The organism is Ectothiorhodospira sp. BSL-9 (genome assembly GCF_001632845.1).
Classification (GTDB): Bacteria; Pseudomonadota; Gammaproteobacteria; order Ectothiorhodospirales; family Ectothiorhodospiraceae; genus Ectothiorhodospira.
In genome coordinates, this window is the sequence record NZ_CP011994.1 from 3,070,534 (window position 1) to 3,128,204 (window position 57,671).

General features: G+C 63.0%; 48 protein-coding genes and 1 tRNA gene (1 of these 49 running past the window's edge). 25 read left to right on the plus strand and 24 right to left on the minus strand.

The annotated features are described in order from the left end of the window. The 3 genes from ECTOBSL9_RS14125 to ECTOBSL9_RS14135 all read left to right on the plus strand — a co-directional run. Window positions 1-398, plus strand: partial view of an NAD(P)/FAD-dependent oxidoreductase gene (locus ECTOBSL9_RS14125; protein ID WP_063465583.1) — the 3' end only. It extends 847 nt beyond the left edge of the window; 398 of the gene's 1,245 nt are visible here — the last part of the coding sequence; its start codon lies off the left edge, out of view; the stop codon is at window positions 396-398. Between the two features lie 80 nt (window positions 399-478). After that, the gene (locus tag ECTOBSL9_RS14130; protein WP_063465584.1) at window positions 479-949 is read left to right on the plus strand and encodes an SRPBCC family protein; all 471 of its coding nucleotides are present in this window, start codon (window positions 479-481) and stop codon (window positions 947-949) included. A gap of 31 nt (window positions 950-980) precedes the next feature. Then, window positions 981-1,439 carry a PAS domain-containing protein gene (locus ECTOBSL9_RS14135; RefSeq protein WP_063465585.1) on the plus strand — a complete coding sequence of 153 codons (459 nt, stop codon included), beginning with the start codon at window positions 981-983 and terminating at the stop codon, window positions 1,437-1,439. Between the two features lie 3 nt (window positions 1,440-1,442). Here ECTOBSL9_RS14135 and ECTOBSL9_RS14140 read toward each other — a convergent pair whose 3' ends face one another. Together ECTOBSL9_RS14140 and ECTOBSL9_RS14145 are read right to left on the minus strand one after the other, a co-directional pair. Then, window positions 1,443-4,535 (minus strand): efflux RND transporter permease subunit, encoded by a 3,093-nt coding sequence (locus ECTOBSL9_RS14140; protein ID WP_240480997.1) that lies wholly within the window; start codon window positions 4,533-4,535, stop codon window positions 1,443-1,445. Continuing rightward, window positions 4,532-5,644 (minus strand): efflux RND transporter periplasmic adaptor subunit, encoded by a 1,113-nt coding sequence (locus ECTOBSL9_RS14145; RefSeq protein ID WP_063465586.1) that lies wholly within the window; start codon window positions 5,642-5,644, stop codon window positions 4,532-4,534. Before ECTOBSL9_RS14145 ends, ECTOBSL9_RS14140 begins: the two co-directional genes overlap by 4 nt. Window positions 5,645-5,872: 228 nt before the next feature. Here ECTOBSL9_RS14145 and ECTOBSL9_RS14150 point away from each other — a divergent pair, with 228 nt between their 5' ends. Beyond that, window positions 5,873-6,838, plus strand: coding sequence for an MBL fold metallo-hydrolase (locus ECTOBSL9_RS14150; RefSeq protein ID WP_063465587.1), 966 nt, complete (start codon window positions 5,873-5,875; stop codon window positions 6,836-6,838). An 11-nt stretch (window positions 6,839-6,849) separates the two neighbouring features. Here the strand turns inward: ECTOBSL9_RS14150 and ECTOBSL9_RS14155 are convergent, their stop codons facing one another. The 3 genes from ECTOBSL9_RS14155 to ECTOBSL9_RS14165 are packed head-to-tail and all read right to left on the minus strand — an operon-like array spanning window position 6,850 to window position 10,507. Beyond that, window positions 6,850-8,172 (minus strand): sigma-54 dependent transcriptional regulator, encoded by a 1,323-nt coding sequence (locus ECTOBSL9_RS14155; RefSeq protein ID WP_063465588.1) that lies wholly within the window; start codon window positions 8,170-8,172, stop codon window positions 6,850-6,852. Beyond that, the gene (locus ECTOBSL9_RS14160) at window positions 8,169-9,626 is read right to left on the minus strand and encodes a sensor histidine kinase (RefSeq protein ID WP_063465589.1); all 1,458 of its coding nucleotides are present in this window, start codon (window positions 9,624-9,626) and stop codon (window positions 8,169-8,171) included. Before ECTOBSL9_RS14160 ends, ECTOBSL9_RS14155 begins: the two co-directional genes overlap by 4 nt. Before the next feature lie 2 nt (window positions 9,627-9,628). After that, window positions 9,629-10,507: a PhnD/SsuA/transferrin family substrate-binding protein gene (locus tag ECTOBSL9_RS14165; RefSeq protein WP_082829966.1), complete on the minus strand. Its 879-nt coding sequence runs from the start codon at window positions 10,505-10,507 to the stop codon at window positions 9,629-9,631. Window positions 10,508-10,759: 252 nt separating this feature from the next. Between ECTOBSL9_RS14165 and ECTOBSL9_RS14170 the strand changes: the two genes are divergently transcribed. From ECTOBSL9_RS14170 to mobB, 6 genes are all read left to right on the plus strand, one after another. Further along, entirely contained in the window at window positions 10,760-11,962 is a 1,203-nt protein-coding gene (locus ECTOBSL9_RS14170) for a 4Fe-4S dicluster domain-containing protein (protein ID WP_082829967.1), read from the plus strand. Window positions 11,963-12,000: 38 nt separating this feature from the next. Further along, on the plus strand, window positions 12,001-14,517 hold the full coding sequence (locus tag ECTOBSL9_RS14175; RefSeq protein WP_063465591.1) for a molybdopterin-dependent oxidoreductase: 2,517 nt from the start codon (window positions 12,001-12,003) through the stop codon (window positions 14,515-14,517). Window positions 14,518-14,565: 48 nt separating this feature from the next. Further along, the gene (locus ECTOBSL9_RS14180; protein WP_063465592.1) at window positions 14,566-15,303 is read left to right on the plus strand and encodes a 4Fe-4S dicluster domain-containing protein; all 738 of its coding nucleotides are present in this window, start codon (window positions 14,566-14,568) and stop codon (window positions 15,301-15,303) included. A gap of 21 nt (window positions 15,304-15,324) precedes the next feature. Then, on the plus strand, window positions 15,325-16,518 hold the full coding sequence (gene nrfD, locus ECTOBSL9_RS14185; RefSeq protein ID WP_063465593.1) for an NrfD/PsrC family molybdoenzyme membrane anchor subunit: 1,194 nt from the start codon (window positions 15,325-15,327) through the stop codon (window positions 16,516-16,518). A gap of 110 nt (window positions 16,519-16,628) precedes the next feature. Continuing rightward, window positions 16,629-17,549 carry a molecular chaperone gene (locus tag ECTOBSL9_RS14190; protein WP_168161575.1) on the plus strand — a complete coding sequence of 307 codons (921 nt, stop codon included), beginning with the start codon at window positions 16,629-16,631 and terminating at the stop codon, window positions 17,547-17,549. Next, window positions 17,546-18,106, plus strand: coding sequence for a molybdopterin-guanine dinucleotide biosynthesis protein MobB (gene mobB, locus ECTOBSL9_RS14195; protein WP_063465595.1), 561 nt, complete (start codon window positions 17,546-17,548; stop codon window positions 18,104-18,106). The genes ECTOBSL9_RS14190 and mobB overlap by 4 nt, the downstream gene beginning before the upstream one ends. A gap of 9 nt (window positions 18,107-18,115) precedes the next feature. Here mobB and ECTOBSL9_RS14200 read toward each other — a convergent pair whose 3' ends face one another. The 4 genes from ECTOBSL9_RS14200 to ECTOBSL9_RS14215 all read right to left on the minus strand — a co-directional run bounded on the left by ECTOBSL9_RS14200 (window position 18,116) and on the right by ECTOBSL9_RS14215 (window position 25,132). Next, entirely contained in the window at window positions 18,116-20,677 is a 2,562-nt protein-coding gene (locus ECTOBSL9_RS14200; RefSeq protein ID WP_063465596.1) for a PAS domain-containing hybrid sensor histidine kinase/response regulator, read from the minus strand. 90 nt (window positions 20,678-20,767) lie between these two features. Then, window positions 20,768-22,366 (minus strand): GGDEF domain-containing protein, encoded by a 1,599-nt coding sequence (locus ECTOBSL9_RS14205; protein ID WP_063465597.1) that lies wholly within the window; start codon window positions 22,364-22,366, stop codon window positions 20,768-20,770. A 14-nt stretch (window positions 22,367-22,380) separates the two neighbouring features. Then, window positions 22,381-23,535 (minus strand): substrate-binding domain-containing protein, encoded by a 1,155-nt coding sequence (locus tag ECTOBSL9_RS14210; protein WP_082829970.1) that lies wholly within the window; start codon window positions 23,533-23,535, stop codon window positions 22,381-22,383. 145 nt (window positions 23,536-23,680) lie between these two features. Further along, the gene (locus ECTOBSL9_RS14215) at window positions 23,681-25,132 is read right to left on the minus strand and encodes a TrkH family potassium uptake protein (RefSeq protein WP_063465598.1); all 1,452 of its coding nucleotides are present in this window, start codon (window positions 25,130-25,132) and stop codon (window positions 23,681-23,683) included. A 248-nt stretch (window positions 25,133-25,380) separates the two neighbouring features. Between ECTOBSL9_RS14215 and ECTOBSL9_RS14220 the strand changes: the two genes are divergently transcribed. The 7 genes from ECTOBSL9_RS14220 to ECTOBSL9_RS14250 all read left to right on the plus strand — a co-directional run bounded on the left by ECTOBSL9_RS14220 (window position 25,381) and on the right by ECTOBSL9_RS14250 (window position 34,485). Next, window positions 25,381-25,878 carry a hypothetical protein gene (locus ECTOBSL9_RS14220; protein WP_063466225.1) on the plus strand — a complete coding sequence of 166 codons (498 nt, stop codon included), beginning with the start codon at window positions 25,381-25,383 and terminating at the stop codon, window positions 25,876-25,878. A 58-nt stretch (window positions 25,879-25,936) separates the two neighbouring features. Next, window positions 25,937-27,373, plus strand: coding sequence for a sodium:solute symporter family protein (locus ECTOBSL9_RS14225; RefSeq protein ID WP_063465599.1), 1,437 nt, complete (start codon window positions 25,937-25,939; stop codon window positions 27,371-27,373). A 359-nt stretch (window positions 27,374-27,732) separates the two neighbouring features. Beyond that, window positions 27,733-30,309, plus strand: a complete 2,577-nt coding sequence (locus ECTOBSL9_RS14230) for an EAL domain-containing protein (protein ID WP_063465600.1) — start codon at window positions 27,733-27,735, stop codon at window positions 30,307-30,309. A gap of 91 nt (window positions 30,310-30,400) precedes the next feature. Then, window positions 30,401-30,491: transfer RNA gene (locus tag ECTOBSL9_RS14235), tRNA-Ser, on the plus strand. A 236-nt stretch (window positions 30,492-30,727) separates the two neighbouring features. Next, on the plus strand, window positions 30,728-31,036 hold the full coding sequence (locus ECTOBSL9_RS14240) for a DUF485 domain-containing protein (protein ID WP_025281798.1): 309 nt from the start codon (window positions 30,728-30,730) through the stop codon (window positions 31,034-31,036). After that, on the plus strand, window positions 31,033-32,688 hold the full coding sequence (locus ECTOBSL9_RS14245; protein WP_063465601.1) for a cation acetate symporter: 1,656 nt from the start codon (window positions 31,033-31,035) through the stop codon (window positions 32,686-32,688). The genes ECTOBSL9_RS14240 and ECTOBSL9_RS14245 overlap by 4 nt, the downstream gene beginning before the upstream one ends. Window positions 32,689-33,024: 336 nt before the next feature. Then, the gene (locus tag ECTOBSL9_RS14250; protein WP_063465602.1) at window positions 33,025-34,485 is read left to right on the plus strand and encodes a DUF945 family protein; all 1,461 of its coding nucleotides are present in this window, start codon (window positions 33,025-33,027) and stop codon (window positions 34,483-34,485) included. A gap of 8 nt (window positions 34,486-34,493) precedes the next feature. Here ECTOBSL9_RS14250 and purU read toward each other — a convergent pair whose 3' ends face one another. The 4 genes from purU to aceA all read right to left on the minus strand — a co-directional run bounded on the left by purU (window position 34,494) and on the right by aceA (window position 38,245). Further along, window positions 34,494-35,348 (minus strand): formyltetrahydrofolate deformylase, encoded by an 855-nt coding sequence (gene purU, locus ECTOBSL9_RS14255; RefSeq protein ID WP_063466226.1) that lies wholly within the window; start codon window positions 35,346-35,348, stop codon window positions 34,494-34,496. 20 nt (window positions 35,349-35,368) lie between these two features. Beyond that, on the minus strand, window positions 35,369-36,136 hold the full coding sequence (locus ECTOBSL9_RS14260; RefSeq protein ID WP_063465603.1) for an FKBP-type peptidyl-prolyl cis-trans isomerase: 768 nt from the start codon (window positions 36,134-36,136) through the stop codon (window positions 35,369-35,371). A 26-nt stretch (window positions 36,137-36,162) separates the two neighbouring features. Next, window positions 36,163-36,654 carry a ribonuclease E activity regulator RraA gene (gene rraA / locus ECTOBSL9_RS14265; protein ID WP_082829972.1) on the minus strand — a complete coding sequence of 164 codons (492 nt, stop codon included), beginning with the start codon at window positions 36,652-36,654 and terminating at the stop codon, window positions 36,163-36,165. A 280-nt stretch (window positions 36,655-36,934) separates the two neighbouring features. Continuing rightward, window positions 36,935-38,245: an isocitrate lyase gene (aceA, locus tag ECTOBSL9_RS14270; RefSeq protein ID WP_063466228.1), complete on the minus strand. Its 1,311-nt coding sequence runs from the start codon at window positions 38,243-38,245 to the stop codon at window positions 36,935-36,937. Between the two features lie 338 nt (window positions 38,246-38,583). On the opposite strand from aceA, the gene aceK reads away from it, so the two are divergent. Further along, window positions 38,584-40,341: a bifunctional isocitrate dehydrogenase kinase/phosphatase gene (gene aceK / locus ECTOBSL9_RS14275; RefSeq protein WP_063466229.1), complete on the plus strand. Its 1,758-nt coding sequence runs from the start codon at window positions 38,584-38,586 to the stop codon at window positions 40,339-40,341. A 14-nt stretch (window positions 40,342-40,355) separates the two neighbouring features. Here the strand turns inward: aceK and pgsA are convergent, their stop codons facing one another. The 9 genes from pgsA to ECTOBSL9_RS14320 all read right to left on the minus strand — a co-directional run bounded on the left by pgsA (window position 40,356) and on the right by ECTOBSL9_RS14320 (window position 47,676). After that, window positions 40,356-40,907, minus strand: coding sequence for a CDP-diacylglycerol--glycerol-3-phosphate 3-phosphatidyltransferase (gene pgsA / locus ECTOBSL9_RS14280; protein ID WP_063465604.1), 552 nt, complete (start codon window positions 40,905-40,907; stop codon window positions 40,356-40,358). A gap of 3 nt (window positions 40,908-40,910) precedes the next feature. Beyond that, the gene (gene uvrC, locus ECTOBSL9_RS14285; RefSeq protein ID WP_063465605.1) at window positions 40,911-42,746 is read right to left on the minus strand and encodes an excinuclease ABC subunit UvrC; all 1,836 of its coding nucleotides are present in this window, start codon (window positions 42,744-42,746) and stop codon (window positions 40,911-40,913) included. A gap of 4 nt (window positions 42,747-42,750) precedes the next feature. After that, window positions 42,751-43,404, minus strand: coding sequence for a uracil-DNA glycosylase (locus ECTOBSL9_RS14290; protein ID WP_082829974.1), 654 nt, complete (start codon window positions 43,402-43,404; stop codon window positions 42,751-42,753). A 3-nt stretch (window positions 43,405-43,407) separates the two neighbouring features. Continuing rightward, on the minus strand, window positions 43,408-44,112 hold the full coding sequence (locus ECTOBSL9_RS14295; protein WP_240480998.1) for a response regulator: 705 nt from the start codon (window positions 44,110-44,112) through the stop codon (window positions 43,408-43,410). A gap of 5 nt (window positions 44,113-44,117) precedes the next feature. Continuing rightward, a complete protein-coding gene (locus ECTOBSL9_RS14300) occupies window positions 44,118-44,585 on the minus strand; it encodes a CYTH domain-containing protein (protein WP_063465607.1) in 468 nt (155 codons plus the stop codon). 98 nt (window positions 44,586-44,683) lie between these two features. Further along, complete coding sequence (locus tag ECTOBSL9_RS14305; protein WP_063465608.1) at window positions 44,684-45,655, minus strand: beta-ketoacyl-ACP synthase III; 972 nt, start codon at window positions 45,653-45,655, stop codon at window positions 44,684-44,686. After that, on the minus strand, window positions 45,652-46,680 hold the full coding sequence (plsX, locus tag ECTOBSL9_RS14310; RefSeq protein ID WP_063465609.1) for a phosphate acyltransferase PlsX: 1,029 nt from the start codon (window positions 46,678-46,680) through the stop codon (window positions 45,652-45,654). Before plsX ends, ECTOBSL9_RS14305 begins: the two co-directional genes overlap by 4 nt. Window positions 46,681-46,879: 199 nt before the next feature. After that, the gene (gene rpmF, locus ECTOBSL9_RS14315) at window positions 46,880-47,074 is read right to left on the minus strand and encodes a 50S ribosomal protein L32 (protein WP_063465610.1); all 195 of its coding nucleotides are present in this window, start codon (window positions 47,072-47,074) and stop codon (window positions 46,880-46,882) included. Between the two features lie 62 nt (window positions 47,075-47,136). Beyond that, window positions 47,137-47,676, minus strand: a complete 540-nt coding sequence (locus tag ECTOBSL9_RS14320; protein WP_063465611.1) for a DUF177 domain-containing protein — start codon at window positions 47,674-47,676, stop codon at window positions 47,137-47,139. A 265-nt stretch (window positions 47,677-47,941) separates the two neighbouring features. Here ECTOBSL9_RS14320 and ECTOBSL9_RS14325 point away from each other — a divergent pair, with 265 nt between their 5' ends. From ECTOBSL9_RS14325 to ECTOBSL9_RS14335, 3 genes are read left to right on the plus strand one after another with little or no spacing between them, the layout of a single operon-like run. Continuing rightward, window positions 47,942-49,360 (plus strand): acetyl-CoA carboxylase biotin carboxylase subunit, encoded by a 1,419-nt coding sequence (locus ECTOBSL9_RS14325; protein WP_063465612.1) that lies wholly within the window; start codon window positions 47,942-47,944, stop codon window positions 49,358-49,360. An 18-nt stretch (window positions 49,361-49,378) separates the two neighbouring features. After that, on the plus strand, window positions 49,379-51,202 hold the full coding sequence (gene oadA / locus ECTOBSL9_RS14330) for a sodium-extruding oxaloacetate decarboxylase subunit alpha (RefSeq protein WP_063465613.1): 1,824 nt from the start codon (window positions 49,379-49,381) through the stop codon (window positions 51,200-51,202). Beyond that, window positions 51,202-51,783 (plus strand): nucleoside triphosphate pyrophosphatase, encoded by a 582-nt coding sequence (locus tag ECTOBSL9_RS14335; RefSeq protein ID WP_063465614.1) that lies wholly within the window; start codon window positions 51,202-51,204, stop codon window positions 51,781-51,783. The genes oadA and ECTOBSL9_RS14335 overlap by 1 nt, the downstream gene beginning before the upstream one ends. Before the next feature lie 30 nt (window positions 51,784-51,813). Here the strand turns inward: ECTOBSL9_RS14335 and ECTOBSL9_RS14340 are convergent, their stop codons facing one another. Next, on the minus strand, window positions 51,814-52,230 hold the full coding sequence (locus ECTOBSL9_RS14340) for an FHA domain-containing protein (RefSeq protein WP_082829975.1): 417 nt from the start codon (window positions 52,228-52,230) through the stop codon (window positions 51,814-51,816). A 182-nt stretch (window positions 52,231-52,412) separates the two neighbouring features. Here ECTOBSL9_RS14340 and ECTOBSL9_RS14345 point away from each other — a divergent pair, with 182 nt between their 5' ends. The 3 genes from ECTOBSL9_RS14345 to ECTOBSL9_RS14355 all read left to right on the plus strand — a co-directional run bounded on the left by ECTOBSL9_RS14345 (window position 52,413) and on the right by ECTOBSL9_RS14355 (window position 54,519). Then, on the plus strand, window positions 52,413-53,354 hold the full coding sequence (locus tag ECTOBSL9_RS14345) for an L-lactate dehydrogenase (protein ID WP_063465616.1): 942 nt from the start codon (window positions 52,413-52,415) through the stop codon (window positions 53,352-53,354). Between the two features lie 93 nt (window positions 53,355-53,447). Beyond that, a complete protein-coding gene (locus tag ECTOBSL9_RS14350) occupies window positions 53,448-54,284 on the plus strand; it encodes an ion transporter (RefSeq protein ID WP_063465617.1) in 837 nt (278 codons plus the stop codon). Window positions 54,285-54,324: 40 nt separating this feature from the next. Then, window positions 54,325-54,519, plus strand: coding sequence for a hypothetical protein (locus tag ECTOBSL9_RS14355; protein ID WP_063465618.1), 195 nt, complete (start codon window positions 54,325-54,327; stop codon window positions 54,517-54,519). Window positions 54,520-54,597: 78 nt separating this feature from the next. On the opposite strand, the gene ECTOBSL9_RS14360 is transcribed toward ECTOBSL9_RS14355, so the two are convergent. Then, the gene (locus ECTOBSL9_RS14360; RefSeq protein ID WP_240480999.1) at window positions 54,598-56,793 is read right to left on the minus strand and encodes a PepSY domain-containing protein; all 2,196 of its coding nucleotides are present in this window, start codon (window positions 56,791-56,793) and stop codon (window positions 54,598-54,600) included. 312 nt (window positions 56,794-57,105) lie between these two features. Between ECTOBSL9_RS14360 and ECTOBSL9_RS14365 the strand changes: the two genes are divergently transcribed. Beyond that, entirely contained in the window at window positions 57,106-57,624 is a 519-nt protein-coding gene (locus ECTOBSL9_RS14365; protein WP_063465620.1) for a ferritin, read from the plus strand. Window positions 57,625-57,671 lie beyond the last annotated feature (47 nt).

Below are 57,671 nucleotides of genomic sequence, written 5' to 3' on the forward strand. Positions count from 1 at the left end.
GGCCGTACCTCATGCTCAACGGCGAGGGCAAGGGCTGCATCAATAATGTGCTGTGCCCATCGGGTCTCTCCGAACACTATGCACCGCCCGGCAAGACGCTGGTGAGCGTCAACGTACACGGCGCTGACCATGAACTGGATCAACTCGAGGGCCGGGTGCGAGGCGAATTGACTGCCTGGTTTGGTGATGAAGTCCCGGGCTGGCAACGGCTGGCCGTGTATGCCCTGCCCCATGCCCTGCCGGTGCAGGCACCGCCGGTTCAAAACCCGGCCGAAGTGCCGCTTCGGCAACGCGCAGACGTCTGGACCTGCGGGGAATACGGTTTCGCCCCCTCAATCCATTGGGCATTGCACCGGGGCCGGCGCACCGCGCAGGAGATCGCCGCCACCGGGCACTGACCTTACAAGCCTCGGGGTTTTGTCTATACTCAGGGGATTGAACCCCACGGGAAACCCGCACAGCAGGAAAGGCGCCGCTTATGGTCAAAGCCCAATCCAGGACACTCATCAAACGTCCGCTGGAGCAGGTATTCAGTTTCATCGTGGATGACTTCATCAAGAACTACCCGCGCTGGTCACCCGAGGTCAAATCCCTGCGTGCACTCACCAGCGGTCCGCTGCGACCGGGTTGGACGGGGCATCAGGTACGCGTGGACCAGGGTCGGCGGACCGAGGCCGAGTTTCGCGTAGTGGCACTCGAGCCCGGATCACGCGTCTCCTTTCGCGGCATCAAGGATCCTTTCCGCATCGACTATGAGTTCACCCCCCGGGATGGACACACCGAACTGACCTTTACCTTTGAACTGGCCAAGCTGGGTTTCGCCATGCGGCCTTTCGAAAAGCTCATCCGCATTGCCGTGCAGGAAGGTACCGACAGGACGGCGCGGAACATCAAGGGTCTGGCCGAGACCGAGCTGGAACCACTCAGCCCGACCCCACCCCCAGGCTGAAAATCGATTCTCTTACCGGAGTCATCGCACCATGCAGTTCACCGCTGAAAAAGACCCGGGTCTGATCCCTTCCGTGCTGGCCCAGATCCTGGACACCTGCGTCAACGGCGTCACCCTGTCGGACCCGGATCAACCGGACAACCCCATCGTCTATGCCAACTCGGTCTTTGAGCAGCTCACCGGTTACAGCCAGGAGGAGATCCTGGGCCGCAACTGCCGTTTCCTGCAGGGCGATGAACATGATCAGCCGGGCCTCGACGAGATCCGCAAGGCCCTGGCGGAGCATCGGCAGGTGGAAGTCACCCTGCGCAACTACCGCAAGGATGGCGCCCTGTTCCACAATCGCCTGAACATCCGACCGTTGTTCGACTCCGAGGGGAACCTCATCTATTACCTGGGGGTGCAATACGACGTCACCGACCTGGTGGAGGCCCAGGCGGAAGTCGCCCGCCTGGAGGGCCTGTTGAAGAAGGACGCCGGCAAGGCCTGACCCTTACACCGGTTCCTCCTCGATCTCACGGGTGCGCCGGCCAAAACCACGGCGCTCCAGGAAGTTCTCCACCAACGAGTAGGCGATGGGGATCAGCAGCAAGGTCAGCACCAGCGCGGCAATCATGCCGGCGATGATGGCTGCCGCCATGGGCGCATTGGTCTCCGCCCCTGCCCCAAAGCCCAGGGCCGCCGGCAACAGGGCCAGGATCAGGGTCAGTGAGGTCATCAACACGGGGCGCAGCCTGATGGGGCAGGCCTCCTGAAGGGCTTCATCCACGCTCAGACCCCGATTGCGACGGTACTGATTGGTGAGATCCACCAGCAGGATGCCGTTCTTGGTGACCAGTCCCATGAGCAGCACCATGCCGATCATGGAGAAGATATTGAGGGTGAATCCACCCACCCACAGACCGACGATACCGCCCACCAGGGCGATGGGCTGGGCCGCCATGATGATCAACGGCTGGGTGAAGGAATTGAACTGACTGGCCAGCACGATATACACCAGTGAAACCGCCAGGAACAGCACGAACAGCATGGCGCCAATGGCCCGCTGCATCTCCTCGGCCTGCCCCATCAGTTCCACGTTATAACCCAGGGGCAGCACGTCGTCGCCAATGGCCTGCAGCTTTTCCACCGCCTCGCCCAGGGGCATGGTCGGGCTGCCATAGAATTCGGCCGAGTAGTTCAGGTTGTAGCGGTTGATCACCGCCGGCCCGATCCCCGCTTCCATGCGGGCCACGGTATCCAGGCGCACCAGTTCCCCATTGCCCGACCGCAGATACAGTTTCTGCAGATCGTCGGGGCGGGTGAAGGCATCCTCGCGGCCCTTGAGCCGAATGTCGTAACGCTGGCCGCCATCGTCCGGGTCGTTGAAACGCGCCACGTCGATACCACCCACCATCACCTCCACGGCCTGAGCCACCTGACGGGCGGTCATCCCCAGATCGCGGGCCCGTTCACGGTCCACGTTCAGGGCCAGTTCCGGGCGCTCCAGGTCCAGTTGCATGTCCAGACGCCCCATGCCATCCACCTCTTCCAGGCGCGAGCGCATTTCGCGAGCCAGGCTGGCCACTTCGGTCAGATCGGGCCCGGTGACGGCAAACTGCAGCGGATCACCCCGCTGCCCGGGCACAAACGGCACCTCGGTGGCAAAGGCCCGCACACCCGCCAGTTGCCCGAGCTTGGGCGAGATACGGTCAATCACCTCCTGCTGACTGGCGCTGCGCTCATTGCGGGGCACCATGCGAATGAATGAGATCCCCTCGTACACCTGCCCCGCATCCCCCAGACCAATGGCCGCGAACATGCGATCCACCTCGGGTTGATCCAGCACGATCTGTTCAATCTCGGCCATGCGCCGATCGGTGTAATCGATGCTCGACCCCTGCGGGGTCTGGAAGATGACCACGAACTGCCCGGTATCCTCGGAAGGCGCAAACTCCCCACCCACCCGGGGGAAGATCAGGCTGCCCACCACCACAAGCCCCACCAGCGATGCCGCCAGGACCGACCAGCGCCAGTTCAACCCCGCAGCAAGGCTTCGCCGATAAACGGATTCCAGACCCCGGAAGCCCTTTTCCAGGGCGTTGTACACCGGGCCATGCTCGGTACGCACCGTCAGGAACCGGGAGCACAGCATGGGAATCAGGGTGAGGGCCACGAGACTGGAGGCCAGCACGCCGAAGGTGACCACCACGGCAAAGGATTCAAAGAACCGCCCCACCGTCGCCTCCAGGAAGATCACCGAGGCGAAGATGGACACCAGGGCAAGGGTGGAGGCAATCACCGCGAAGAACACCTCCTTCGAACCGGAGATGGCTCCCTTCACCGGCCCTTCCTTGTATTGCTCCCGATGCCGATAGATGTTCTCCAGCACCACGATGGCGTCGTCCACCACGATGCCGATGAGCAGCAGCATGGCCAGCATGGTGATGGAATTGAGGGTGTAGCCAAAGAAGTACACCACCGCCACGGCCGCCATCAGCGAGACGGGGATGGACAGGGCAATGATCAGCGTGGAGCGCAGATTCTTCAGGAACAGCCACATGACCAGCGCCGAGAAAATAATCCCCAGCGCAATGGTGAGGTAAAGCGAGTCGATCTGCTCCAGGATGAACACCGACTCGTCGGAGGAGATGGTGATCTGCATCCCCGGCGGCAACTGGGGGCGGATCTGGTCATCCAGGATCTCCTTCACCTCCTCGATGATGGCCACGGTGTTGGCACCGGAGACCTTGACGATCCCCAGACCCACGGTCGGTTCGCCATTGAAGCGGGCCAGGCCCCGCCGATCCGCCAGTCCGTCGATCACATCGGCCACGTCCCTCAGGTACACCAGAGAGCCGCCATGAGCGCCGATGACCATCTCCTCCAGTTCCTCGGGGCTGTGGTATTCCAGGTCCAGCTTGAGCTGATCCTCCCGGTCACCGCCCACCAGAAAGCCCCCGGGCATCTGAACATGCTCTTCCTCGAAGGCGGCCATGAGATCCGGGATGGTCACGCCGAAAGCGTTGAGTCGGTCGGGGTCGATCTCCACACGGATGTTCCGCTCAAGCCCCCCGCCAATGCGCACCTCGCCCACGCCGTTGATGTTCTCGATCTGCTGGCGAATCTCGTTGCGGGCGTAGGTATCCAGTTGCTGGCGGGTGCGGTCCCCCTGCAGGGCCAGCCACATGATGGGCTGGGCATCGAACTCCACCTTGTCCACCACGGGTTGATCCGCATCGGAGGGCAGTTCCGCCACCACCTGACTCACCTGGGCCTGCACTTCGTTGAAGGCCACGTCCACATCCTTCTCCAGATCGAAGATGATGTTGACGATGGAGGCCCCCGGCACCGACTGGGAGGTGATGTTGTCGATCCCGGGCACGGTGTTCACCGCTCGCTCCACCTCGCTGGTGATGGCGGAGTCGATGATCTCCGGGTCCGCCCCGGTCTGGGTGACGGTGACACTGATCACCGGGAAATCGATATTGGGAATGCGGTCGGTGCCCACGTCCTGCAGCGAGATCAGACCAAACAGCACGATCACGGCACTGATCATCACCGCCAGCACGTGCCGGCGAATGGAAAGTTCGGAAAGCGTCATCATTGTTCGTCGTCACCCTCTTGGGGTGAGGCGTTCACGGAGGCGCCATCGGTGAGGAACCCGGCCCCATCCACGGCGACCTTGTCGCCGGCTTCGAGCCCATCCAGGATCTCCACCCAGTCGGCGGTGCGTTGCCCCACCTCCACACGTCGGGCCTCCACTGTCTCGTCGTCCGCATCCAGCACGTAAACCGTATCCCCATCGGGTCGCTGCACCAGCGCCTGACGCGGCACCGTCAGACCCTCCCGCTCCGACAGGATCAACTCCACGTTCACACTGGAGCCGCTGCGCCAGCCGCCGGGGTTCTCCACCAGGGCAATGGCCCGGATGGCGCGCCCATCCAGGCTGATGGCCGGGCGGATCTCGGTGATCTCGGTTTCCAGTTCGCTCACCCGGGCGGCGCGGTTGCGCACCTTGAGGGGCATGCCGATCTCCAACTCGGTGGCCAGGGTCTCGGGAAAGGACACCCGCACCTGCAGCATGTCCGAAGTGGTCAAGCGATACAGGGCGGTGCCGGTCTGAACGTAATCGCCCTCGCTGACCAGGCGCTCATCGATCTCGCCATCGAAGGGGGCCTTCACACGTGTGCGTTCCAGATCCCGCTCTGCGGCACGCAGGGCCAGACGCGAGGCCGCCAGTTCCTCCCGGGTCACATCCAGTTCCGCCTCCACTTCGTCCAGTTCCTGGGACGACACGTGGTTGTTCTCATGCAGCTCCCGATAGCGCACCACCGTGAGTTCCTGCAGGGCCGACCGGGCATTGAATCGCTTCACGTCAGCTTCGGCCTGGTCGCGGCGGAGCACGTAGTCCTCTTCATCCAGCTCGGCGATGAGATCCCCGGCCTGGACCCGATCCCCCTCGTTCACCAACAGTCGTTTCACCGCGCCAGATACCTCGGCGGCCACACGGGGATCATTCCGTGACCGTAACTCACCCAGGGCCCGCTGCGTCAGCGTCACCGTTTCTGGTTGCAGTTCCACATAGCTGATGGTCACGGCCTGACCCGAGGGACCCGGCCCTGCTCCGTCGTCGTCGTCCTCGTCGGCACCGCCCGAACAGGCGGGGAGCACCAGGGCGGCCAGCAGCGCCAGCGGGATTGCCCAGCGAGTCATCAAGGGAGCACCACGAGCACCAGCGCAAAGGGGTGAGTTGAGGCGGTATTGGGGGTGATCGTCGACTGTCATGTGTCCTGTGACCGTGGTCGGTCCTTGCGGTTCATCGAAATGGATGGGTGAGCGGGAGGCTTGGCGCTCACTCTGTTATATGGTTATGCTCCTTAAGGCATAATGAAAACATGGGCTGAAACCCCTCCTCTTTTTCACCATAACGGAGAAAAAACCATGAGTGCCAGTGCCCGCATACCCCATCTTGTCCTGACCGGGCTATTGCTTTCCCCCCTGGCCATGGCCCAGGCGGACGAGGACCGCCCCATTGAGCACATCCTTGAGCCCCGGGCCATCACGGATCAGATCCATTATTTTTTCGGCTCCCTGGAAAACCGCACCGAGACCAATCTGGGCATGAACAACAACGTGGGGTTCGTGATCACTGACAAGGGCGTGGTGCTCATCGACAGTGGGCCCAGTCACCATGTGGCGCAGCGTATCGAGCAGGCGGTGGCCGAGGTGACCGACCAGCCCATCACCCATGTGATCAACCTGGGCAGCCAGGATCACCGCTGGCTGGGCAATGAGTATTTCCTCTCCCAGGGCGCCGAGATCCTGGCCCTTGAGCGCACTGCCGCCACCCAGGCGGAGTTTGCCCGACAGCATCTGGATCGTCTCACGGATACTCTGGGGGACGCGGCCATGGCGGGCACCGAGCCGCGCCCCGCGCCCTCACCCATTGCGGGTGATCGCCACGACTTCGAGCTGGGCGGGGTGCGCTTCGAGATGGTCCATGCCGGCGATGCCCACTTCCCTGGGGACATCCTCCTGCACCTGCCCGATCACCACGTGGTCTTCACCGGGGATGTGGTCTACACCGAGCGCATGCTGGGTATTCATCCCTGGAGCAACCCGGTGGAACAACTCAAGGCCTTCGAGACGATGGCGTCCTGGGCGCCGGAGGTGGTCGTTCCCGGCCATGGGGAGGCCACCGACCTGGCCACGGCACAGCGGGATACCGGTGATTACCTGGCCACCCTGGTACGCGAGGTGCGGGAGGGCCTGGAGAACTGGGAAACCCTGGATGAGGTGGTGGCCCGTCTGGCGGACTTGCCGGAATTCCAGCACCTGCGCCATTACGATGACTGGCACCGGATGAACGTCAATCGCACCTATCTGTTCATGGAGGCCAATTTCTAAAGGCCCACCCCCTAAAGCCCCAGGCGTTTCATGCGCTCCCACAGATTCTTGCGGCTGATGCCCAGGGATTCGGCCGTGCGGGCCACATGGCCGCCGTTGGCCTCCAGTGCGCCGACGATGTAGGCACGTTCACAGGATTGCAGGTGCTCGCTCAAGGTCCATGTCGCGCCTGCAGTCCCCTCCTCGCCCTCGGTGATCAGGGGTTCGTCGAACAACGCCTCCCGGGTCAGGGTCTCGCCGGGGCTGAGGATGCAGGCCCGCTCGATGGCGTGCTTGAGTTCGCGGATGTTGCCGGGCCAGTCATGGCGCATCAGGGCATGTTCCGTCTCCGGCGGCAATTGCTTGCGCTCGCCGGTGGCACGCACGAAGGCCTCCAGGAACTGCCGCACCAGCCAGGGGATGTCGTCCCGGCGCTCCCGCAGGGGCGGCAGCCGCAAGTGAATCACGTGGATGCGGTAATACAGGTCCTCCCGGAAACGTCCCTCGTCCACCAGGGCACGCAGGTCCCGGTGGGTGGCGCAGATCAGGCGCAGGTTGACCGAAATCGGCTGCTCGCCCCCCACGCGCACCACCTGACGCTCCTGGATGGCCCTGAGTAATTTCACCTGCATCACCAGGGGCATGTCGCCCACCTCGTCCAGGAACAGGGTGCCTCCGTCGGCCTGTTCGAACACCCCGGGACGGGCCCGCACGGCGCCGGTAAAGGCGCCCTTCTCATGACCGAACAACTCGGCCTCCAGCAGGCTCTCCGTGAGACCGCCACAATTCACCGCGATGAAGGGTCGATCCGAGGAGGCAGGATCCAGGCGATGAATCTCCCGGGCCACCGCCTCCTTGCCCACCCCGGATTCCCCCGTGATGAGGATGGTGCCGGCCTGGGCGGCCAGGCGGGGCAGGAGCCGGCCGATGCGCCGCATGGTGGGGGATACACCCAGCGCCCCGGCGGCCTCCCCCTCCTTGTCCATGGGACCCACCAGGATGCGCAGCTTGTCGATGAGGGCGTCCAGATCGAAGGGCTTGGTGATGTAATCGGTGGCACCGGACTTGAGCACGGTCACGGCCCGATCCACGCTCCCATAGGCGGTGATGAAGAGCCAGGGCGGCAGCGGCACCCCCTGCTCGGCCAGCGACAGGAACAGTTCATCACCCTGGCCATCGGGCAGGCGGATATCGCTGATCACCGCCGCGTATTCCTGCTCCACCAGGGCGGACCTGGCCTCCCCGGTCTGCCGGAACCAGTGACAGCCAAAACCCTCCAGTTCGAAGCGGTCACACAGGGATTCGCCCATGATGGGATCATCCTCGATCAGACACAGCCGGGCTGGCGCATTCATGAAACCTCCTGGGAATCCCGGGTCAGGGGCAGATTGACATGAAAACGGGTGTCACCTGGGGAACTCTCCACATGGATCCCGCCGCCCAGTTGCTGCACCAGCTGGTAGGTCACCCAAAGACCGAGCCCATGCCCCTGACCCTGCCCGGTGAACGGCTCGAACAGATGGGCCATGCGCTCGGGCTCGATGCCGCGACCGCCATTGCCCACGATCAGCGACAACACATCGTTGTGGACGCCCAGATCACAGTGGATCACCCCGCCAGCCTCGCTGGCGTTCAGGGCATTGAGCAACAGATTCAAGAGTGCCTGGCGCACCTGGGTGGATGGCAGGGGCAGCGTCCCGGTGACGGCATTATTCCAGACGACTGTCACCTGTTTCTTGTGGGCATCGGGCTGGATGAGGGTGTGTATGTCGTCAAGATCCTGGGGCGTCAGATCATGCCCCTCCAGCCGTGACTCCACCAGCAGGGCCCCCACCGTATCCTTGATCTGCAGCAGCCCCCGCTCCAGTAGCGAGACAGTCCGACCGGCAATGCCCTCCGGCGGGCCATGGCGCTTGTAGGTGCTGATGGCGTTGAGCATGCCCCCCAGTGGGTTGTTGATTTCATGGGCGATCCCCGAGGTCAGACGGCCGATGGCTGCGAGTCGCTCCGTGGCCACCATGCTCTGCTCCAGGGCCTGCTTCTGGCGCAACTCCGCGAGCATGCGCCTGAGCTGGGCCCCGGCCTGACCGATCTCGTCCCGGGACTCATACAAGCGACACTCCTTCTCTTCCGGGATGCGCGAGCCCACACGCCCCATGCAGTCCGCCAGTTGCAGCAGGGGCTCGGCCATGCGTCGGCCCCAGTACCAGGACAGGGGCAACAGGATCACCAGCACCAACAGGGTCACCCAGCCGGCCCGCGAGACAATGCCCAGAAACCGGGGCACGAACAACGACTTGGGGTACTCCATGATCAGGGTCCCCAGATGAACGCCGTCCAGCTGGATGGGGGCCACCAGATAGAAGTGCCCGGTCTCGGCGATCTCCACGGCGCGGGGCTGGTCCAGGGACAGTGTGGCCAGCCGCGCCTGCAGCCCCGCGTACTGAGGGCCCAGCGAGTCCAGCCGGGTGAGGATGGGCTGACGCATGGGCTGTGTGGAGACGTACACCCGGTCCCGCTCATCCAGGACCATCAGCAATTCCGCCCCCAGGGCCGTCTCTTCGCCGGTGTGAAACGGCGTGTTGATGATCTCATAGGTCCGCCACACATCGTCGTGCACCATGGGCGTCACCAGGGTCTCCGCCAGCACCCGCCCCAGGCTGGCTGCGTTGTCGAACAGGTCATGGCGTAGTTGCTCATATTCCCGCGCCATGATGGCCCCGGTGACAGTGAACGAGGTGATCAGCACCAGCACCGTGGCCCGCAGCGGGATCTTGTAGCGAAAGCTCAGGTCGCGCAGTAGCAGCATGGTCAGATCCGCCCCAGAGCCTGAGCCATGCGCCGGATCTCGTCGAACAGTTCGGGCTCTCCGGGGATGAAGCCATCCAGATTCAGGCGTGACATCAGCCGCTCCGTCTCCGGGTCCCGGATTCTGTCCACCAGGGCCGATCGCAGGGCCTGAAAATCCCTCTCTGGCAGATCCTTGCGGGTCACGAAAGGGGGAAATCCGAACGGGGGGGAGCGCTCCACCACCCGGGTGCGGTCCGTGATCCGGGGAGAGAACTGCGCCAGGGTTTCCCAGACATAGCTATCCACCGCGCCACCCTGCGCCAGCCCCACTGCCGTGGCCTCGATCACCTTGCGATGGGACCAGGTGAAAAAACTGCGCCGAAAGAAATGCTCGACCCCCTGTCCCTCCCGCATCAACCGGTACTGCACGAACAGATGACCCGAATTGGACAAGGGGTCGGAGAAGGCGAAGACCTGCCCCTCCAGATCCATCAACGATCGGGTGCGGGTATCGCTGGCGGGCACCAGCAGATAGGAGCGATACCGGGGTTGTCCCCGGTACAGCGGCACGGCCAGCAGCCGCAGGCGATCCTCATGGAGAACATAGGGGAAACCACACAACCACGCTGCGTCGAGGCGACCCTCCAGCAAGAGTTCGGTTACCTCCCGGTAACTGGCGCGCTGCACAAAGCGCACGGGGCGACCCAGGCGTCGCGACAGGTCCTCCCGCCAACGCTGCAGAAAGGCCGCCTGATCATCCAGGAACACCGGCGTCAGGCCAATGCGCAGGGTGTCCGCCTCATCCTCCGCCAGGACGCTTCCCCACGGGGTCATACCCACGGCCAGGACGCCGGCGGCGGCCTTCAGGAAACGTCTTCGTGGTGTGAATTCCCGGGTCATTGTGTTCGAGTCTAACCGTGTCTGTCGTTACCAAACGGTAACACTCCACCCCTTAACCACCGTCAAGCCGTTACCCATGGGTAACCCCTGGCCTGCCCCTCCTGAAGACAAACCGCTTTCCAGGGCCATTGGGTGGTATTGGCACACTCAATGCAGGGTTTTTGATAAAACACAATATAACCATAAACACCCCCGAGGGCACAGCCCCGGGTCGGTCGAGGGAAGCGACCGGCGCAGCACGGAGGAGGAGATGTGACAGACGCGACGACGCGGGCAGCGGCAGCCTATCAGCCCCTGGCCCCACATGCATCCCTGTGGGTGGCGCGCTCAGCCTGCCTGCCCGGACGGTTTCCACGCATCGCCTGCGATGCCTGTATCGGAGCCTGTCCCACAGGTGCCCTGAGCTGGTCAGCGGAGACATCCGGTGCCCACCTCCAACTGAGCGGCGATGCCTGCGTGCAATGCGGACGCTGCGTGGCTGCCTGTCCCACTCATGCCCTCACCCTACCGGGACTCCAGGTCGTCCCACCAGACCCGGCCCGCGCCGAGCTGCACCTGGACTGCCTGCGCGTCCCACAAGCGGAGTCCCCCGAGGGCGCGGTGCGCGTACCCTGCCTCGGCGGCCTGAAAACCAGTCAATGGCTGGCCCTGGCCGCCACCGGTGTCGCCGTGAAGTACCTGGACCGTGGCTGGTGTTCCCAGTGCAGCGCCGGGGGCCAAAAGGCCGACCTGCCTGCCCTGGATGCTGCCCTGACACAGCTTGCCGGGGCGGCCCCGGAGCTGCCCGGCATCCAGCGCATCGAGGCCCCGCTTCCGCCTCGTCTCAGACAGGGCGAGACACCGGACCCGGGGCTTACCCGCACGGTCAACCGGCGCGCGTTTTTTCGTCAACTGGCGGGAGAGGTGGCCAGCGCCTCGCAAACTGTTCAGGGGATTGAGACCACGTCCCCATCCCTGCCCAGGCCCGATGGCACACGGCGCATACGGCCCAGCGAACGCCTGGCGCAATTGACCCTGCTCACGCAAATGGCCCGGGATCAGGGCAGCCCATCACTTCAACTGAATCTGGCGCACGCCCATATCGACCCGCAGCGTTGCCATAATCACGGCATTTGTGCCCGCGCCTGCCCCACCGCCGCCCTCAGCACCTACAGGGATGCCGATGAGCGGGGCATCCGATTCGATCCCGTGACCTGCATCCAGTGCGGTGAGTGTCAGGCCCTGTGCCCGGAGCAGGCCATCGAGATCCGCCCGGCCTGGCCCGAAGACGCCAACCCGGCCGCCCCCCGGACCCTGACCCGCCATGGCACGCGACGCTGCGGTGAATGCGGTCAGGATTTCCCCTGCAACGAGCATGAGCTATCCGACGAGGCCCTGCCCCTGTGCCCGCAATGCCAGAAGGGCCGTGGCCTTTTCGAAACGGAGCTGCATCGCCTGTTCGGCATGACCCCTTGATCAGCCCATCAGCACACCACCCAGGAGAGCCACACACCATGAATCTACTCAAATCCCTCGTCACCCGGCGCCGTTTCCTGCAAGCGGGTGGCGCCGCTGGCGTGGCCGGTGTCGGCGCCGCCAAGTTCGCCGGTTTCACCGCCCTGTCCACCCGCCCGCAGCCGGCAACGGCCCAGACCCGGGGGGAAACCCGCATCACCAAGAACATCTGCGCCCAGTGCCCGGCCCGCTGCGGCATCGACGTGTACACCACCGATGGCAAGGTCACCGCCATCTACGGCGACAAGGGCAACCCCATCGCCAATGGCAAGCTGTGCCCCAAGGGCCACCTGGGCGCCTATTTCCTGTATGACCCGGACCGCTTCACCGGCCCCATGAAACGCACCAACCCCAATAAGGGGCGGGACGAAGACCCGGAATTCGTGCCCATCTCCTGGGACGAGGCCCTGGACATGGTGGCCGAGCGCATGAACAGCCTGCGTGAGCGCGGCGAATCCCACCGATTTGCCCATTTCTACGGGCGCGGCTGGGGTTCCTCGGATGCCGGCCTCTACGGGGACTTTGGCAAACTCTATGGCACACCCAACTCGGCCATCGGCCATGCCTCCATCTGCGCCGAAGGCTCCAAGCGTGCCAAGCAGGCCACCGACGGCAACAACTCCTACAACGCCTACGACTACAGGAACTGCAATTACATCCTGAACTTCGGCGCCGGCTTCCTGGAGGCCTTTCGACCCTACAACTACCTGATGCAGATGTGGGGCCACATGCGCACCAAGAGTCCGCGCACCCAGGTGACCAGCATCGACGTGCGCATGAATCCCACCATGGCGGCCTCGGACCGCTATCTGATGATCAAGCCGGCCACTGACGGGGCCCTGGCCCTGGCCATTGCCCATGTCATCCTCACCGAAGACCTGTGGGACAAGGAGTTTGTGGGTGACTTTGCCGAGTCGGGCCAGCGCTTCCAGGCGGGACAGCGCATTGAATCCGGCAGCTTCGAGGAGAAATGGGTGCACGGTCTGGAAACCTGGTGGAACGAGGAACTGCTCGAGCGCACCCCCGAGTGGGCCGCCAGCATCACCGGCATCCCGGCCCGGGACATCGTTCGCGTGGCCCGCGAGTTCGGCACCACCCGCCCCGCCATTGCCCTCATGGAACGCGGCCCCACAGCCCACTTCAACGGCACCTACAACGGCATGGCCATCCACGCCCTCAACGCCCTGGTGGGCAGCCTGTTTGCCGAGGGCGGCCTGTTCTACCAGATGGGCCCCTCCTACGGCGCCCTGCCGGTGAACGCGGATGATTTCATGGACGATCACGCCCGACAGATGCAGGAAAGGATCCGTGACGGCGAGATCGTGCGTATCGACAAGGCGGGTACCGAGGCCTGGCCCATGACCAGTCACATGATGCAGGAGGTGGCAGGCCATCATCTAGCGGGAGATCCCTACAAGCTCGACACCGCCATGTTCTTCTACACCAACCCCATCTGGACGGCGCCCGACCCCAAACTCTGGGAAGAGGCCCTGAAGGATGTGTTCATTATCGACACCTCCCCGTTCCCCGGCGAAACGGCCATGTATGCCGATCTCATCCTGCCGGAGCACACCTATCTGGAGCGCCTGCAGGACTCTCCCACCTATCCCTTTGAAGGCTGGCCCATGGCCGCCCTGCGGGTGCCGGCGGTGGACCCCATCCACGACACCAGGCACTTCGGTGACATGCTCATCGAGATCGGCAAGCGCATCAACGGGCCCATGGGTGACTATTACCGGGAACTGGACAGCGTGGAGAACCTGCTGCGCCATCGCGCCGCCGGTTTTGCCGACGACCCGGGCGACAACGGCGTGAACGACTTCGAAAGCTGGAAGGAGAAGGGCGTCTGGTACAAGAAGCCCTACCACTGGCGCCAGTTCAGAGGCGAGTTCTATGCCTGGGATGGCGAGGACTACACCCAGCGGATGAGCCCCGAGGAGGTCAAGGAGAAGCTCATCAAGACCCCCTCGGGCAAATTCGAGTTCGTCTCTGGCTTCCTTGAGAATCACGCCGCCTATATCCATCGGGAGATGGGCATCCCCGAGGAACGGGTGAGCCTGATCCAGTGGGTGGAGGCCCGTCACACCGGGGAAGGCAAGCTGCACTTCGTCACCCCCAAGGTGCCCCTGCACGCCGAGGGCCGCAGCGCCAACATCCCCCAGGCCATCTCCTACATCCAGCCCATGGCCGGCGGCCGGGGCACGGTTTTCCTGGAGATTCACCCCCAGACGGCCCGGGACCACGGCATCCGTAACGGCGACCGGGTGCGCCTCACTGCCCAGGTGCGAGGCGAGTCCCAGAGCATCCTGGCCGTGGCGCGTTTCGTGGCCGGCAATCGCCCCGACACCCTGGTGCTGCCCATGGAATACGGCCACTGGGCCCAGGGTCGCTGGGCCACGGGCCAGGGCCGTGACCGGTTACCGGGGCATTCCGGGGAAATCACCGAGAACCAGTCCGATCCGATCTCGGGCCTGGCCTGCTACTACACCGCCACCGTCAACATCGAGCGCGCCTGATCATGGCCTGGATGAATTCGAGGAGTTACCGACATGCCTAAATGGGGAATGGTCATCGACCTGGACAAATGCACGGGCTGTCAGGCCTGCACCACCGCCTGTGCCATGGAAAACAACACTCTGCCGGGGGAATCCTGGCAGGACGTCCTGTACTACCACGCAGGGGAGTACCCCAGCGCCCAACTCAAATGGCTGCCCAGGCCCTGTATGCACTGTGAAAGCCCCTCCTGCGTACACGTGTGCCCCACCCGCGCCACCTACAAGGACATGGACGCCGGCGGCATCGTATTCGTGGACTGGAGCAAGTGCATCGGCTGCAAATACTGCATGATCGCCTGTCCCTATGGGGTGCGCTTCTACACCGACGAGCGCCCCCTGCTCGAACCCGACCTGAAACAGGTCTTCCCGGGGCAGGACGGCCAGCAGTGGAGCCCGCCCTACCAGAACCCCAACGTGGACTGGCGCCGCGGCATCGGCATCCAGCCCAAGGGGGTGGTCTCCAAGTGCACCTTCTGCCATCACAAGGTCAGCCAGGCCCCCGAGGGCGTGGCGGACCTGGACGAGGACGACCCGCAGCTGACCGAGTACGTGCCCGCCTGCGTGCGCACCTGCCCGCCCAAGGCGCGCTTTTTTGGCGATCTGGACAATCCTGAATCCCACGTCAACAAGCTCATCGGCAACAAGAAAGGTGTACGCATGCTGGATCACACCGGCAACCGCCCGCAGGTGTACTACCTGGGTTCGGGGGCCGGTATTCCCGCCTTCCGCCCGGCGCCGAAATCCTGATTCCGTTAGAGGACACGCATCATGAGTACAACCGCTGAGCACATGGCCCCGGGTCAGGATCCCCGGGGCACCCCCGTCGCCATGCTGACGGTGGGAATCCTCTTCACCCTGGTGGGCCTGTTCATCGCCTTCCGCCTGTTCACCGAGGGCCACGCCGCCTTCAATGTCTACAGTGACGGTGTGGTCTGGGGCCTGCCCGTCTCCGCCTATGTCTTCTTCGTGCTCTCATCCACGGGACTGACCTTCGTGGCCTCCATGGCCATGATCTTTGGTATCAAGTCCTTTTATCCCATCGCCAAACGCTGCGTCTGGCTGGCCATTGCCACCCTGATTGCCGGCTTCATCTCCCTGGGGCTGGAGATCGGCAACCCGGTGCGCATGATCTGGGCCATCCCCCTGAACATGCAGATACGCTCCCCCATGTTCTGGATGGGGGCCTTCTACTTCCTCTACCTGGCCCTGCTGGTGTGGAAGTTCACCTTCCTGCACCGTGGCGACTGGAACAGCAGGAGCAGCCGCAACGTGGGCATCGCCTCGGTGGTCACGGTGATCATCGCCCACGCCACCCTGGGGCTGGTGTTCGGCATGATGGCCATGCGCCCCTTCTGGTATGGCTCCTTCGTGCCGGTGTACTTCCTGGCCACCGCGGCCCTGTCGGGGCTGGCCTTTGCCACCCTGTTCACCTACTTCTCCTACGGCATCCGCACTCAGCGTATGAGCACCTCCATGCGCACGCTCATGGAAGGACACCTGCCCAAGGCCCTGCTCACGGTGCTGGGCATCGTGCTGGTCTTCAACATCAGCCGCACCATCACCGGTCTGTGGAGCAACAACCCGGAGATCAGCCTGGTGATGCAGCATCAGGTGGGTACGTTGCTGTTCCACGTGGAATTCTGGCTGGGGATGGTCCTGCCCTTCGTGCTGCTGCTGATCCCTGCCCTGAGAGCCCTTCCGGTGGTTCAGATGGCCAGCGCGGCACTGATCCTGATGGCAGTGTTCATCGGGCGTTATGAGTACGTGGTGGGCGGTCAGTTGGTGCCACTGTGGAAAGGAACCTGGTCACAGACACTGAGCACCTACAGCCCCTCCATGGCCGAATGGGGCCTGGTGGTACTGGGCGCCGGCATCGGTCTGTTGATCTACGCCTTCGGCTCCTGGAAATTCAACCTGCGGGCCTTCCCGACGAACGGCGATCATCGCGATAGTCGGCTCTGAAAAGGGCCTGCAAGGGCTGACAGACCTCCCGGGGGCATGGGTCGCCAAGGGCAGCATCACGGATGCGCCTTCACGGCCCTCGCCCCCGGGGCGACGTTGAGGACATGACCATGCTGACCACATCCCCTTTACCCACCACGCCCACCAAGGATCTGCAACCCTGGGCGGAGACGCTGCTGTGCCTCGGACAGGCCTTTTTGCCACCACGGGACCCCTCGTTTCAACACGCCATCATCCATGACCTGCCCCGTGACCTTCAGGATCTCAACGACACACTGGGCTTCACCACCAACGCCGCCCTGGCCCAATGGTCGGAGCATCTGGGGCATTGGGCAGACGATGAACAGGCCCTGCTCAAGTGCTACAGCCGGCTGTTCCTCTCGCCCCCCACCCCGGCCTCGCTCAACGCCGGACGCCACCTGGACGGCCAGCTCATGGGTCCCAGCGCCGTGGAGATGGAGCAGGTCTACCAGGCCCACGCGCTGGCCCGGGATCCCAACCTTCACCAGTTGCCGGATCATCTGGCCCTGCAGCTGCAATTCGTGGCCTTCCTCCTGGCCGAGGCCCCGACGGCGGCTGATCCCGAGACCTATCTTCACGACGCCCGGGGCTTTACCAGCCGGTATCTGCGCGGCTGGCTGAAGAATCTGGTCAGCCAGTGCCAGACGGGCGAGGCCGCCTACCACCTACCCCCCGTCTACAGCCAGCTTGCCGACTTCACCCATCAGGCCATCCTGCGGCTGCTGGAACAACTGCCCCAGCGGGAAGCCGCCCCCCAACCCACGGATCAGGCACCCCCACCGGTTCGGGACAATCCCTTCACGGGGAAAGAGGCCGACAAGAACGCCGGGGACACCCACCCGATCACCTGTTCCCGTTGTAGTGAACCCTTCATGGCCGAGGGTGAGCTGGCTGGCATCATCGCCGCCTTGCACGCCAATGATGTGAGCGCCGCCCACCTGTGCATCTGTCCCGATTGCCGGGCCGGGGCCATGGGCATGACGGCCATGAAACCCCCGGAGGTTCGATGACCATGAGCACCCTGCCCTTGCTGGGCTTTGCCGCCTGGAGCGGCACGGGAAAGACCACCCTGCTGGTGCAACTCATCCCCCTGCTCAAAAACCGTGGACTGCGCATCGCCATGATCAAGCATGCCCATCATGCCTTTGATGTGGACAAGCCGGGCAAGGACAGCTTCGAGCTGCGCAAGGCCGGCGCGGCGCAGATGCTCATCGCTTCCCGTCACCGCTTTGCCCTGATGGTGGACGAGCAGGAACCCCACGAGCCGGATCTATGGACCCTGGTGGAACACCTGGACCCGGCACGCTCGGACCTGATCCTGGTGGAGGGTTTCAAGTCGGAGTGCTTTCCCAAGATCGAACTGCATCGACCCTCCCTGGGTCAACCGCTGCTACACCCGGACGACCCGGACATCATCGCCGTGGCCACGGATGCGCCCGACTCGCTCAACGCCCACCTGCCGGTCCTGGATTTGAACGACCCGGAGGCCATTGCTCAGTTCATTCTGGAGTGGATACCGGCTCGGGAGCATCCCTTGCCACAGGCCCAGCAAGTGGGGCGAATCTGAGCGCGAACGCTATTCAAGCCAGGTATCCACCTCGGCCAGGAAGTCCTCCACGTCCAGGGGCTTGGTGAGGTGCCCCTGAAAGCCGGCCTCACTGAGCTTGGCCGAGTCCCGCTCCGAGGCATAGGCCGTCAGGGCCAGCACCGGGATATCGAACGTTTCAGGGTGCTGCTTCAGGCGATCGAGCACCTGGAAGCCGTTCATGTGCGGCATGTTGATGTCCATGAGGATCAGATCCGGTCGCTGCGCGCGAGCCAGTTCCAGCCCCGTACCCGAGGTATGCGCCCCGATGAGCCGCACGCCCCGGCGACGCCGTTTGAGGATCTGCTCCACAAGGTTGAGGTTGGAGGGGTTGTCATCCACATAGAGCACGGTGCGGCGGGCTGCCTGATCTTCCGTCTTGTGATGCGGGTCTGGAGTCCGTGCGGTACTGCCCCCCCCTGTTGTCTCCAGATGGTCGTCCTCGGGTATGGGGAGTTCAATCCAGAAGGTGCTGCCCTCATCCGGTGTACTGATGACACCGATCTGGCCACCCATGGCCTGGATCATGCTGCGCGACAGGGACAGCCCGATGCCGGTCCCCTCCATGCCGGTGGCATCCGCCCCCAGTCGGTTGAAAGGTTCGAACAATTGGGCCTGGCGGGCCTGGCTGATACCTGGACCCGTATCCTCAACGCCGATACGCAGCGTCCTTTCGGGCTCCTTGAGCCCATAGTGAAGTTGAATCCGGCCGCCATCCCGGTTGTACTTCACGGCATTGGATAGCAGGTTGATCAGCACCTGCTTGAGTCGCACCCGGTCGGCCCATACACGGCGGCCAGCCGGTTCTCCCACATCCACGACGATGCCCCGCTGATCCGCCAGAGGCATGACCAGTTGCGCACATTCTTCCACCACGTCTTCCAGCCCCAGATTTTCGGGAGACAGATCCATGCGTCCCGATTCCACCTTGGCCAGATCCAGCACCTGATTGATCAGGGCCAACAGATGCCGCCCCCCCTTGAGGATCTCCTGAAGGTTTTCCTGTTGCTCCTCTCCCAGGCTGGGATCGGCTTCCAGCAGTTGCGAGAAACCCAGGATGGCATTCATGGGGGTACGCAACTCGTGGCTCATGGCGGACAGAAACTCCGACTTGGCCCGGTTGGCATACTCGGCTTCATCCTTGGCCTGGCGCATGGCCGTCTCGGCACGCTTGATCTCCGAGACATCCACATGGCTGACCACCACATGCTCTGGTTGCTCCGCCTCGTGCCGCAGCGATGAGACCCGCAGGATGTAGTAGTCATTGCCCATCTCATAGTCCGCCTCGTAGGCATTCCTGCTGCCCGAGAGCACCTCGCGGATCCCGTCAGCGATCGTCCGAACGCCCTCCTCACCCTCGGCAATGGCCCGATCACAGATCTCCAGGTAGTTCACGCCCTCGGCCACACGGCCGTTCACCCCCCCGTTGCTATTGGCAAATTCCCGCCAGGCACGATTAACGGTAATGATGTCCCCGCGACGATCCAGCACGCAGATGCTGGACTTGAGGGAATCGATGATGGACTGGGTGAATAGCAGATCCCGGTGTTCGCGATCGCGCAGGGACTGTTCGGCCCGCCGGCGCCGGGTGATGTCCCGGTTGACGGCCCGACGCCCCAGGTATTCACCGCACTCAGCCACCACCGGAAGGCATTCGTGCTCGATCCAGCGCTCTTCCCCATTGCGATGGCGGATGCGAAACTCCATCTGATGTCTGGGCAACGAGGCGCCATTGGCGTTGATTTCGTCCATGTGGGCCTGCCAGCGCACAGCGTCCTCGGGGGGCATGAGCCTCTGGAGCAGATCCGGGTCCTTGAGAAAGTCCTGCCGGGTATAGCCGCTCACGACCTCACAGGCTGGAGAGACATACTTGAGGCTGCCATCGGCGCCATACCAGTAATCCCAGTCCGGCGAGTAATCGGCGGCAATGCGGTAGCGCCGCTCGCTGGCCTCCAGGGCCTGCAGGGCTGCCTCCAGACGGGCTTCGGCATCCTTGTGGACGCTCAGGTCCACCACCACGCAGGCAAAATCCGAATCCCGCCCGTCTCGTCCAGGGAGCCGATGCACATGCAGATCCCCCGGAAAGGTACCCCCGCCCTGATGCCTGAGCTCTATGCCCCTGAGCACGGCCTCACCCTCGCGGCCCGCCTCCTCGAGAGTGCGGTTCACATGGTCCAGCCCCTGCACATGGAACAGACGCCGCAGCAGTTGTCCGCGCATCTGTTGGGTGGAAAGCCCGAACTGCTCCACGGCCCGCTGGTTGGCATCCAGCATGATACCGGTGGGATCCACCACCAGGGCCGGCAGGGGCAGGCCGTGGAACAGGGCGGAATAGCATCCCTGAAGCTTCCAGGAGGTGAGCTGACTCTCGCGCAGTTCCGCGTTCTGGGTTTCCAGCTCCACCTGATAGGTGCGCAAGGTCTCGGTAAGCCGCGCCAGATCCACATCGCCCGAAGCCAGGAGGCGTTCGGCCAGTTCGAAATCCCCTGCCTTCAGGGCCTGTGCCGCCTGCTCCCTGACCCGCTTGTCCCGCCTGTCATCGGGTTCGTTCATGTTTCGCCTTCTTGCTCCGTTCCAATACCCACCGCAGTCACACAAAAGCCTGCTGCATCGCAGCATTCTGACACCAGTGCAAGCCCCAGACTAGCCAGTGTCGAAGAAATGATAGCGGTTCCTGCCCGACTCCTTCGCCCGATACATGGCCTGGTCCGCATGTCGCAAAAGCGTATCCGGGTCGGCCTGGTCCGTGGGATAAAAGGTCACACCCACACTGGCGGAAATCTCCAATCGCTGACCTTCGATGGTCACCGGCGCTGCCACTGCCTCCAGTAACCGGGAGAGGGCCTGATCCGCCTCCTCCATGGTATGCAGGTTATTGAAGAGGATAACGAACTCGTCCCCTCCCAGGCGCGCCAGGGTATCATCGGCCCGCAGCAGGTTGCGCAGACGCCCCGTGATGGCCAACAGCAGTTGATCCCCCACGGCGTGACCATAACGATCGTTGATGGGCTTGAAGCCATCCAGATCCAGGTAGCAGACCGCCAGGGGGCAACCATTGCGTCGGCTGCGTGCGATGGCCTGATCCATGCGGTCAGCCAACAGACGTCGGTTGGGCACCCCGGTCAGCGGATCATAGTGGGCAATCCTGTCCAGCTCCGTCTGATGCTTGCCGATGCGCTCGATCAGATCATTGAACGCCCCCACCACCTGCCCCAGTTCATCGTAACGATGCATGCGGGGAACCGCCAGGGGACTGAAGGGCCCCGCGGGGGATTGTTGGGTCTGCACGGAGAGTTCCCGCATGGGAATGGCAATGGACCGGGTGAGAAACACCAGCAACCCGCCCATCACCAGCAAAATGAGTGCGCCCAGCATGGAAACGGTTCGAATGAGGATGGACGCCTCCTGGCCAGCGCCCCCCGTGCTCATGACGATGCCGACATCCGCCTCGACCCTGTCCGGTTCGAGCATTCGCCAGGCCACGCGGCACTCATCCAGTATCCCGATCTGCTCCGGAGCGCCGATGGGCACATCCTCAAGTGTTGCAATCTGCAAGGCCACCGCCGAAGGGCCGGGAAACAGCTGCCCGTCCAGCACCAGCGCCAAACCAGTAAGATTTGCCCGGGCGCGAATCTCCGTAAACAGGGAAACCCGTTCCGAGAGCGCCACCAAACCGAGTAACTGGCCCACCAGCCGACCCGAGTCCGGATCCCGGAAGCTCCCCTGAGTGACCAGCGCCATGATGGACTCGCCCTCTCCCGTCTCGACCGCCACCAGCCTGCTGGGGCTGGCGACGGTGGCCTGTTCCTGATGCGCAAGCCATCGAATCAAAGGCTCGCTGTGGCGAAGGGCAAACCCGCCCGACACCCAGGGGCGTTCGTCCTCACGTGTAATCACCAGGGCGTCAAACAGGCTGCGCCCCTGCAGGCGATCGTGAAGGTTGATCAGGCGCATGGCCGTTTGCGCATCACCGGCATACACCGCCTCTCGCAATGCCGGAAGCCTCACAAGCTCACTGGCCACCCGCTCGGCGGATTCGATCTCCTTGTCCATGATCAGGGAGGCAATGGCGGCACTGCCGTCGAAACTGCGATGCACCTCCTGCAGGTTGGCCTGACGGGCCCCCTGAATGGTCAGCATCACCGCCAGTCCGGCGATCAGCATCATTGCCAGCCCCACGGCCAGGATGATGGTCCGGGTCAGTGTGGGGCGACAAAGTTGGGTCCCGAGAGAGGCGAACATGATCCCCGATCGCCCTAGCGGCTCGTTAAATCGGGCACACCGGAGTAACGGAAGGCCCGCTGCATCAAGGCCTCCAGTTTCTCGGCAGACGTGTCCCTGGTCACCAGATGCATCCCCCCCGAATAGATCTGCGGTACATCGCCCCCCATGCCGCGAACCTGGAGTGCGATGGCCTCGGCCATGGCCACGCCCGCGTCATCGTTCAGGCGCATGACCGTTGCGAACAGGGTTCCTTCACGGATGGCCCGCAGCTCTGCGCTGCCCCCACCCCAACCGGTCACCTGCACATCGGAGCGCGCCCGGGAGGCAAGCGTGCGCACCGAGGCCAGGGCCGCATCCGTGGTACACGCATAAATGAATCGCAAATCCCGGTGGCGCGCCAGGGCATCCAGCGTCGCCTTCTCGGCGATATCCACATCCTGATCAGTCAGATAGGTATCACGCAGTCGTGGCGCCGAGGCATCCGTGAAGGATCGGGTCAGGGTATCTCCACGGGCGCGGCTGACATAGCCATCCGTGCCATACAGCACCACGATCTCATCGCCTTCCCGGGCCTGGGAACGAATATGCTCCACGAGCAGGCGCGAGCCTTGAAGATGATCGAAACCCACGTACAAGAGCGGCTGCAGACCATTCCAGGCACGCACCGGGGTGGTGATGTTCTGCAGGATGATATGGGGCCCATCCGCCCCAGGGGCCCGCGCCAGCAACCGATCAATCAAGGCCATGTGCGCGGGGGTATCCAGGGTGTAGATCAGGAAGTCCGGTTTGTTGGCCAGGGCCTCACGCAACTGCTGCGCCTGCAGGACAGCCTGATCCCCGGCACCACCACTGAAATACACCTGCAGATCCAGAGTCAGACCCAGCTCGTGGGCCCGACCCTCGAAGGCCATCAGGTTACGTCGCCAGTAGTCGGAGATCTGTAATCCCGGGTAAACCACCGACACCCTCACCGGGGCATGGGGTCTCTGCTCGGCGGGTATCGATCTGCCTGGCTCGCTCACCCGGCGTTCAAAGGCTTCCATCAACGGGCGCTGTTCGGCATGCCGTTCCAGAAAGACTTCCATCGACCAGTATTCACGCAGATCCTGGGCGCTGGCAGGCAAGCCCAGGCCCAGCAGCATCAGCGCCAGGAAACAGCGTTCCAGGAGGCCTCTCCCCTTCTGCATCGGACTCGTCTCCCCGCAGGGTGGTGGCTCACCATATTAAAGCAACGGCAAGCGTTTGACAGACCCGCGGATCGCATCCCCCATGGGGACTACCGGGCCCATGGCCTGCCCGCGGCGGGGCCGGGTAAAGGCCCATGATCCCGGCTCAGTGCCGCCAGAAGGCCGGCGTCAGCAACACCAGCAAGGTAAAGACCTCCAGACGCCCAAGCAGCATGGCGAACATGAGCACCCACTTGGCCAGGTCACTGATGGCCGCATAGTTCTCCGCCACGGCGCCCAGGCCCGGGCCCAGGTTGGTGATGGTGGCCGCCACCGCTGAAAAAGCCGTCACCTGATCCAGCCCGGTGGCCATCAAGGTGAGCATCATCAGGGCGAACAGGGCGATGTAGGTGGCGAAAAACCCCCACACTGCATCGATCACGCGATCCGGCACCGGTTTGCCACCCACCTTGATGGGCACCAGGGCCTGGGGATGAATCAGACGGATCACCTCACGGTAGCCCTGCTTGATCAACAGCATGAAGCGGATCACCTTGATACCGCCGCCGGTGGACATGGCACAGCCACCGATGAAGGCCACCATCAACAGCAGCACGGGCAGAAACACCGGCCAGCCGTCGAAGTTCTGGGTGGTAAAGCCGGCCGTGGTGCCAATGGACACCGCCTGGAAGATGCCGTGATGCACGGCATTCCCCCAATGGCTGTAATGCTGCTGAACCAGCAGGGTGATGATGACCACGGTGATGAGGATCGCCATGATGCCGAGGAACCAGCGCACCTCGGGTTCCTTCAGATAATGCGTGAGGGACCGGGTACGCCAGGCCATGAAATGCATGGCAAAGTTGATGGCGGCGATCAGCAGGAAGACGACACAGATCATGGAGATCACCGGGTTGTCGAAATGCCCGATGCTGGCGTCGTAGGTGGAGAATCCACCGATCGCCACAGTGGAAAAGCTGTGGCCGATGGCGTCGAACCAGTTCATCCCCGCCAGCCAGTAAGCCGAAGCACAGGCCACTGTGAGTGACAGATAGATGTACCAAAGCGCCTTGGCTGTCTCGGCGATGCGGGGGGTGAGTTTGGTGTCCTTGACGGGGCCCGGGGTCTCGGCCCGGTAAAGCTGCATGCCCCCCACCCCGATCATGGGCAGGATGGCCACGGCCAGCACGATGATGCCCATGCCTCCCAGCCATTGCAGTTGCTGGCGGTAAAAGCGAATCGATTCCGGCAGGTCATCAATGCCCACCAGCACCGTTGCGCCGGTGGTTGTAAGCCCGGACATGCTCTCGAAGGCCGCATCAGTGAACGATACGGCGGGGGCCTGGGACAGGCTCAGGGGCAAGGCCCCGGAGAGGCCCAGCACGGTCCAGAAGAGCACGACAATGAGAAAACCATCCCGGGTACGCAGGTCCTGGCGGGACCGGCACACCGGCAGCCAGAGCAGCAATCCCAGCACGAGCAGCACACCGAAGGACACCACAAACGGCAACAACCCGCCGTCGTCATAGATCAGCGAGATGATGGCCGGGGGCAGCATGGTGCCGCTGAAAATCATCAGCAGCAGCCCAACGACGCGCAGCACGGAAGCCCAGTGCATGAAAAGGACCGGATGGTGAACGGGCGCATAATGTACGCCACCCGGACCGCCCGGGCAAAGGCGGCAGCCCGGGCGGCCGCACCAAACGCCATGTCCCGCGCTTGACCCCCGAAGAACACATGACTAGGGTAAGAACACAAGACATCGCCTCGATCGAATGCAGGCGGGCCGACTCGTCCAGGCGCCATGCGTGCTCGCGACGGCCCTCTCATGGCATGACGGTGGCCCCGTGGCCCAAGGAGCGTGACTTGCCCCGATCCTCCCCACATTCCGGCCGTTGCACGCCCGCCGTTCTGACGGTGGCCTGTGCGGTACTGGCTCTGCTCCTCGCTCCCGCCCCCCTCCTGGCCAACGCCCCGAAACCTGACCTGGAGAGCACCACGGACCTGGCGCGGGCCGGCTACTTTCAGTTGCGCTGGTCACTGGATGAGGCCGAGGTGGATCATTTCCGCCTGGAAGAAGCCACGGATGAGGATTTCTCCGACGCCCGGGTTTTCTACGAGGGGGCCGATGGCGCCTCGGTGATCAGCGGCCGCAGCAATGGCACATTCCATTACCGGGTGCGGGCTCAACTTGACGACGGCACACAGACCGACTGGAGCGAGACACAAAGCGTTGAGGTCAGGCACCACTCCATCGCCCAGGCCTTCGGGATCTTCACCCTGGGCGGGGTAGTCTTTCTGGCCACCGCCGCCGTCATCGCCTTCGGCACCCGGGCCAACCGGATCATCCCCAAGGATTCATGACGCCGACCACGGTACATTCAGGGTCCGCCTGCTGGCGGATCCGGCATGAGGAGCGCCTATGAACGTCCAGGAGACCGCCATCCTGGAGCCAGGAATTGCCTGGCTGCTGATCGCCCTGTTCACTGCCCTGTATGTGGGGCTGGGCTGGTATTTTGGTCGCAAGGACAAGGAACTGGATCAGTTCGTTCTGGCGGGCCGCAAGGTGGGGCTGGCCGTGGGCACCGCCACCGCCATGGCCACCTGGGTGACCAGCAACACCACCATGATGGCGCCGCAGCTGGCCTATCAGATGGGCATCTGGGGCATGGTGGGGTATTCCCTGGGGGCCGTGGGTCTGCTCCTGTTTGCCCCCCTGGCCAAGCGCATCCGCACCCTTATGCCCAATGGCTACACCAGTGGCGATTTTGTGCGCCTGCGCTATGGCAACGTGGCCTGGCGGGTCTTTCTGGGCATTTCCATCTTCTACAGTTTTGGCTGGCTGGTGAGCCTGGGCATGGCCGGCGGTGTGCTCACCCACGCCCTCTCCGGCATTCCCTACTGGCAGGGGATGACCGTGATCCTGGGGGCCTGCGTGGCCTATACCCTCATTGGCGGTTTCCGGGCGGTCATCGGTACCGACTTCATCCAGTCCATTCTGATCCTCATCGGCCTGGTGGTGCTGGCCTGGCTGGTCATTGGGGGTATCGGCTTCGATGAAATCCACTTCAGTCTGGAGCTGGAACGCCCCGAGCTGCTCACCCTGATGATGCCAGCGGCCATCATGTTCCTGTTCAACAACCTGCTGTTCGGCATGGGGGAGATCTTCCATTCCAACGTCTGGTGGACACGCGCCTATTCCTTCCGCGAAGGCGTGGGTATGTGGGCCTACCTGCTGGCCGGCCTGTTCTGGGCTCCCATCCCCATTGTGGCTGGCTTCATCGCCCTGGCGGGCCCCGCTCTGGGGACCAACATCCCGGCTGCGGACATGGTGGGCCCCATCATCTCCGCCGAGTTGCTGGGTCTGGCGGGGGCCATCATCGTGCTGATCATGGTGTTCGCCGCGCTGGCCTCCAGTCTCGACTCCCTGCTGGCGGCCACCGCCATGCTGGTGGTGCGGGACATCTATTACCGCCATCTGCGGCCCCACGCCAGTGCCGATCATCTACGCAACGCCACCAAGGTGACCATCCTGTTATTGGGGGTGGTCACCTGGCTGTTGTGTCTGCCCCGCATCACCACCCTGGCGGAGCTTCTGTACTTTACTGGTGCATTCGTGGCCAGCACCATCTGGCCCATTGCCGCCGGCCTGTACTGGCGCCGCACCAACCGGTGGGGCGCCACGCTGGCCATGGTGGCCGGCAGCGCCGCCGGGATCACCGCCTACTTCCAGATCGGGTTCTACGTGGGTGCCCTGGTGGGTGCAGCCGTCTCCATGGTGATCGTGCTGCTCACCACCTGGCTCAGGCCCCAGGAGTTTGACTGGGAACAGCTTAAAGAACCCCCGCCAAAACACTGATCGAATGGGGTTAATCTCATGGCATCTGTCGAAGTTCTTTCCATTGTCGTCACAGTGGCGACCATCATGACCACGCTGTGCATCTTTGTGCTGATCGGCCTTGTGATCAGGGACTGGCGCAACGGCACCCTTTGGTGAAAGGCACGGGGGACCCCCTCCCGCAGGTTCGATGATGCGGACGGGGTCGCAACAATTAAATTTTTTCCCCTTGATCGGCGTTATCGGGGTACATCCGGCACGGTTTCTGCTTTAACCTTCACGCAGCAGGGATTTACTGCAACCCGAGTGAAGATGCGACTCCCCCCCGGAGCTCAGGGCACCACGGGGCAGACGCGAGGTAAACCAGGAGTAGCCCCAACATGACGCGCATCCCGCTGCGCTATCTGACGGTCCTCATCCTGCTGGTGTTCATCGCCCTGAGCAGCCTTCTGGCCTACCGACTCGGCCTCAACGCGGCCGCCAATCATGTGGAAACCTCCGAGGCACGCCACCTCAAGGCACTGACCCAGCGCTTGCAGGATCACGCGGCGGACATGCTGGCACGGGGCGAGCACATGCGCTTGCAGCAGACATTGCAATCCATGAGCGAGGCGCTCGATGTCAATCTGGCCGTGATCCTGGGCGCGCAAGGCAAGATCCTTGTGGGGATGGATGGCCAACGCGTGGGAGAGCCCTGGGAAACCCTGAGCCCGCATCCCCTGAACCCGGCCCGCTATCCCGACCTGTCGATCGCGACCCTGCTCGAGGATACCGGCCATGTCGGTAAAGTTTTCACCAGCGAATCCCGCAACGCCCTCCTGGCCGCCTTCCCGATCAACCAGGTATCCGACACACCCAGCCTCGCCGCGCAGGCGCCATCACAGGGGCTGATGCTGGTCCAACTGGACCTGGTCCCGGCAAAGACAGTAGCCCAGAGCAATGTGCGCGAACTCGTCCTCCAGTTCATTGGCTACCTGGCGCTGCTGGCCATCCTTGGGCTGATCTTCTTCCACTGGACAGTGACCAAGCGTGTGGAGCGTCTGGCCCGGGCCACGCGACAGTTTGCCGAAGGCGATCTGAATTCCCGCAGTGGCGTCACCGGGGGAGACGAACTGGCGGATCTTGGGCGCACCTTTGATCAGATGGTCACGCGCGAGGAAGCCGTCTTCAATGCCAAGGAGCGCGCCCAGGTCACCCTGGACTCCATTGGCGATGCGGTGGTCACCACCGATGCCGATGGACGCGTGGACTACCTCAATCCGGCGGCCGAAGCACTCACCGGCTGGCCAATGCTGGAGGCCCGTGGCAAGCGCCCGGACGAAATGTTCCAACTGGTCAATGAAACCAGCGGCGCCACGGTGCGTACCCCCTTGCACGCCTGTCTGCGGGAGGGTCGCAATGTGGGTCTGGCCAATCACATCGTCATGATCACCCGGGATGGTCGCACCCGCGCCATCGAGGACTCCGCCGCACCGATCCGGGACCGTCAGGGGAATACCATCGGCGCCGTGCTGGTCTTTCATGACGTCACAAAGCCCCGGCAAATGGCGCGCAAGCTTTCATGGCAGGCCACCCATGATCCCCTCACCGGGCTGTTCAACCGGTTTGAATTCGAGCGCCGCCTGCAGGTGGCGCTCAAGCAGACCCGCGAACTCGAGGCCCACCACGCCCTGCTCTACATGGACCTGGACCAGTTCAAGGTGGTCAACGACACCTGCGGGCATGTGGCCGGAGATGAATTACTCAAGCAACTGGCCTTCACCCTCCTGGCCAAGATTCGTGACTCCGACACGCTGGCGCGCCTGGGCGGTGATGAATTCGGGGTCCTGCTGGAGCATTGCCCTCGCGAAAAGGCCCTGGAGATCGCCAATAACCTGCGTCAGACGGTGCGTCAGTTCCGGTTCGTCTGGCAGGGGCGGGTTTTCGAGGTGGGTATCAGCATCGGCGCCGTCATGCTCGAATCCACCGCCGAAGACATGACGGCAGTCCTCAGCGCCGCCGACATGGCCTGTTTCGCGGCCAAGGAGCGTGGTCGCGACCGCATTCATGTTTATCACCCTGACGATCAGGAGCTCATCCAGCGGCACGGAGAGATGGAGGCGGTCTCGCGGATCAACCAGGCACTGGCGGAGCATCGCTTCAGGCTTTATGTGCAGCCCATCGTGCCCGTCACTGATCAGCAACACCCCCCGCACCAGGAGATCCTGTTGCGCATGCTCGATGAGGAAGGCCGGGTGGTCATGCCAGGCGCCTTCATTCCCGCAGCGGAACGCTTTGGCCTGATGCCGGCGGTGGACCGCTGGGTGGTGCATCATTTCTTCAGCCAGTTCGCCCATGTATTGAAGGAGGATCCTCGCCATGCATCCTCTTCCGACGGAACCCTCTATGCCATCAACCTCTCCGGCGCATCCTTGAATGATGAGCAACTCCCCGGCTTTGTCATCCAGCAACTGGAGCGCTATCAGATCCCTGCCTCACGCATCTGTTTCGAGATCACCGAGACGGCGGCCATCGCCAACCTGACCCGGGCCAGACTGTTCATGAATGAACTGCGCCAGCGGGGTTGCCGTTTCGCCCTGGATGACTTCGGCACCGGCCTGTCGTCGTTCACCTATCTCAAGCAACTTCCGGTGGACTACCTCAAGATCGACGGCAGCCTGGTGAGGGATATCGCCCGGGACCCCATCGATCGTTCCATGGTGGACGCCATCGCCCGCATCGGCCGGGTAATGGGCCTGCATACCATTGCCGAGTTCGTGGAAGACGATGCGGTGCTGGCCACCCTGGCCGAGCTGGGCGTGGATTTTGCGCAAGGCTACGGCATCGCACGGCCCGCGCCCCTGTCCCAGGCCACCCCACTTCAAGGGCCGCCTCGCCAGTCATCGGGCCCCGCAGTATCCGATCACCCAGGCCGCAACACCCTGGCGCGATCCCATTTGCCAAATCCCGAAGTTTGATGTATCTTTGCGCACCTTGTCAGGCGGGGTCTCCCGTCAACCTGACATACACCCTTGCGACCCGGACTTCCCGGCCAGGGTGACGCACTTTGGAGAGGTGGCCGAGCGGTCGAAGGCGCACGCCTGGAAAGTGTGTATACGGTAACCCCGTATCGAGGGTTCGAATCCCTCCCTCTCCGCCAATTTTGCATGCCAAAAGCCACCGTTACGACGGTGGCTTTTTTGTTCGCTGCCTGCTTTTTGGCTGCCTGCCCGCCGCCAAACCTTGACCCCGCGCAGCAAAAGCCGCAATGCGCCGTGGCCGCCTTGCAACGCGCCTCCCGATGTAAGAACATCCGCCCGTTTGATTATTGCATTTATACCCACATAAAAAGCATAAGGGTATATCCATTCTTCTGTGCACAAAGCGGGAGCATTCATGGACCAAAGCACCATCGACCGCATCAAGGCGGATCCCAACTTCCAGAGGCTGGTAAAAAAACGCTCACGCCTCGCCTGGAGCCTGAGCGCCATCATGCTGCTGGTTTACTACAGCTTCATCATGCTGGTGGCCTTCCTGCCTGATGTCCTGGCCATCCGTCCCTTTGGCGACAGCATCATCACCCTGGGCGTGCCCATGGGCGTAGGTATCATCCTGTTCGCCTTCATGCTCACCGGCATCTACGTGTACAAGGCCAACACAGAATTTGACAAGCTGACCGCCGCCGTTAGGGAGAACGCTGAATGAAGCCCTTGATCACCTTTATCCTGCTAGCCATCCTGATCACCTGCGGGGTGGCCCTGGCGCAACCGGCTGATGTGACCGAGGCTGTGGGCGGCAGCAGCTGGACCTCCAGCATCATGTTCATCCTCTTCGTGGTCGGCACCATGGGCGTCACCTACTGGGCCTCGCGTCGCACCAAGACCGCCTCGGACTTCTACACCGCGGGTGGCGGCATCACCGGTTTCCAAAATGGCCTGGCCATCTCTGGCGACTACATGTCGGCGGCCTCCTTCCTGGGGATCACCGCGCTGGTGTACACCTCCGGCTTCGACGGCCTGATCTACTCCATCGGCTTCCTGGTAGGCTGGCCAGTGATCATGTTCATCATGTCCGAGCGCCTGAGAAACCTGGGCAAGTTCACCTTTTCTGATGTGGTGTCCTTCCGCTTTCAGCAGATCCCCATCCGGGTGTTCTCCGCCTTTGCCGGCATCACCATCGTGCTGCTGTACCTGATCGCCCAGATGGTGGGCGCTGGCGCCCTGGTCCAGACCCTGTTCGGCATGAGCTTTGAGGCCGCCGTGATCATCGTCGGCATTCTGATCATCGGCTATGTGACCTTCGGGGGCATGCTGGCTACCACCTGGGTGCAGATCATCAAGGCCGTGCTGCTGCTCTCTGGCGCCACCTTCATCGCCGGGATGTCGCTTTACTTCTACGGCTTCAGCCTGGAGGGCCTGTTCCAGGGGGCCTCCGACCGTCATGCCCTGGGTGAGGACATCTTCAAGGTGGGCGGCCTGGTGAGCGACCCCATCTCCGCCATCTCGCTGGGTATTGCCCTGATGTTCGGTACCGCCGGTCTGCCGCATATCCTGATGCGCTTCTTCACGGTGCCCAGTGCCAAGGAAGCACGCAAGTCGGTCTTCTACGCCACCGGCTTCATCGGCTACTTCTATGTACTGACCTTCATCATCGGCATGGGCGCCATCGCCTTCGTCATGGGCAACCCGAACTACTTCGACGAGACCGGGCGCATGTTCGGCGGCGACAACATGCCGGCAGTCCACCTGGCCCATGCCCTGGGTGGCGATCTGTTCCTGGGCTTCATCTCAGCTGTAGCCTTCGCCACCATCCTGGCAGTGGTGGCCGGCCTGACCCTGGCGGGCGCCTCGGCCATCTCCAACGACCTGTATGCCAATGTGATCAACAAGAATGCCACCAGCCAGCAGGAGATGCGTGTCTCCCGGGTGGCCACGATCATCCTGGGCATCATCGCCGTGCTGCTGGGAATTGCCTTCCAGAGTCAGAACATCGCCTTCCTGGTGGGCCTGGCCTTCACCATCGCCGCCTCCACCACCTTCCCGGTGCTGATCATGTCCATGTACTGGCATGACATGACCACCCGCGGAGCGGTGATCGGTGGCTCCCTGGGTCTGATCTCCGCCGTGATCATGGTGGTACTCAGCCCCAACGTGTGGGTACAGGTCCTGGGCAATGAAGAGGCCATCGTGCCCTACAGCAACCCGGCATTGTTCACGGTGGCCATCGCCTTCCTGGGTATCTGGGTCTTCTCCAAGCTGGACCGCTCCAAGCGGGCTGCCGAGGACCGTCGCCGGTTCGAGGCCCAGTACATCCGCTCCCAGACGGGCATTGGCATCAACAAGGCCGCGGAGCATTGATGCCCCCGGCGTGACCCTTGAGGTCACGCCAACCGGCGGGTGGGGCATGGCATACTGAGATAGCCATGCCCCTGCCCACCACCTATTCATCATTCATCCATCTGCGTCGCCCCTGCCGCATCCAGGCAGGGCGACTTACCCCGCATCGATTGCCCACTGGCTGGCATGCCCATGCCGGCAGCGCATGGCGTCACCTGGACGCGCGCAAGGGGCCCAGGGCTCAAGACCCTCCATCACCCATCAAAAGGCAGACGCGACTTCAACGACCGCGAAGGTGGATCGACGCGCGCCCAGCCATTACCCTTGAAAATCTCCACCGCCCTGACGAGGATCCCCATGCCCCCATCCGCCACCATCCCATCTGCCCGCCGACGCGCCACCCTGCTTGTACTGGCCCTGCTGCTTGGCCTGGCAATGCTCATCCTGGGAGCCAACCACCTGGTGCACCGGGCGGGTGCGGATCAGGTGGAGGCCACGCTGCAGGCATGGCAGGATCAGGACCCGGATGTCCCGGGCCTGCATTTGCGCTGGGCTGATTACGATCGCGACAGTGGCGATCTGCAGTACCGCGTGCGCTACGTCCCCGAGGCCAACAGCCTGCCATGGCAGCTATTGGCGGACCTGCAGGGAACCAACACCCCCAGGCTGGAGACCTCAGGCAGCGCCCAGGTCACCACCCGCGGCCTTGTCGGCCTGCTGGGTACGGCCGCCCAGGTGGAAGGCGCCCTCGGGGTCTCCGACACCTGGCGGGCCATCCTGCCCGATTTTGAAGGCCAGGAGTGGCTTCGCTACCACGTGAATGTGGACACCCGCGGGCGACACCAGCTCGTTCTGGCTGGCCTCCCCTATGAAGGTGACATCATGGACGACCGGGGCAAACGCACCGGCGAGACCACATGGCGACCCTGGTCCCTTGAGACCCGACTGGCCAGCGAGGATCGTATCGCGCATCTTGAAGCCTCCCTGCCGCGGCTGTGGCTCAGGGAGCAAGGTGGCGAACTGGATACCCTGGTAGAAAATCTGACCCTGCGGATGGAAGATGCATTCCTGGAAGAAGGCCTGCTGACCCTTGGCGCCGCCAACCTGTCCGTGGGGCAATTTTCCCTGGAGGACCCGGATAACACGCTGGTCCTGAGAGACTTGGCCATGAACTGGCACAACCACCGCGACAAGGACCGGTTCCGTGACCGCATGGATCTCTCCCTGGGGCGGGTGAACATCAATGGCGACCGGGTTCTGGATGAGGCGCGCCTGCAACTGAGCTCCGATCTTGGGTTTGAGCCCTTGCGTGACCTGATGACCCTATCGGAAAGCCTGGACCTGGAGGGTGATCTGAGTCAGCGCGAAGCCGAGCGACTGGCGGCAGCCTTCACCACCCTGCTTCGCCAGGGGGGCGAGATCAGACTGGAGCAGCTGTCATTGACGCAGGAAGCGCACGGCAGTTTCAAAGGCCATGCAGCCCTGGGACTGACGAAGAACCCAGAATTCACCCTGGGTGGCGAACTCCAGCAGCTGGACAATCTTTACGGGGATGTCCGGCTCACCTTTGACGAACCCCTGGCCCAGTCACTCATGGAACGATCCATCCGCGCCCAATGGCCCCACGTCAGCGAGGCGCACGTGGAGCAGATGGTGGCGCAGCAATGGCGGGAATGGTCGGCCATCCTGGGGATGATGCCCTTTGTCACCGCATGGGAGGATGAGCGCATCACCCTGGCGCTGGAACTGGAGGCCGGTGTACTCAAGGTGGAGGGCCGCCAGGTGATGAACCTGCGGGACGTGATGGGGATGTTCTAGCAGGCGGCCTAGCTGAACACCACCGTCTTGTTGCCATGAATCAGCACCCGGTCCTCCAGGTGGTAGCGCAGCCCCCTGGAGAGCACCGTGCGCTCCACATCCCGTCCCAGGCGCACCAGGTCATCCACCGTATGGTCATGCCCCACCCGGATCACATCCTGCTCGATGATGGGCCCTTCATCCAGCTGATCGGTCACATAGTGGCAGGTGGCTCCGATCAGCTTCACACCCCGCTCGAAGGCCTTGTGATAGGGCCTGGCGCCCACGAACGACGGCAGGAAGCTGTGATGGATATTGATCACCCGCCCGGCAAAGCGCTGGCACATATCCGGCGGCAGGATCTGCATGTACCGGGCCAGCACGACCACATCCGCCCGGGCCTCCTCCACCAGGGATGAGACCCGCTCAAAGGCCGCCTCCTTGCGTTTTGGCTCCACCGGCACGTGGTAATAGGGGATGCCATGCCACTCCACGTAGTCCCGCATGGTGTCGTGATTGGAGATCACGCAGGGGATCTCCAGAAACATCTCCTGACTGCGCCAGCGATAGAGCAGATCCGTCAGGCAATGATCCAGACGACTCACCAGCGGCACCACCCGGGGTGGCCGGCAGGCATCGGTGACCTGCCAGCGCATCCCATAAGACTCGGCGATGGGTGCAAAGGCCTCCCTCAGGCCCTGGACATCGAAGGGTAGCGTGTCGGCATCGATCTCGTAACGCATGAAAAACCAGCCCGCCACCGGATCACAGTGCTGACTCGCCTCCGTGATGGACCCACCATGGCCCGCCAGAAACCCGCTCACCGCAGCCACGATGCCCACCCGATCCGGGCAGGACACCGTGAGGCGAAAACGACGCGGCATGCAGGACATGGGCAGGGCCTTCAGCAGCGTGCACCAAAGGTCAGATCAGGGCAGGAACGGGTCACCGACTTGCCCGACTCGATCCAGCCCATGATGCCCTCGGTCACATTGTGAACCCGTTCGTACCCCCCCTGCTCTGCCATGGCCTGGGAGAGAAAGGCGGTACGATTGCCCACCCGGCAGATGATCACAAAGGGCTCATCCCGATCCACCAGGCGATCCACCTCCCCAGGAAACTCCGGGTTGAAGCGCCCTTGCTCGTCGAAGGCCGTGAGAAGCACACTGCCCTCCACCACCCCGGTCTGCTGCCACTCATCGGGACGGCGGATATCGATCAGGGTCACCCCCGACTCCAGCAGGGCCTCCAGCTCAGCATTGCTCACGTTCGAGTAAGCAGGACCTTCCATGCGAACCAGCTCCACCTCAAAGCGCAGCGTGGCGTCCGGCGGAATCACACCACCGGCCCCACGGGAGCCATAAGCCAGATGGGGCGGGATCACAAGCTCCCGCTTGCCGCCCTCCTTCATGCCCTCAAGCCCCATCTCCCAACCCGGAATCACCTGACCCTGGCCCAGCACGAGGCGCAGCGGCTCACCCCGGTCATGACTGGAATCAAACCGGGTGCCATCCTCCAGCCAGCCGGTGTAATGCACATGCAACGTATGGTGCATCTGTGCCCGATCACCCTCGCCCGCCTCGATCTCCTTGATCTGAACCTCCGCCGAGGCATACCCCGCAGCCAGCAACAAGGCAGCACACAGCACAGCGAAAAGACGTCGGATCAGCATGGTTTCACCTCAAAAACGGGTCATAATCAGCCAGGGCGCACCACAATACCATCTTCGTCCGCGAACAGCAGATCCCCCGGTCGGAATTCCACGCCCGCAAAGCGCACGGGGATATTCTCCTGCCCCACGCCCATCTTCCGGCTCTTGAGCGGATGCGTGGCCATGGCCTTCACCCCCAGGGACAACTCACCGCAGGCCCGGGAATCCCGGATACAGCCATACATCACCACACCCGCCCAGCCGTTCTTCACCGCCAGGATGGCCAGCTGATCCCCCAGCATGGCGCAGCGCATGGAGCCCCCGGCATCCACCACCAGCACCTTGCCCCGTCCATCGGTGCCCAGCATCTCCCGTACCTTGGAGTTATCCTCAAAACACTTCAAGGTCACGATCTCGCCGCAAAAGGCCTTCTCGCCGCCAAAATCCCGAAAGATCGGCTCACACACCTGGATATCGCCGTCCTCGTGCTCATCACACAGATCCGCCGTACCCTGAAAATTCAATCGCTCAGATGCCATCTACACACTCCTGATTTTTTCAGCCCAAGTCTGTCAGCCCAAAATGTAAGGGCCAGGGTGGGGCCGGGTGGCCTGTAAGCGGGTGTCAGCCGCATGGATGCGGCTGTCAAGCCTACAAGGACGTATTCACGGCGTCCCGCGGTCAGGCCACCCGGCCCCACCCTGGCCCGTTCGCAAGCCCGCATAGCAATGGGCTGCCAAACAAAAAGGCCGCATCCCCCGTTCCCGGTTGATGCGGCCCTTGAAGATCCCGTTCAGGTCGGGTCAGCCCAGGCAGGCCTTAGCCGCTGAACTGATCTTCCTCGGTGGAACCCTTCAGCGCGGTCACCGAAGAGGTGCCACCCTGGATCACCGTGGTGATGTCGTCGAAGTAACCGGCACCCACCTCCTGCTGGTGAGACACAAAGGTGTAACCCTTGTCGCGTGCCGCGAACTCAGGCTGCTGCACCTTCTCCACATAATGCTTCATGCCCTCGCCACGGGCATAGTCATAGGCCAGATCGAACATGTTGTACCACATGTTGTGGATACCGGCGAGGGTGATGAACTGGTACTTGTACCCGTACTCGGACAGCTTCTCCTGGAAATGAGCGATGGTCTTGTCGTCCAGGTTCTTCTTCCAGTTGAAGGAAGGCGAGCAGTTGTAGGCCAGCAACTGGTTCGGGTTCTTGGCGCGCACAGCCTCGGCGAACTCACGGGCAAAGCCCAGGTCCGGCGTACCGGTCTCACACCACACCAGATCGGCATACGGGGCATAGGCCACGCCACGGGAGATGGCCTGCTCCAGACCATTCTTCACCCGGTAGAAGCCCTCTGCAGTGCGCTCGCCGCTGACGAACGGACGATCGTTCTCGTCAAAATCAGAGGTCAGCAGGTTGGCTGCTTCAGCATCGGTACGGGCCAGCAGCAGGGTGGGCACACCCATCACGTCGGAGGCCATGCGGGCCGCGATCAGCTTGTGAACCGCTTCCTGGGTGGGCACCAGCACCTTGCCGCCCATGTGGCCACACTTCTTCACCGCAGCCAGCTGATCTTCGAAGTGCACGCCGGCAGCGCCAGCGGTGATCATGTTCTTCATCAACTCAAAGGCGTTCAGCACGCCACCGAAGCCGGCCTCGGCATCCGCCACGATAGGCAGGAAGTAATCGATACCGTCCTTGTCCTCCGGGCTCAGACCACGGGACCACTGGATCTCGTCGGCGCGCTTGAAAGCATTGTTGATGCGGCGCACGACCGTGGGCACGGAATCATAGGCGTACAGGGACTGATCCGGATACATGGTTTCGGAGGTGTTGGCATCCGCCGCCACCTGCCAGCCGGACAGGTAGATGGCCTCGATACCGGCCTTGGCCTGCTGTACGGCCTGACCACCGGTCAGGGCGCCCAGGCAGTTCACGTAACCCTTCTTGGCGTCGCCATTGACCAGCTTCCACAGCTTCTCGGCGCCGCGACGGGCCAGGGTGTGCTCAGGCTGAACGGAGCCACGCAGGCGCACCACATCTTCGGCAGTGTAGCCGCGCGTCACATCCTTCCAGCGCGGATTCTCTGCCCAGTCCTTTTCGAGCGCCTTGATCTGTTCATCTCGGTTCATCATGCCTAATCCTCTGTCACTATATCGTTGTGGCCCGTATCCCGGGCGGGGGTCTCTCGGTCCGGACAGGACAACGTATGGCCGAACTTTCTGGTATGGGCCCCGGTGACGCAGACCGGAAACCCGCTTATCTGCTGACCCGACGACTCCACCCGACTTTTCGAATGGAGGGGCCAAGCGTAGTCTAGACTCAGACAAAAGCCAGCAAGAAATTTCAATAGTAACCATTTGCTGGTGCAATGCAACATAGCAACTGATGCAAACAGAGTAAATACTGTAGTAAATTCGACATGACGACGGCACACACCGCTCAGGCGACCAAAGGCGACCAGCAGACCATGAATGACCGCGCGCGGCAGATCGCCCGCTCAATCCTCACGGGTTTTGAACGCCACTTCTCTTTCTTCCAGGAAATCACCAGCAGCGCTCGGGAACGCTTCGAGCATGCCGACTGGGAGGCGGTACGGGCCGCGTCAGTCAAGCGGATCAGCTCCTATGACGGACGGGTACAGGAAACCCTCTCCAAGGTTCGCGCCACCTTCGGCATCAATGGCCTGGAGGAACAACTGTGGCAGCGGGTGAAGATCTCCTACATGGACCTGCTCCAGCACCACTCCCGCCCGGAACTGGCAGAAACCTTCTACAACTCGGTGTTCTGCCGCCTGTTTGAGCGCAAGTACTACAATAACGACATGATCTTCCTGGAATCCGTGGCCAACCGACAGGAACTGGCCGAGCGCTACCGGGGCTACCTATCCTTCCACACACGCGATGGTGGGGTGGAGACCTGCATTTGGGAGATCCTCTCTGCCTTCTATTTCAATCTCCCCCACGCCGATCTGTCCCAGGACGTGAGCAACATCACCGAGGCCCTGATCGAACGATCCGCATTCGGCCCCGAAGCCATGTCGGACCTGCGCATCGACGTGCTGGAGTTCCCCTTCTTCCGCAACAAGGCCGCCTACCTGATTGGCCGCGTGGTACACGAGGGGCACTGCCACCCATTCATCGTGCCGCTCACCAACAATGAACAAGGCGGCATCGTCGCCGATGCGCTGCTCACCACCGAAGAGGAGGCCGAGGCGGTGTTCAGCTTTGCCCGGGCCTACTTCCTCGTGAAAACTCCGGTCCCCGCTGCCACCGTGGCCTTCCTGCAGGACCTGATGCCCAACAAGGCGGTAGCCGAACTGTACATGAGCCTGGGCTTTCACAAACAGGCCAAGAATGAATTCTACCGGGACTTCCTCCACCACTTGGCCGACAGCGATGACCTGTTCACCCTGGCCCCGGGTACGCCGGGCCTGGTGATGATGGTCTTCACCCTGCCCTCCTACCCGTATGTATTCAAGGTCATCAAGGACCGCTTCCCGCCACAGAAGGATGTCACCCACGAATTGATCGAGCGGCGTTACCTGCAGGTGAAGATGCACGACCGGGTGGGCCGCATGGCCGATACCCTGGAGTTTTCCGAAGTGGCCTTCCCCCTGTCGCGGTTCTCACCGGAACTGCTGGAGGCCCTGCAAAACGAGGTGGGCTCCCAGGTGGAGGAAAGCGACGGCATGCTGGTGATCAAGCACCTGTACATCGAAAAGCGCATGCTGCCGCTGGACGTCTTCCTGCAAAGCGCCAGCGAGGAAGAAGCACGTCATGCCCTGCATGAATGGGGATTGGCGGTGAAGCAGCTGATGGGCGTGAATATCTTCCCCGGCGATCTGCTGTTCAAGAACTTCGGGGTCACCGACAGCGGCAAGGTGGTGTTCTACGATTACGATGAGATCTGCTATCTCACCGAGTGCCATTTCCGCAAGATCCCCGAATCCCCCTTCCCGGAGGACGAACTCAGTTCGGACGCCTGGTATTCAGCCGGCCCCAACGAAGTCTTCCCCGAGGAGTTCCCCACCTTCCTGAGCACCGACCCCAGGGTGCGACGCACCCTGATCAAGCTGCACCCCGACCTGTTCGACTACCGCTACTGGCAGGCGCGACAGGAGGACGTGAAGAAAGGCATCCATGGCGATGTCTTCCCGTATCGCCAGTCGGTACGCTTCGAAAAATCGGCCGCTCAGCGACCCGCGGCCCAGGCCGCCTCCGCCTGAACCGATGGCTCAGGCTACTCGCTGATGCGCATGGCTGCACGCAGGTAGTGGAACATGGACCACAGGGTGAGGCCAGCAGCCACGTAGAGCAGGACCATGCCAATGCTCATGCTGGGCAGACCGAGGATGGGCTGGCCATAGAGCAGCAGGAAGATGGCCACCATCTGCGCGGTGGTCTTGAGCTTGCCGATCCAGGACACCGCCACCGCCCCCGACTGCCCCAGCTGCGCCATCCACTCCCTCAGGGCGGAGATGGCGATCTCCCTGCCGATGATCACCACGGCCGCCAGGGCGAGCAGGACGCCACCCGGGTTGTCCACCAGCAGCACCAGGGCCGTGGCCACCATGAGCTTGTCGGCCACCGGGTCGAGAAAGGCACCAAACTGGGATGTCTGCTCCAGGCGCCGCGCCAGGTAGCCATCCAGCCAGTCCGTCACCCCCGCCAGGGCGAAGATGAGGGCACTCACCGGCCCGGAGAGCGGGTGGGGATAGTAATATGTGACCACGATCAACGGGATCAGGGCGATCCGCAGCCAGGTCAGCAGATTGGGGATGGACAATGTCATGAATCAGTCGTCGTGTAGCGAATCGAATATCTGCTGCGCCAGCTTGCGACTGATGCCGGGCACCTTGGCGAGCTCTTCCACCCTGGCACTGCTGACGCCCCTCAAGCCACCAAAATGCTTGAGCAGCTGCTGGCGACGCTTGGGCCCCATACCGGGAATCTGCTCCAGCGGTGAGGTATTGCGTGCCTTGGCACGCTGCTGACGGTGTCCCGTGATGGCAAACCGGTGCGCCTCGTCACGGATCTGCTGAATCAGGTGCAGTGCCTTTGAGCTGGGCGGCAGTATAGACGGGCCGCGTTCATCGCTCAATATAAGCGTTTCCAGGCCCGGCCGGCGATCCTCGCCCTTGGCCACGCCGACCACCATCACACCCTCCACCTGTAACGCCTCCAGCACCTCCAGGGCCTGACGCACCTGACCCTTGCCACCATCGATGAAAAGGATGTCGGGCAGACGCGCCTCACCCTCCTTGAGACGGGTATAGCGCCGGTGCAAGGCCTGGTGCATGGCCGCGTAATCATCCCCCGGGGTGATGTCGCGGATATTGAAGCGCCGATAATCCGACTTGAGCGGGCCCTCGGGATTGAAGACCACACAGGAGGCTACGGCGGCCTCCCCATGGGAGTGGCTGATATCAAAACATTCCATGCGCGTGGGCACCTCCTCCAGCTCCAGGGCTTCCCGCAGGGCCTCCAGGCGCTCGCGCATACCCGCCTTGCCGGCCAGACGCGTGGCCAGCGACATCTGGGCGTTGCGCTGAGCCATCTCCAGCCAGCGCGCCCGCTCGCCGCGCACATTCCAGGCAAGGGTCACCTTGTGGCCCCGTTGCATGGCAAGCATTTCCTCCAGCAGGTCCGGTTCCTCCGGAGCATGACTGACAATGATCTGGGGCGGCACCTCCCGGGACAGGTAATACTGACCCAGGAAGGCCGTCATCAGTGCCTCGCCACTGGTTTCCTCCGGCAGACTGGGAAAAAGGGCCCGGTTGCCCAGGTTCAAGCCACCACGAATGGAGAAGACCTGCACACACACCTGCCCCCCCTCCAGGGCCGCGGCGATGACATCCACATCCCCCCCCTCACCGCTCACATACTGGCGCTCGGAGATCTGTCGCAGTCGGGTGATCTGGTCACGCACCTGGGCCGCCCGCTCGAACTCCAGACGGGCCGAGGCTGCTTCCATCTCGGCCACCAGATCCCGCATCACCTGATCGCTGCGACCCTCAAGAAAATCCACTGCATGCTTCACATCACGCTCATAGGCCAGGGGATCGATCAGCCCCACGCAGGGAGCGGTGCAGCGTTTGATCTGGTATTGCAGGCAGGGGCGCGAGCGATTCTCGAAAAAGCTGTCCTTGCAGGGGCGTATCAGAAAGAGTTTCTGCAACAGGTTGAGGGTGTCGCGCACCGCCGGAGTGGATGGATACGGCCCAAAGTAGCGGCCCGGCTTCTTGCGGGCGCCACGATGAAACGTCAAGCGTGGATAAGTGTGCTGGGAGAGGAAGATATAGGGGTAGCTCTTGTCATCCCGCAGCAGCACGTTGTAGCGCGGCCGATGCTGCTTGATGAGGTTGTTCTCCAGCAGCAGGGCCTCGGCCTCGGTGGTGGTCACCGTGACCTGGACATCCCGTATCTGCGCCACCATGGAACGGATGCGGGGGCTGGGCAGGTTGCGGCGAAAATAGCTGGACACCCGATTTCTGAGGTTCTTCGCCTTGCCCACGTAAAGCACCACGCCATCCTCATCCAGCATCCGGTAGACACCCGGATGGCGGGTCAGCCCGGCCAGGAAGGCCTTGGCATCAAAGCCGGGTTCCGGTGCAGACTCTTCCGTCACCATGGGATCAGCGGGGGGGCAGGCGCTGGCGCAGATCCGCGAAGACGGCCTGGAACATCTCCGGCGTCAAGCGGCGGGTCTGGGTGTTGTAGCGACTGCAGTGGTATGAGTCCACCAGGGTGAGACCGCCGGGCAGATCATGGACGCGATGATGACCGAAGGGGTGATCCTTGAGTTTCAGGTTCCGTGCGCGCAGAACGGCCTGATGGGCAATGGACCCCAGGGCCAGTACCACAGCGGGATTGGGCAGGGTTGCCAGTTCCGCGGCCAGGTAATCATTGCAGGCGCGGATCTCCGCCCCCTGGGGCTTGTTCTGGGGCGGCAAACACTTTACCGCGTTGGTAATGCGGCAATCCTTCAGGGTGAGTCCATCGTCCCGGGAGCGGGATTCAGGGTGGCTGCCAAAGCCCGTGTCGTACAGGGTGCGGTATAGCAGGATGCCCGCATGGTCGCCGGTGAAGGGTCGGCCCGAGGCATTGGCGCCGTGCATCCCCGGCGCCAAGCCGACGATCAATAGGCGGGCATCGGGGTCTCCGAAGGGAGGCACGGGGGCGGCGTGATAATCCGGATGCGCCGCGCGCACCTGAGATAGGAATCCCACCAGGCGGGGGCACCGGGAACACTGGGGGTCAAATACGGTTTGGGACACGACAGGGCACAGACCTCAGGCGTCGTCGGAAGGATCCGGGGCGGTGATGCCGTGATCCATGGCCATGCGCAGCAGCTCGATATCGCTGGAGCACTCCAGCTTGTCCCGCAGGCGGGCCTTGTAGGTACTAACGGTCTTCACATTCACGCCCAGCTCACTGGCAATCTGCTGTTGTTTGCATCCCTTCACCAGGAGCACCAGTATCTGTCGCTCCCTGGGAGAAAGACGGGCCAGGGCATCCGTCGTCCCGGCACCCTCGTCGTCCGACAGCTGGTGGGCGATCTTCGGGCTCACATGCCGGTCACCGCGCATGGCCAACACGATGGCCTCGATCAACTCATCCACCTGACAACCCTTGGTGAGATAACCCGACGCCCCGCTATCCATCAGCCAGCGGGGGAACGGCCCCTCATCCTGAACGGTGAGCACGATGACCTTGGTCCCCGGGTAATGGGCCAGCACCTGCCGGGTGGTCTCAAGCCCCCCCATGCCGGGCATGTTCAGGTCCAGCAACACCACATCCGGGCGCAGACGGGGCAATTGCTCCAGGGCCTCCTCACCGGAACCGGCCTCGCCCACCACATGGATCCCGGTCTGCGCAGAACGGGATTCCAGCAACCCACGAATACCGATGCGCACCAGCTCGTGATCATCCACCAGCAGCACGTCCACCATGCGCGGACTCAACCCGCTGCCGTCTCCGTCGTGATCTTCGGACATCGTGACTACCAATCCTTGTAGGGGTGTTGCACAAGACTCGTATTGTAATAGCGCGGGTCATGGGAGACCTCTTCGCCGGCCCAGGCGGGCATGACCGGCTCCTGCTCGGCATGCTCCAGCTCCACCTCGGCCACCACAAGACCGGCATTGTCTCCCTCAAACACATCCACTTCCCACAGATGAGCGCCCACCGGCACGAAATGACGGGTCTTCTCGATCAGGGGATGATGACAAAGGGATTCCAGCAGCTCATGGGCATCGGCCGCCGGAATGGGATACTCGAACTCCTGACGCTGGACACCCAGCGTGGCACTCTTGATGTTCAGGTCCGCTTGTTCGTCGGACACGCGCACCCGCACTGAAGCGCTCTTGTTACCACACAGATAACCCTGCCTAAGCTTCACACTCCTGGTGACGTGTTGCTTCCAGGCATCTGAAACCACGAGGAATTTTTTTTCGATTTCCTGTCCCATGGCACCACCGAAAAATTCAGACGACCCATACCTTAGCATGATCGCCGGACATTCGGTTCACACCAGTGCAACCGTCAGGCCCACCGGCCGGGCAAGGCCTAGAAATACACCAGCGCCGAACCCCAGGTGAAACCGCCGCCAAAGGCCTCCATGAGCACCAGTTGACCGGGCTGGATACGCCCATCGCGTACCGCCACGTCCAGGGCCATGGGCACCGAGGCCGCGGAGGTATTGCCGTGATGCTCCACGGTAACCACCACTTTTTCCATGGGCAGTTTCAGCTTGCGCGCCGTGGCCTGAATGATGCGGATGTTGGCCTGATGAGGGATCAGCCAGTCCACCTGGGATTGCTCCAGGCCATGCTTTTCCAGGGTTTCCTCGACGATCCGACCCAGGGTGTTGACCGCCCACTTGAAGACCTCGTTGCCCTTCATCTGCAGATAGGCTTCGCCGGCAATCATGTCCTTGTAGCCACGCCCCACTCCCCGGGGTACGCTCAGCAGACTCTCGTAACGGCCATCCGCATGCAGGTGGGTGGAGAGCACACCGGGCTTGTCCGATGCCTCCAGAACCACGGCGCCGGCACCGTCGCCAAAGAGCACGCAAGTGCCCCGGTCGTTCCAGTCCAGGATGCGGGAGATGGTCTCCGCCCCCACCACCAGGGCGCAACGGGCGCTGCCGGCCCGGATGAACTGGTCGGCCACGCCCAGGGCATAGACAAAGCCCGTGCACACGGCCTGCACATCGAAGGCCGGGGAGCCGTTGTGAACACCCAGACGCTGCTGCAACAGGCAGGCCGTACTGGGGAAGACCTGGTCCGGCGTGGTGGTGCCCACAATGATCAGGTCAATGTCCTCGGGGCGACGCCCGGCCATCTCCATGGCCCGACGGGCCGCCTGCTCCGCCAGATCGCAGGTGCTCTCGTCATCCGCCACCACATGACGCTGAGCAATGCCGGTGCGCTCGCGGATCCACTCGTCCGAGGTCTCCACGATCTTTTCCAGATCGCGGTTGGTCAGAACCTTCTCCGGAAGATAGCTCCCGGTCCCTGTAATGCGGGAATAGATCACGATGCCGACTCCTCATTCAGCAGCTCTCCCAGCCGCTTGTCGATGCGCTGCGGTACCCGCTTGCGAGCCTCGATACGGGCAATGCGGATGGCATTCTCGAAAGCCACCGCGTCGGCCCCACCATGGCTCTTGATCACCACCCCCTGCAGCCCCAGCAGGCTGGCCCCATTGTAGGCCCGGGGATCAATGCGGCTGCGGAATTTGCGCAATACGGGCATGGCCACCAGGGCGGCCAGGCGACTGAACAGGCCACGCTTGAATTCGGCCCGCATGTAGTGCGAGACCATCCTCGCCACGCCCTCGCTGGTCTTGAGCGCCACGTTGCCCACAAAACCGTCGCAGACCACCACATCCACATCGCCGCAATAGATGTCGTTGCCTTCCACGAAACCGATGTAGTTCAGGTGGCTGTGCTCCAGCATGTGAGCCGCCTCCTTCACCTGGTCATTGCCCTTGATATCCTCCTCACCAATGTTCAACAAACCCACCCGGGGGTTGGCGACATTATCCACGGCACTGGCCAGCTCCGAACCCATCACCGCAAACTGGTACAGATGACTGGCCGAGCAGTCCACGTTGGCACCCAGATCCAGCATGTGGGTGTGGCCCTTGATGGCGGGGATGGCGGTAATGATGGCGGGGCGATCGATCCCCGGGAGGGTCTTGAGCACGTAGCGGGCAGTGGCCATCAGGGCACCGGTATTGCCAGCGCTGACGCAGGCATCCGCCTGCTGGTGCTTGACCAGGTTGATGGCCACCCGCATGGAGGAGTCTTTCTTGTTACGCAGGGCCTGTGTCGGGGGCTCGTCCATACCCACCACCTGGGCGGCATGGTGGATACGCAGCCGATCCGAGGGCGCCTTGCCGACGGCGGCCAGTTCCTTCTCCAGCCGTGCCTTGTCGCCCACCAGGATGAGGTGGATATCTGAAAACTCGGCCAGTGCCTTGAGTGCCGCCGGAACAACCACATGGGGGCCGTGATCACCCCCCATGGCATCCAGTGCGATGGTAAAGAGACCGCTCATGGACAAACTCTTTTTTGATCTGCACAGGAAAGCCTCGCGGGATACATCACCCCACGAGGTCGAGAGCGGAGGGCCAAGCGGCCCACCGGCAATGGCCTCATCGGTTGCCCAGCAGTCTGTCGACTCATACCCCTGACCGGCGTGATACCGGTGTTCCAAGGGTCATGCATCAACATCACCGGCAGCCCGGGACCGGATCTTACTCTTCGTCTTCTTCCAGATCCTTGGCCTTGATCACCTGACGACCACGGTAGAAGCCGTCGGCGCTGATGTGGTGACGACGGTGCAACTCACCGGTGGTGGGCTCAACGGACAGGGTGGGACCGGTGAGGGCGTCGTGGGAACGACGCATGCCGCGACGGGAGCGGGTGGTACGACCTTGTGCAACAGCCATGATGTCTCTCCAATGATAAAGCGTTCAATGCCGCCGGGGTTTCCCACCGGCGGCCGTGTTAATCAACCGTCGTCGTCCAGGCGCCCCTTCAGGGCACCCAGGGCGGCGAACGGGTTGTCTTCCTGCTTGCGGAGGGTATCCACCTCCGCCTGCGAAAATTCTTTCAATGACTGATCAGGGCAGCGGTCATCCGCATGCATGGGGACCGTCGGCAACGCCAGCAGCAACTCGTCCTCCACCAGCGCCCAGACAGAAATCCGCCCGTCTTCCAGCATGACCGGCTCGATCTCTACCGGCAGCTCCTCGATGGAGCGCCCTTCATCGAGCACCACGCCCTCGAAGGTGGTATCCACCGGCCAGGTCATGGGTCCCAGGCAGCGCTGGCATTGCAAGGACAGCTCAGCCTGGGCGCTGCCAGACACCTTGACCAGCCCGCCACGCTCCCGCCCGAATCGCAGCGACACCCGTGCGGGCGCGGCCAGCGCGATACCCGCCGCACCAAGGCGCGGCAGGCTCGATGCCTCCAGCAGGCCCTCCAGAGGGCGCGTGTTACCGGCGAGGCGAAACGGGTCGACCCGCTCGGGAAGGGTGGTCTCGGACATAAGCGCGCAATTCTAAAGGGCTTATCGCGGGACTGTCAAAACGAATTCGCGCCCCCGACTTGAAAAACCGTGCTTCGTTCACGGATACTGGCGGTTTGATGACAATCTGCGGGCTGCACGCGGCTCGCCCCTCTCTCTCATGCTTGGGTCGAGGGTCGGCTATTTCAAGGCGCACGGGCCAGGCCCCGGGCAGCGAATCCTGTCCCGACCCGGCCAAGCACCAACCCATGAATCAATCGCCTCAGCGCAGGCGCGGGACCTGTTCGTGATAAAGAAGCTTCTGATCGCCAACCGCGGTGAGATCGCCGTTCGTATCATCCGCGCCTGCGCGGAGATGGGCATCACCTCCGTGGCCGTGTACACCGATGCGGACCGCCACGGACTGCATGTGAAAAAGGCCGACGAGTCCTATTCCATCGGCCCCGACTCCCTCTCCGGCTACCTGAACGTGCACCGCATGGTGAACATGGCGCGCACGGCCGGCTGCGATGCCATCCACCCGGGTTACGGATTTCTCTCGGAAAACCCCGAATTTGCCCGGGTTTGCGCCCAGCGCGGCATCCAGTTCGTGGGGCCCGACAGCAATGTCATCAGTCGCATGGGCGACAAGGTCGCCGCCCGCGAGGCCATGATCGAAGCCGGCGTGCCCGTCATCCCGGGCAGCGAGGGTAACCTCTCCGATGTGGAGGAGGCTGCCAGCCTGGCCCGCGACATCGGCTACCCGGTCATGCTCAAGGCCACCAACGGGGGCGGCGGCCGTGGCATCCGCCGCTGCGATGACGAGGCCGGCCTGCGCCGCAACTATGACCGTGTGCGCTCCGAGGCCACCAAGGCCTTTGGCAGCACCGAGATCTTCATGGAAAAGGCCATCGTCAACCCGCGCCACATCGAGGCACAGATCCTGGCCGACCGCCACGGCAACGTGATCCACCTCTACGAGCGGGACTGTTCCATCCAGCGGCGCCATCAAAAACTGGTGGAGATCGCCCCCTCGCCCCAGCTCACCCCCGAGCAGCGTGAATACGTGGGCGAACTGGCCGTACGCGCCGCCCGGGCCGTGGGTTACGAGAACGCCGGCACCGTGGAATTCCTCATGGATGCCGACGACAGCTTCTACTTCATGGAGATGAACACCCGCCTGCAGGTGGAGCACCCGGTCACCGAGATGATCACGGGTGTCGACATCGTCCAGGAGCAGATCCGTATCGCCGCCGGCGAGCCGTTGCGCTACAGCCAGGATCAGATCAGTTGCCGCGGCTTCGCGATAGAATTTCGTGTCAACGCCGAAGACCCGAAAAACGATTTCCTGCCCAGCTTTGGTCGCATCACCCGCTATTTCGCCCCCGGCGGCCCGGGGGTGCGCACCGACGGCGCCATCTACACCGGCTACCACATCCCGCCCCACTACGACTCCATGTGCGCCAAGCTCATTGTCTGGGCGCTGGACTGGGAGTCCCTGATCCCTCGGGCCCGCCGCGCCCTGAACGACATGGGCGTGTACGGCGTGAAGACCACCATCCCGTATCATCTGGAGATCCTGGACAGCGAGGCCTTCCGCAAGGGCAGCTTCGACACGGGTTACGTGGATGCCCACCCGGAACTCACCCAATATTCCGTTCGTCGCCCCACCCGGGAACTGGCGGCCGTGATCGCCGCTGCGATTTCCGCTCACAAGGGTCTCTGACCAGAAGGTAATGCACTGATGTCCAAGGTAACGATCACCGACCTGACCCTGCGAGACGGCCACCAGAGCCTGATCGCCACGCGCATGCGCACGGAGGACATGCTCCCCATCTGCGAGAAGATGGATGCGGTGGGCTTCTGGTCCCTGGAAGTCTGGGGCGGCGCCACCTTCGATGCCTGCCTGCGCTTTTTGAAGGAAGACCCATGGGAGCGCCTGCGCCAATTGCGCGAGGCCCTGCCCAACACCCGTCTGCAGATGCTGCTGCGTGGCCAGAACCTGCTGGGCTACCGCCATTATGCCGACGACGTGGTGCGCGGCTTCGTCGCCAAAAGTGCCGATAACGGCATGGATGTGTTCCGCATCTTCGACGCCATGAACGACACCCGCAACGTGCGCGTGGCCATCGAGGCGGTCAAGAAGGAAGGCAAGCACGCCCAGGGTGCCATCAGCTACACCACAAGCCCGGTGCATACCCCGGAGCAGTTCGTGACCATGGCCCGTGAGATGGTGGACATGGGCTGTGACAGCATCGCCATCAAGGACATGGCCGGCCTGCTCACGCCCTATGCCACGGGCGAGTTGGTCTCCGCCCTCACCGATGCGGTGTCCGTGCCCATCCACCTGCACACCCATGCCACGGCGGGCCTCTCCGAGATGTGCCACCTCAAGGCCGTGGAGAACGGTGCGGCCAACATCAACACCGCCATGTCGGCCTTTGCCGGCGGTACCAGCCACGCCCCCACGGAGAGCATGGTGGCGGCCCTGCATGACAGCCAGTACACCACCGGTCTGGATCTGGCCGCGCTCCAGGAGATCGGCTTTTACTTCCGCGAGATCCGCAAGAAGTATCACCAGTTCGAGAGTGAATTCACCGGCGTGGACACCCGGGTACAGACCACCCAGGTACCCGGCGGCATGATTTCCAACCTGGTCAGCCAGCTCAAGGCCCAGGGGGCCCTGGACAAGGTGAACCAGGTGATGACCGAGATCCCCCGGGTCCGCGAGGATCTGGGCTATCCGCCGCTGGTCACCCCCACTTCCCAGATCGTGGGCACCCAGGCGGTGATGAATGTGCTCACCGAAGAGCGCTACCAGACCATCACCAACGAGGTGAAGAGCTACCTGCAGGGTCGCTACGGCCGCACCCCAGGCCAGGTGAACGCCGTGGTGCGCCGCAAGGCCATCGGTGATGCCGAGGTGATCGAATGCCGACCTGCCGACCTGCTGCAGGATGAGATGGACGCCCTGCGCAAGCAGGTGGGCGACCTGGCCCAGTCTGAAGAAGACGTGATGATCTACGCCATGTTCCCGGACCTGGGCCGCGAGTACCTGGAGCATCGCCGCGATGGCAAGCTGGTGCCCGAACCCCTGGAGCCTGTGGGCGCCAAGGCCGAGGAGAAGAACGCCCCGGTGGAATTCAAGGCCACCCTCCATGGCGAGACCTACCACATCAAGGTCACCGGCACCGGCCACAAGCGGGATCACGAGCGCCCCTTCTATGTGACCGTGGACGGCATGCCGGAAGAGATTGTCGTCGAGACCCTGGACGAACTGGCCCTGGATGGCGACGGCGGTGCCCGGCGCGATGGCCCGCGGGGCAGCGGTCGCCCCCGTGCCACCAAGCCCGGCCACGTGAGCACTTCCATGCCCGGCACCATCATCGATGTGCTGGTCAAGGAAGGCGACGAGGTCAAGGCCGGTGACGGGGTGCTGATCCTGGAAGCCATGAAGATGGAAACCGAAGTCCAGGCACCCGTGGGTGGTGTGGTCAAGGCCATCCATGTGAGCAAGGGCGACAGCGTCAATCCCGATGATGCCCTGGTGGAGATCGAGGGCAGCTGATGAACCCCGGACTCGTCCTGGCCTCCACCTCGCCGTTCCGCCGCGAACTGCTGCAGCGCCTTGCCCTGCCCTTCGATACCTGCTCACCCCAGGTGGATGAGACCCCGAAGGCGGGAGAGGCCCCGGGCGCCATGGTGGCCCGCCTGGCCGAGGCCAAGGCCCGGGCGGGTGCCGAGCAAAAACCCGACAGCCTCATCATCGGCTCCGACCAGTGCGCCGAGCTGGATGGCCGGATACTGGGCAAGCCCGGCGACCACCAACGGGCCGTGGAACAGCTGGGGGCCGCTTCGGGCCGCACGGTGGTCTTCCACACCGGCCTGTGCCTGTTGAATGCCGTCACCGGAGAGGCGCAGGTGGACGTGGTGCCCTTCAAGGTACGGTTTCGCTCACTGAGCGCCGAGCAGATCGAGAACTACCTGCGCAAGGAAGAGCCCTACCAGTGTGCCGGCAGTATCAAGTCGGAAGGCTTGGGTATCGCGCTGTTCGAGGTAATGGAGGGAGACGACCCCACAGCGCTGGTGGGGCTCCCGCTCATCCGCCTGTGTACCATGATGGAGCGGGCAGGCCTCAATGTCGTGTAGGCTCAGGCGGGCGCCGGTCCCGGCGCCCGCTCAGTGGGGCACGGTAAAGCTCACCAGGTGCGTGTCGTCCTCGGCTACCGGGCGTCCCAGACTGATCAACCCCTCCCCCACCAACGGCAATTCCTCGCCGTTGAGCAGGCAGATTTCATCATTGCCCTGCAAACGCACATAGGTTCCATTCGTACTCTGATCGATCAGCACGAACTTGCCCTTGCGGTAGATCACCCGGGCATGATGCCTTGAGGCCACAGGCACCGACACCATCAGGTCGCAGTCATGGCTGCGCCCCAGCACGAACACGCGGGCACCTGCGGTGAACCAGTGTTCCGCCCCGTGCAAACCGAACACCATACGGGCATTGAGATCATAGAGTGCATGCATCCTCTCCGCACTGATCCGCTGCGTGGGGGAGCGTTCCTCGTGATCGTCGCCTGAATTAGCTGTCATATGCCGCGTATCCTCTTGAAAGGCCTGAAGAGACACAGGCCCTGACCAGTCCATGATTATGCCGTTAAACCTGCGGACTTTGTGTGATGTTTTACCAAAATCAGTCATCATGACAAGCGTTGCCATACCACAGCAGATACATTGCCCCTTTTGACGGGGCCCCAGCCCAGGAGAGTTCTGCCATGGCCAAGAATAGTGTAGGCATCATCGGCACCGGCAACGTAGGGGTTGCCGCGGCCTATTCCATCTTTCAACGACAGATCGCAGGCGATCTGATCCTGGTGGACCGGGATCATCAGCGTGCCGAAGGCGAGGCCATGGACCTGATGCACGGCCAGTCCCTGGTGGGACGGGTCATGGTCCGCGCCGGCGACTATGCCGACCTGGCCGACTGTAGCGTGATCGTCATCACCGCCGGCGTCAACCAGAAGCCTGGCGAGTCGCGCCTGGAACTGCTCAACCGCAACGCCGCCGTGTTCCGCGAGATCGCCGGTCATCTGGACCGCCACGCGCCCGACGCCGTGCTGGTGATTGCCACCAATCCAGTGGACATCCTCACCTACGTGATGCAGCGCCTCACGCAACGACCGGCCCAACGCGTGATCGGCACCGGAACCATGCTGGACACCTCCAGGTTCCGCGCCGCGCTGGGTGAATACTATGGCGTGAACCCCCGCTCGGTGCATGCCTACATCATGGGCGAGCACGGTGATTCCGAGGTCCCCATCTGGAGCAGCGCCAAGGTGGGTGGGCTGAACCTGTTCGAGCAGACAGTCAACGGCCGGCACTTCGATGCCCGGGCCATGGAGAGATTATTTCAGCAGGTAAAGACCGCCGCCTTTGATATCATCTCGCGCAAGGGCTACACCAACACCGCCATTGGCCTGGTGATTGCCTACCTGGTGCGCGTGATCCTGGAGGATCAGAAGAGCGTTCTGGCGGTGAGTGTGGACCCGCAAGGAGACTATGGCCTGCAGGATGTCTGCCTGAGCATTCCCTGCATCGTTGGCCGGGACGGCATTGAATCCCGCGTGGCGCCATTGATCAACGATGCGGAGCTCAAGGGCATGCAGGCCTCGGCACAGGTCCTGAGGGACAACCTCAAGGGCATGTCCATCGATTGACAAAATAACGGCCCGCGTCAACGGGCCTGGACCCCCTTCTCACCCATCCGGCAGAAGGGCTTTAATGGCTTGAACTACCCAAGGAATCCTCAAATGCACGCCGTGGCCGGTCCACGCGCCCGTGTGGGCGCCTTTATCGAATCCGACCGCATTCAGCGCTGGATCATCGCGCTGATCCTCATCAATGCAGCGGTGCTGGGCCTGGAGACCTCGCCGACCGTCATGGAGCACACGGTGGGGCCGTGGCTGCTGGTGGCAGACAAGATCATTCTGGGCATCTTTGTGGTGGAAATCCTGCTCAAGCTATTCGCCCAGGGCTGGGGCTTTTTCCGACGCCCCTGGAACGTGTTCGACTTCCTGGTGGTGGGCATCGCCCTGGTCCCGGCCTCCGGGCCCATGGCCGTGCTACGGGTGCTGCGTCTGTTGCGCCTCGTGTCCATGATGCCCAAACTCCGCTTCATCGTGGAGGCCCTGCTCAAGGCCATACCGGGCATCCTGTCCATCCTCGGCCTGCTGGTCCTGTTGTTCTACGTGTTTGCGGTGATCGCCACAGGCCTGTTCGGCAAGAGCTTCCCGGAATGGTTTGGCAACCTGGGGCAATCCATGTACACCCTCTTCCAGGTCATGACCCTGGAGAGCTGGTCCATGGGCATCGCCCGACCGGTGATGGAGGAATACAACTGGGCCTGGGTGTTCTTCGTGCCCTTCATCCTGATTGCCACCTTCACCATCCTGAACCTGTTCATCGCCATCATCGTCAACACCATGCAGTCGATGCAGGAGGATCAGCAGCAGTTCGAGCATGACACCATCGAAGAAGTGGTCCACGCCGAGAACACGCAGTTGCACGAGGACCTCAAGGCACTGCGCCAGGAGATCCGGGAACTGCGCAAGGAGATCTCCAGCGACCGCCCATCCGGCCCGGGTTAACCCGCCACTCGATCACACATTTATTGCAAAGGACTCCGGCATGAGCGAAGACGACCCAAAGACCGAAGCCCCGTCCCAGCCCTACATCGGCCCTGAGCGCCGCAAGGGCGAGCGCCGCAAGAGCCAGCAAGACCGCCGGGAAATGTTCCGCTTCGAGCCGGAAAAGGACCCACGCCGTTCCGGCAAGGATCGCCGCAAGGCCAATCAGGATATCTGGAAGCAACGGGAGATTTGATGGGCGAACCGGGTTGCAATCCATCGGCCCATCATCGTAAATCACGGACTCGATGGTTCGCCCGTTGGAGTCGTCGCCTCAGTCGATCAGATCAAAGCGCAGCCTGCCCTCGCTCTCCCATTGCCGCAGGCGCACTCGGGCCTCATCCGGGCCCAGCCCGCCCTGTTCGCTCAGGATGTCACACAGGGCTTCCCGCACGCCCTCACCCAGGGTCTGGGCATTACCGCAGACATAGAGCACAGCCTGCTTGTCTTGCAGCCATTCCCACAAGGATCGGGCCTCGGCACGCATGCAATCCTGCACATACCCGCCCCCATCAGGGTCACGGGAGAACACCGCATCCAGGCGGGTGAGCACCCCGTCGGCGCGCCAGTGCTCCAGTCTTTCACCGTGGAAATAATCGCCGGCACGCTTGCGGTTGCCGAAGATCAGCCAGGCGGGACCCATGCGCAGCCCATGGGCCTGCTCCTCCACAAAACCCACGAAGGGGGCAACGCCACAGCCAGCGGCGATCATGATCATGGGGCGGCTGGGATCTTCAGGCGGGTTGAAGTCCGGATGGGGACGCAGTGTGGCCTCCAGGGTATCGCCCTCCTTGAAGCCACGGCACAGCAGGCCCGAGGCCTTGCCCCAGCAGCTGTTGCCCTCGGCATCCTGGCGCCGGGTCAGGGCCACCGTGAGCAACAACCGATGTGGATCCACTTCGCTGCTGCTGCCAATGGAATAGGGGCGTCCCGGCTCCCCTGCCCCGGGGGCAACCAGAAGCAGGTCGCCGGGCCGGAAGGCCAGGGGTTCAGCGCTTTGCCATTGAAGGCTCCAGACCTCGTGGGTGACGGGATCGGCCGGGTCGTTGAGTTGCGTTCGCCGCTCCAGCGTGAGCGTGACGGACTGATCGCCTCTTGGCGCCTCCACGGCACCCGGGGTCACGCCCACATCCTGGCCCACGTCCCGCAGCCACTGCGCCCAGGGTTCGGTCGGGTCGCAGTCCACCTTGACCAGTGGCAGGCATTCCTCGGCGCCAGCCCGTTTCAGGGCATCATGCAGGACAAGGCCACCAGCGCAGAAGTGGGTGTAACTGGAATCCCCCAAGGCCAGTACGGCGAAGCGACAGCCCTTCAGGTTCGCTCCCTCCAGCGCCTTGAGAAACCCTCGAGCCGGTTCGGGCACCTGGCCATCACCGGCGGTGGAGGCAATCAGGAATACGCGCCGAAACGCCTTGAGCTCGGACGGACTCAGGCCCGCCAGAGAGGCCCCCATGACCCGGGCACCGCCCTGGCGCAAGGCCTCGGTGGTGGCCTGCGCCAGGCGTGCTGCCGTGCCCGTCTGGCTGGCCCAGGCCACCAGGATGTCGGCATCCGCATCGCCGGTGCGTCGTCGGGACTGCAGTCCGCGCCGGCCCCAGGAGACCAGCCCGGTCACCATCAATGCCATCAGCAGCATTGAGGCCAGAAGATTCAGGGCACCCGACCAGCCACCGGCCCAGGTCCCCTCGTGCAGCTCCGCCACCAGCCCAGGATAACTGCCCACCCGGGTGACATCATCGCGGGTCACCACAAAGGCAGCAGATGCCTCTCCTGCGCGGCCATTGATGGCCACTGCCGCGGTCTGCATGCGTCGGGCATCCCAAACATGGGTGAGACCTCCCTCCTCCACCGCCCGCTCGATGGCCTGAGCCATGGGCATGTGCCCCTGATCGCGATCCACCTCGGGGAACTGCGGTGTACCCAGAGAGAGGGCCATCATCACGCCGGTGGCCGACACCATGAGCACCAGGGGAAATCCCGCCCAGCCCAGCAGCGTATGCCAACCCACCAGGGTGTGGCGTAGCCGAGGCCAGGCCAGCAAGGGGCCCACGATGATCACCAGCACCATCAGGTAGGTGGCGATGTCCACCACGATGTCCAGGTCCAGCAACAGGTGCTTATGAAGGTGCTGCACGGTATGGAAAAAATCAGCCCCGATGGCCCGTTGCTCCAGCAACTGCCCGGACCCCAAATCGAAGGCCTGCCATTCCCGCTGCCCCTGGCGACTGAATTCCACCACGGCGATGCCCGGCTCCTCGAACTCCACCGCTCGGGAGCGGGCCTGGGGATCGACCCGGGCAAGGACCTGCAGTAATCGATCCACCGGAACGGGTTCCTGAGCCGCCGGGCCTGAGGCCAAGTCCTTGATGATGGGCGCAAAAGAGAGGATGGCACCGGTGATGATGATCAGCCCGAACAGCGGCAGCAACAGCAGCGTCAACCAGCGATGCAGCAAGACCAGGATCTTCATGACCATCTCACACCGTTGGCAGTGAGGAAGTTACAGGGCAAACCTAATGTGGATCCCAAGGTAACGCCAAGCCCATGACCCGATGACCACTCGCAACGAGCAGTGATACGGCGGCTGTCCTTTCCATGCTGTTCATGGGGGAGGGTGATACGCATGAACATTCAGACTAACATGTCACCAAGGCAAGCTCATCGATAGGGTCTGAGCTGGAGAGCATCCGCCAGGCCTCCATGCCCACCAGTCTCGGCATGTTCATTGCAGGAAAATGACTGGTGTCAGGCTCTTCCACTTCACAACCCCGAGGTTTCCATCATGATTTCCACCGCCATGGCCGACAAGATCAGCGATCAGATCAACCGCGAATTCTACTCAGCATACCTGTACCTCGCCCTCTCCACCGAGGCCGACAACGCCAATCTGCGCGGCACCGCGGCCTGGTTCCTGGCGAAGTACCACGAGGAGTCGGCGCACGGATTGAAGATGGTTCGCTATCTGCTTGATCAGGGCGCCAAGGTCACCCACGGCGCAATCGCCGCACCAGCGTCACAGACCGGCTCAGTGCTGGCCATGTTCGAGCGCACCCTGGAGCACGAACAGCAGGTCACCGCAGCCATCCACGACATCGTTGACCAGGCGCTCAGCGAAAAGGACCATGCCACCAACATCTTCATGCACTGGTTTGTCACTGAGCAGATCGAAGAGGAAGCCACCGTCAACGACATCCTCGGCCGGCTGCGCCTGTTCGGCGACCGCAGCGAAGGGTTGCTGATGATCGACAACGAGCTGGCCGCCGCCGCAAAGAGCATGGAACAGGAAGAGCCGGTCGCCTGACCGGCTCTTTACCTGATGACCTCACAGTCAGGATGACCGACATCCAC

Excerpts from the sequence above, each read along its gene's own strand:
- ECTOBSL9_RS14130 (WP_063465584.1), top strand. The coding sequence starts at position 479 with ATGGTCAAAGCCCAATCCAGGACACTCATCAAACGTCCGCTGGAGCAG.
- ECTOBSL9_RS14350 (WP_063465617.1), top strand. The coding sequence starts at position 53,448 with ATGCACGCCGTGGCCGGTCCACGCGCCCGTGTGGGCGCCTTTATCGAA.
- plsX (WP_063465609.1), bottom strand. The coding sequence starts at position 46,680 with ATGAGCGGTCTCTTTACCATCGCACTGGATGCCATGGGGGGTGATCAC.
- rpmF (WP_063465610.1), bottom strand. The coding sequence starts at position 47,074 with ATGGCTGTTGCACAAGGTCGTACCACCCGCTCCCGTCGCGGCATGCGT.
- uvrC (WP_063465605.1), bottom strand. The coding sequence starts at position 42,746 with ATGGTGACGGAAGAGTCTGCACCGGAACCCGGCTTTGATGCCAAGGCC.
- ECTOBSL9_RS14295 (WP_240480998.1), bottom strand. The coding sequence starts at position 44,112 with ATGTCCGAAGATCACGACGGAGACGGCAGCGGGTTGAGTCCGCGCATG.
- aceK (WP_063466229.1), top strand. The coding sequence starts at position 38,584 with ATGAATGACCGCGCGCGGCAGATCGCCCGCTCAATCCTCACGGGTTTT.
- ECTOBSL9_RS14300 (WP_063465607.1), bottom strand. The coding sequence starts at position 44,585 with ATGGGACAGGAAATCGAAAAAAAATTCCTCGTGGTTTCAGATGCCTGG.
- ECTOBSL9_RS14320 (WP_063465611.1), bottom strand. The coding sequence starts at position 47,676 with ATGTCCGAGACCACCCTTCCCGAGCGGGTCGACCCGTTTCGCCTCGCC.
- mobB (WP_063465595.1), top strand. The coding sequence starts at position 17,546 with ATGACCATGAGCACCCTGCCCTTGCTGGGCTTTGCCGCCTGGAGCGGC.
- ECTOBSL9_RS14360 (WP_240480999.1), bottom strand. The coding sequence starts at position 56,793 with ATGAAGATCCTGGTCTTGCTGCATCGCTGGTTGACGCTGCTGTTGCTG.
- ECTOBSL9_RS14165 (WP_082829966.1), bottom strand. The coding sequence starts at position 10,507 with ATGACCCGGGAATTCACACCACGAAGACGTTTCCTGAAGGCCGCCGCC.
- ECTOBSL9_RS14345 (WP_063465616.1), top strand. The coding sequence starts at position 52,413 with ATGGCCAAGAATAGTGTAGGCATCATCGGCACCGGCAACGTAGGGGTT.
- ECTOBSL9_RS14135 (WP_063465585.1), top strand. The coding sequence starts at position 981 with ATGCAGTTCACCGCTGAAAAAGACCCGGGTCTGATCCCTTCCGTGCTG.
- ECTOBSL9_RS14245 (WP_063465601.1), top strand. The coding sequence starts at position 31,033 with ATGAAGCCCTTGATCACCTTTATCCTGCTAGCCATCCTGATCACCTGC.
- nrfD (WP_063465593.1), top strand. The coding sequence starts at position 15,325 with ATGAGTACAACCGCTGAGCACATGGCCCCGGGTCAGGATCCCCGGGGC.
- ECTOBSL9_RS14340 (WP_082829975.1), bottom strand. The coding sequence starts at position 52,230 with ATGACAGCTAATTCAGGCGACGATCACGAGGAACGCTCCCCCACGCAG.
- ECTOBSL9_RS14210 (WP_082829970.1), bottom strand. The coding sequence starts at position 23,535 with ATGCAGAAGGGGAGAGGCCTCCTGGAACGCTGTTTCCTGGCGCTGATG.
- ECTOBSL9_RS14140 (WP_240480997.1), bottom strand. The coding sequence starts at position 4,535 with ATGATGACGCTTTCCGAACTTTCCATTCGCCGGCACGTGCTGGCGGTG.
- ECTOBSL9_RS14225 (WP_063465599.1), top strand. The coding sequence starts at position 25,937 with ATGAACGTCCAGGAGACCGCCATCCTGGAGCCAGGAATTGCCTGGCTG.
- ECTOBSL9_RS14180 (WP_063465592.1), top strand. The coding sequence starts at position 14,566 with ATGGTCATCGACCTGGACAAATGCACGGGCTGTCAGGCCTGCACCACC.
- pgsA (WP_063465604.1), bottom strand. The coding sequence starts at position 40,907 with ATGACATTGTCCATCCCCAATCTGCTGACCTGGCTGCGGATCGCCCTG.
- aceA (WP_063466228.1), bottom strand. The coding sequence starts at position 38,245 with ATGAACCGAGATGAACAGATCAAGGCGCTCGAAAAGGACTGGGCAGAG.
- ECTOBSL9_RS14155 (WP_063465588.1), bottom strand. The coding sequence starts at position 8,172 with ATGAATGCGCCAGCCCGGCTGTGTCTGATCGAGGATGATCCCATCATG.
- ECTOBSL9_RS14215 (WP_063465598.1), bottom strand. The coding sequence starts at position 25,132 with ATGCACTGGGCTTCCGTGCTGCGCGTCGTTGGGCTGCTGCTGATGATT.
- ECTOBSL9_RS14205 (WP_063465597.1), bottom strand. The coding sequence starts at position 22,366 with ATGTTCGCCTCTCTCGGGACCCAACTTTGTCGCCCCACACTGACCCGG.
- ECTOBSL9_RS14175 (WP_063465591.1), top strand. The coding sequence starts at position 12,001 with ATGAATCTACTCAAATCCCTCGTCACCCGGCGCCGTTTCCTGCAAGCG.
- rraA (WP_082829972.1), bottom strand. The coding sequence starts at position 36,654 with ATGGCATCTGAGCGATTGAATTTTCAGGGTACGGCGGATCTGTGTGAT.
- ECTOBSL9_RS14335 (WP_063465614.1), top strand. The coding sequence starts at position 51,202 with ATGAACCCCGGACTCGTCCTGGCCTCCACCTCGCCGTTCCGCCGCGAA.
- ECTOBSL9_RS14145 (WP_063465586.1), bottom strand. The coding sequence starts at position 5,644 with ATGACTCGCTGGGCAATCCCGCTGGCGCTGCTGGCCGCCCTGGTGCTC.
- ECTOBSL9_RS14355 (WP_063465618.1), top strand. The coding sequence starts at position 54,325 with ATGAGCGAAGACGACCCAAAGACCGAAGCCCCGTCCCAGCCCTACATC.
- oadA (WP_063465613.1), top strand. The coding sequence starts at position 49,379 with ATGTCCAAGGTAACGATCACCGACCTGACCCTGCGAGACGGCCACCAG.
- ECTOBSL9_RS14150 (WP_063465587.1), top strand. The coding sequence starts at position 5,873 with ATGAGTGCCAGTGCCCGCATACCCCATCTTGTCCTGACCGGGCTATTG.
- ECTOBSL9_RS14240 (WP_025281798.1), top strand. The coding sequence starts at position 30,728 with ATGGACCAAAGCACCATCGACCGCATCAAGGCGGATCCCAACTTCCAG.
- ECTOBSL9_RS14250 (WP_063465602.1), top strand. The coding sequence starts at position 33,025 with ATGCCCCCATCCGCCACCATCCCATCTGCCCGCCGACGCGCCACCCTG.
- ECTOBSL9_RS14190 (WP_168161575.1), top strand. The coding sequence starts at position 16,629 with ATGCTGACCACATCCCCTTTACCCACCACGCCCACCAAGGATCTGCAA.
- ECTOBSL9_RS14160 (WP_063465589.1), bottom strand. The coding sequence starts at position 9,626 with ATGCTGCTACTGCGCGACCTGAGCTTTCGCTACAAGATCCCGCTGCGG.
- ECTOBSL9_RS14200 (WP_063465596.1), bottom strand. The coding sequence starts at position 20,677 with ATGAACGAACCCGATGACAGGCGGGACAAGCGGGTCAGGGAGCAGGCG.
- ECTOBSL9_RS14260 (WP_063465603.1), bottom strand. The coding sequence starts at position 36,136 with ATGCTGATCCGACGTCTTTTCGCTGTGCTGTGTGCTGCCTTGTTGCTG.
- ECTOBSL9_RS14230 (WP_063465600.1), top strand. The coding sequence starts at position 27,733 with ATGACGCGCATCCCGCTGCGCTATCTGACGGTCCTCATCCTGCTGGTG.
- ECTOBSL9_RS14365 (WP_063465620.1), top strand. The coding sequence starts at position 57,106 with ATGATTTCCACCGCCATGGCCGACAAGATCAGCGATCAGATCAACCGC.
- purU (WP_063466226.1), bottom strand. The coding sequence starts at position 35,348 with ATGCCGCGTCGTTTTCGCCTCACGGTGTCCTGCCCGGATCGGGTGGGC.